This is a genomic window from Yimella sp. NH-Cas1 (genome assembly GCF_022359705.1).
In the GTDB taxonomy this organism is placed as follows: Bacteria; Actinomycetota; Actinomycetes; order Actinomycetales; family Dermatophilaceae; genus Yimella; species Yimella lutea.
In genome coordinates this window covers 456,717-512,580 of sequence record NZ_JAKSGG010000003.1, presented here as the reverse complement: position 1 = coordinate 512,580, position 55,864 = coordinate 456,717, and the positions used below count along the sequence as shown (strand labels likewise).

57 protein-coding genes (2 of these 57 only partly in view) are annotated in these 55,864 nt (G+C 67.3%); 29 read left to right on the top strand and 28 right to left on the bottom strand.

Annotated features, from left to right (window positions below):
- The 3 genes from MF407_RS02860 to MF407_RS02850 all read right to left on the bottom strand — a co-directional run.
- Positions 1 to 1,003 carry the 5' portion of a GMC family oxidoreductase gene (locus tag MF407_RS02860; RefSeq protein WP_239701206.1) on the bottom strand. Its footprint begins 713 nt before the window's first position, so the window shows 1,003 of its 1,716 coding nt (coding positions 1-1,003); it begins with the start codon at positions 1,001 to 1,003; the stop codon falls past the left edge of the window.
- Positions 1,000 to 2,628 carry a succinic semialdehyde dehydrogenase gene (locus tag MF407_RS02855; RefSeq protein ID WP_239701205.1) on the bottom strand — a complete coding sequence of 543 codons (1,629 nt, stop codon included), beginning with the start codon at positions 2,626 to 2,628 and terminating at the stop codon, positions 1,000 to 1,002. The genes MF407_RS02860 and MF407_RS02855 overlap by 4 nt, the downstream gene beginning before the upstream one ends.
- A gap of 123 nt (positions 2,629 to 2,751) precedes the next feature.
- The gene (locus MF407_RS02850; protein ID WP_129625951.1) at positions 2,752 to 3,873 is read right to left on the bottom strand and encodes a GuaB3 family IMP dehydrogenase-related protein; all 1,122 of its coding nucleotides are present in this window, start codon (positions 3,871 to 3,873) and stop codon (positions 2,752 to 2,754) included.
- A gap of 269 nt (positions 3,874 to 4,142) precedes the next feature.
- Here MF407_RS02850 and MF407_RS15775 point away from each other — a divergent pair, with 269 nt between their 5' ends.
- The 16 genes from MF407_RS15775 (at position 4,143) to MF407_RS02770 (ending at position 19,519) form a co-directional block, all read left to right on the top strand.
- A complete protein-coding gene (locus MF407_RS15775) occupies positions 4,143 to 5,390 on the top strand; it encodes a histidine kinase (protein WP_239701204.1) in 1,248 nt (415 codons plus the stop codon).
- Entirely contained in the window at positions 5,387 to 6,046 is a 660-nt protein-coding gene (locus tag MF407_RS02840; protein WP_239701202.1) for a response regulator transcription factor, read from the top strand. The genes MF407_RS15775 and MF407_RS02840 overlap by 4 nt, the downstream gene beginning before the upstream one ends.
- Before the next feature lie 263 nt (positions 6,047 to 6,309).
- On the top strand, positions 6,310 to 7,281 hold the full coding sequence (locus tag MF407_RS02835) for an LLM class flavin-dependent oxidoreductase (RefSeq protein WP_239701200.1): 972 nt from the start codon (positions 6,310 to 6,312) through the stop codon (positions 7,279 to 7,281).
- Positions 7,278 to 8,171, top strand: a complete 894-nt coding sequence (gene mpaB, locus MF407_RS02830; protein ID WP_239701199.1) for a daptide biosynthesis RiPP recognition protein — start codon at positions 7,278 to 7,280, stop codon at positions 8,169 to 8,171. Before MF407_RS02835 ends, mpaB begins: the two co-directional genes overlap by 4 nt.
- A complete protein-coding gene (gene mpaM / locus MF407_RS02825) occupies positions 8,168 to 9,001 on the top strand; it encodes a daptide-type RiPP biosynthesis methyltransferase (protein ID WP_239701198.1) in 834 nt (277 codons plus the stop codon). Before mpaB ends, mpaM begins: the two co-directional genes overlap by 4 nt.
- Positions 8,998 to 10,269, top strand: coding sequence for a daptide-type RiPP biosynthesis aminotransferase (gene mpaD, locus MF407_RS02820; protein WP_239701197.1), 1,272 nt, complete (start codon positions 8,998 to 9,000; stop codon positions 10,267 to 10,269). Before mpaM ends, mpaD begins: the two co-directional genes overlap by 4 nt.
- Positions 10,270 to 10,274: 5 nt before the next feature.
- Complete coding sequence (locus tag MF407_RS02815) at positions 10,275 to 11,402, top strand: iron-containing alcohol dehydrogenase (protein WP_239701196.1); 1,128 nt, start codon at positions 10,275 to 10,277, stop codon at positions 11,400 to 11,402.
- 58 nt (positions 11,403 to 11,460) lie between these two features.
- Positions 11,461 to 11,646, top strand: coding sequence for a daptide-type RiPP (locus tag MF407_RS02810; protein ID WP_239701195.1), 186 nt, complete (start codon positions 11,461 to 11,463; stop codon positions 11,644 to 11,646).
- 46 nt (positions 11,647 to 11,692) lie between these two features.
- Positions 11,693 to 11,854: a daptide-type RiPP gene (locus MF407_RS02805; RefSeq protein ID WP_239701194.1), complete on the top strand. Its 162-nt coding sequence runs from the start codon at positions 11,693 to 11,695 to the stop codon at positions 11,852 to 11,854.
- 85 nt (positions 11,855 to 11,939) lie between these two features.
- Positions 11,940 to 12,140 carry a hypothetical protein gene (locus MF407_RS02800; RefSeq protein WP_239701192.1) on the top strand — a complete coding sequence of 67 codons (201 nt, stop codon included), beginning with the start codon at positions 11,940 to 11,942 and terminating at the stop codon, positions 12,138 to 12,140.
- The gene (locus MF407_RS02795; protein WP_239701190.1) at positions 12,137 to 12,892 is read left to right on the top strand and encodes an ATP-binding cassette domain-containing protein; all 756 of its coding nucleotides are present in this window, start codon (positions 12,137 to 12,139) and stop codon (positions 12,890 to 12,892) included. Before MF407_RS02800 ends, MF407_RS02795 begins: the two co-directional genes overlap by 4 nt.
- Complete coding sequence (locus tag MF407_RS02790; protein WP_239701188.1) at positions 12,889 to 13,620, top strand: ABC transporter permease; 732 nt, start codon at positions 12,889 to 12,891, stop codon at positions 13,618 to 13,620. The genes MF407_RS02795 and MF407_RS02790 overlap by 4 nt, the downstream gene beginning before the upstream one ends.
- 1 nt (position 13,621) lies before the next feature.
- On the top strand, positions 13,622 to 15,253 hold the full coding sequence (mpaP, locus tag MF407_RS02785) for a daptide biosynthesis intramembrane metalloprotease (RefSeq protein ID WP_239701186.1): 1,632 nt from the start codon (positions 13,622 to 13,624) through the stop codon (positions 15,251 to 15,253).
- Between the two features lie 41 nt (positions 15,254 to 15,294).
- Positions 15,295 to 17,775, top strand: a complete 2,481-nt coding sequence (gene lanKC, locus MF407_RS02780) for a class III lanthionine synthetase LanKC (RefSeq protein WP_239701184.1) — start codon at positions 15,295 to 15,297, stop codon at positions 17,773 to 17,775.
- A complete protein-coding gene (locus MF407_RS02775; RefSeq protein WP_239701181.1) occupies positions 17,772 to 18,887 on the top strand; it encodes a glycosyltransferase family A protein in 1,116 nt (371 codons plus the stop codon). The genes lanKC and MF407_RS02775 overlap by 4 nt, the downstream gene beginning before the upstream one ends.
- Positions 18,884 to 19,519, top strand: a complete 636-nt coding sequence (locus MF407_RS02770) for a GPP34 family phosphoprotein (protein WP_239701179.1) — start codon at positions 18,884 to 18,886, stop codon at positions 19,517 to 19,519. The genes MF407_RS02775 and MF407_RS02770 overlap by 4 nt, the downstream gene beginning before the upstream one ends.
- A gap of 12 nt (positions 19,520 to 19,531) precedes the next feature.
- Here MF407_RS02770 and guaB read toward each other — a convergent pair whose 3' ends face one another.
- Positions 19,532 to 21,058, bottom strand: a complete 1,527-nt coding sequence (guaB, locus tag MF407_RS02765; protein WP_239701177.1) for an IMP dehydrogenase — start codon at positions 21,056 to 21,058, stop codon at positions 19,532 to 19,534.
- Between the two features lie 60 nt (positions 21,059 to 21,118).
- On the opposite strand from guaB, the gene MF407_RS02760 reads away from it, so the two are divergent.
- Positions 21,119 to 21,589, top strand: coding sequence for a hypothetical protein (locus MF407_RS02760; RefSeq protein ID WP_239701176.1), 471 nt, complete (start codon positions 21,119 to 21,121; stop codon positions 21,587 to 21,589).
- Between the two features lie 577 nt (positions 21,590 to 22,166).
- Here the strand turns inward: MF407_RS02760 and shbA are convergent.
- The 3 genes from shbA to groES all read right to left on the bottom strand — a co-directional run bounded on the left by shbA (position 22,167) and on the right by groES (position 25,034).
- Positions 22,167 to 22,745: an RNA polymerase sigma factor ShbA gene (shbA, locus tag MF407_RS02755; RefSeq protein ID WP_239701175.1), complete on the bottom strand. Its 579-nt coding sequence runs from the start codon at positions 22,743 to 22,745 to the stop codon at positions 22,167 to 22,169.
- A gap of 253 nt (positions 22,746 to 22,998) precedes the next feature.
- Positions 22,999 to 24,612 carry a chaperonin GroEL gene (gene groL, locus MF407_RS02750; protein ID WP_129625955.1) on the bottom strand — a complete coding sequence of 538 codons (1,614 nt, stop codon included), beginning with the start codon at positions 24,610 to 24,612 and terminating at the stop codon, positions 22,999 to 23,001.
- A gap of 128 nt (positions 24,613 to 24,740) precedes the next feature.
- Complete coding sequence (gene groES / locus MF407_RS02745; protein WP_205744757.1) at positions 24,741 to 25,034, bottom strand: co-chaperone GroES; 294 nt, start codon at positions 25,032 to 25,034, stop codon at positions 24,741 to 24,743.
- Positions 25,035 to 25,261: 227 nt separating this feature from the next.
- Here groES and MF407_RS02740 point away from each other — a divergent pair, with 227 nt between their 5' ends.
- Genes MF407_RS02740 through MF407_RS02730 form a run of 3 tightly spaced genes read left to right on the top strand, consistent with a single transcriptional unit; the run spans position 25,262 to position 28,642 of the window.
- Positions 25,262 to 26,164, top strand: coding sequence for a metallophosphoesterase (locus MF407_RS02740; protein WP_129625957.1), 903 nt, complete (start codon positions 25,262 to 25,264; stop codon positions 26,162 to 26,164).
- On the top strand, positions 26,164 to 27,384 hold the full coding sequence (locus tag MF407_RS02735; protein WP_129625958.1) for a methyltransferase domain-containing protein: 1,221 nt from the start codon (positions 26,164 to 26,166) through the stop codon (positions 27,382 to 27,384). The genes MF407_RS02740 and MF407_RS02735 overlap by 1 nt, the downstream gene beginning before the upstream one ends.
- 10 nt (positions 27,385 to 27,394) lie before the next feature.
- Complete coding sequence (locus MF407_RS02730; protein ID WP_239701174.1) at positions 27,395 to 28,642, top strand: glycoside hydrolase family 3 N-terminal domain-containing protein; 1,248 nt, start codon at positions 27,395 to 27,397, stop codon at positions 28,640 to 28,642.
- 7 nt (positions 28,643 to 28,649) lie between these two features.
- Here MF407_RS02730 and tsaD read toward each other — a convergent pair whose 3' ends face one another.
- From tsaD to glmS, 9 genes are read right to left on the bottom strand one after another with little or no spacing between them, the layout of a single operon-like run.
- Entirely contained in the window at positions 28,650 to 29,693 is a 1,044-nt protein-coding gene (gene tsaD / locus MF407_RS02725) for a tRNA (adenosine(37)-N6)-threonylcarbamoyltransferase complex transferase subunit TsaD (RefSeq protein ID WP_239701173.1), read from the bottom strand.
- Complete coding sequence (rimI, locus tag MF407_RS02720; RefSeq protein WP_239701172.1) at positions 29,686 to 30,141, bottom strand: ribosomal protein S18-alanine N-acetyltransferase; 456 nt, start codon at positions 30,139 to 30,141, stop codon at positions 29,686 to 29,688. Before rimI ends, tsaD begins: the two co-directional genes overlap by 8 nt.
- Positions 30,138 to 30,824, bottom strand: coding sequence for a tRNA (adenosine(37)-N6)-threonylcarbamoyltransferase complex dimerization subunit type 1 TsaB (gene tsaB, locus MF407_RS02715; RefSeq protein WP_129625961.1), 687 nt, complete (start codon positions 30,822 to 30,824; stop codon positions 30,138 to 30,140). Before tsaB ends, rimI begins: the two co-directional genes overlap by 4 nt.
- Positions 30,821 to 31,291, bottom strand: a complete 471-nt coding sequence (gene tsaE, locus MF407_RS02710) for a tRNA (adenosine(37)-N6)-threonylcarbamoyltransferase complex ATPase subunit type 1 TsaE (RefSeq protein WP_239701171.1) — start codon at positions 31,289 to 31,291, stop codon at positions 30,821 to 30,823. The genes tsaB and tsaE overlap by 4 nt, the downstream gene beginning before the upstream one ends.
- Positions 31,288 to 32,445, bottom strand: a complete 1,158-nt coding sequence (locus tag MF407_RS02705) for an alpha/beta hydrolase (protein ID WP_129625963.1) — start codon at positions 32,443 to 32,445, stop codon at positions 31,288 to 31,290. The genes tsaE and MF407_RS02705 overlap by 4 nt, the downstream gene beginning before the upstream one ends.
- Entirely contained in the window at positions 32,435 to 33,595 is a 1,161-nt protein-coding gene (alr, locus tag MF407_RS02700) for an alanine racemase (protein WP_239701170.1), read from the bottom strand. Before alr ends, MF407_RS02705 begins: the two co-directional genes overlap by 11 nt.
- Positions 33,596 to 33,654: 59 nt before the next feature.
- Positions 33,655 to 35,073 (bottom strand): NAD(P)H-hydrate epimerase, encoded by a 1,419-nt coding sequence (locus tag MF407_RS02695; RefSeq protein WP_239701169.1) that lies wholly within the window; start codon positions 35,071 to 35,073, stop codon positions 33,655 to 33,657.
- Positions 35,070 to 35,501, bottom strand: coding sequence for a holo-ACP synthase (locus MF407_RS02690; RefSeq protein WP_129625966.1), 432 nt, complete (start codon positions 35,499 to 35,501; stop codon positions 35,070 to 35,072). The genes MF407_RS02695 and MF407_RS02690 overlap by 4 nt, the downstream gene beginning before the upstream one ends.
- A 25-nt stretch (positions 35,502 to 35,526) precedes the next feature.
- Complete coding sequence (gene glmS, locus MF407_RS02685) at positions 35,527 to 37,380, bottom strand: glutamine--fructose-6-phosphate transaminase (isomerizing) (protein WP_239701168.1); 1,854 nt, start codon at positions 37,378 to 37,380, stop codon at positions 35,527 to 35,529.
- A 57-nt stretch (positions 37,381 to 37,437) separates the two neighbouring features.
- Here glmS and coaA point away from each other — a divergent pair, with 57 nt between their 5' ends.
- Positions 37,438 to 38,400 carry a type I pantothenate kinase gene (gene coaA / locus MF407_RS02680; RefSeq protein WP_239701167.1) on the top strand — a complete coding sequence of 321 codons (963 nt, stop codon included), beginning with the start codon at positions 37,438 to 37,440 and terminating at the stop codon, positions 38,398 to 38,400.
- Here the strand turns inward: coaA and MF407_RS02675 are convergent.
- From MF407_RS02675 to MF407_RS02665, 3 genes are all read right to left on the bottom strand, one after another.
- Entirely contained in the window at positions 38,397 to 38,819 is a 423-nt protein-coding gene (locus MF407_RS02675) for a hypothetical protein (protein ID WP_239701166.1), read from the bottom strand. The genes coaA and MF407_RS02675 overlap by 4 nt on opposite strands.
- Before the next feature lie 107 nt (positions 38,820 to 38,926).
- On the bottom strand, positions 38,927 to 40,231 hold the full coding sequence (locus MF407_RS02670; RefSeq protein WP_239701165.1) for a PhoH family protein: 1,305 nt from the start codon (positions 40,229 to 40,231) through the stop codon (positions 38,927 to 38,929).
- 398 nt (positions 40,232 to 40,629) lie between these two features.
- Positions 40,630 to 41,394, bottom strand: coding sequence for an isoprenyl transferase (locus MF407_RS02665; protein ID WP_239702841.1), 765 nt, complete (start codon positions 41,392 to 41,394; stop codon positions 40,630 to 40,632).
- A 110-nt stretch (positions 41,395 to 41,504) separates the two neighbouring features.
- Here MF407_RS02665 and MF407_RS02660 point away from each other — a divergent pair, with 110 nt between their 5' ends.
- Positions 41,505 to 42,212 (top strand): hemolysin III family protein, encoded by a 708-nt coding sequence (locus tag MF407_RS02660; protein WP_129625971.1) that lies wholly within the window; start codon positions 41,505 to 41,507, stop codon positions 42,210 to 42,212.
- Between the two features lie 2 nt (positions 42,213 to 42,214).
- On the opposite strand, the gene MF407_RS02655 is transcribed toward MF407_RS02660, so the two are convergent.
- Together MF407_RS02655 and mca are read right to left on the bottom strand one after the other, a co-directional pair.
- The gene (locus tag MF407_RS02655) at positions 42,215 to 42,436 is read right to left on the bottom strand and encodes a hypothetical protein (RefSeq protein ID WP_129625972.1); all 222 of its coding nucleotides are present in this window, start codon (positions 42,434 to 42,436) and stop codon (positions 42,215 to 42,217) included.
- Entirely contained in the window at positions 42,436 to 43,386 is a 951-nt protein-coding gene (mca, locus tag MF407_RS02650) for a mycothiol conjugate amidase Mca (protein WP_129625973.1), read from the bottom strand. Before mca ends, MF407_RS02655 begins: the two co-directional genes overlap by 1 nt.
- A 52-nt stretch (positions 43,387 to 43,438) precedes the next feature.
- Here mca and MF407_RS02645 point away from each other — a divergent pair, with 52 nt between their 5' ends.
- Positions 43,439 to 43,870 (top strand): DUF4307 domain-containing protein, encoded by a 432-nt coding sequence (locus MF407_RS02645; protein WP_141929183.1) that lies wholly within the window; start codon positions 43,439 to 43,441, stop codon positions 43,868 to 43,870.
- A gap of 175 nt (positions 43,871 to 44,045) precedes the next feature.
- A complete protein-coding gene (gene greA, locus MF407_RS02640; RefSeq protein WP_129625975.1) occupies positions 44,046 to 44,540 on the top strand; it encodes a transcription elongation factor GreA in 495 nt (164 codons plus the stop codon).
- 67 nt (positions 44,541 to 44,607) lie between these two features.
- Here greA and MF407_RS02635 read toward each other — a convergent pair whose 3' ends face one another.
- The 4 genes from MF407_RS02635 to MF407_RS02620 form a co-directional block, all read right to left on the bottom strand.
- On the bottom strand, positions 44,608 to 45,441 hold the full coding sequence (locus MF407_RS02635; protein ID WP_129625976.1) for an ABC transporter permease: 834 nt from the start codon (positions 45,439 to 45,441) through the stop codon (positions 44,608 to 44,610).
- Positions 45,438 to 46,421, bottom strand: a complete 984-nt coding sequence (locus MF407_RS02630) for an ATP-binding cassette domain-containing protein (protein WP_129625977.1) — start codon at positions 46,419 to 46,421, stop codon at positions 45,438 to 45,440. The genes MF407_RS02635 and MF407_RS02630 overlap by 4 nt, the downstream gene beginning before the upstream one ends.
- A gap of 75 nt (positions 46,422 to 46,496) precedes the next feature.
- On the bottom strand, positions 46,497 to 46,811 hold the full coding sequence (locus MF407_RS02625; protein ID WP_129625978.1) for a hypothetical protein: 315 nt from the start codon (positions 46,809 to 46,811) through the stop codon (positions 46,497 to 46,499).
- Between the two features lie 13 nt (positions 46,812 to 46,824).
- A complete protein-coding gene (locus tag MF407_RS02620) occupies positions 46,825 to 47,982 on the bottom strand; it encodes a cystathionine gamma-synthase (RefSeq protein ID WP_129625979.1) in 1,158 nt (385 codons plus the stop codon).
- Positions 47,983 to 48,088: 106 nt separating this feature from the next.
- Here MF407_RS02620 and MF407_RS02615 point away from each other — a divergent pair, with 106 nt between their 5' ends.
- A complete protein-coding gene (locus MF407_RS02615) occupies positions 48,089 to 48,325 on the top strand; it encodes a hypothetical protein (RefSeq protein WP_129625980.1) in 237 nt (78 codons plus the stop codon).
- Positions 48,326 to 48,394: 69 nt separating this feature from the next.
- On the opposite strand, the gene MF407_RS02610 is transcribed toward MF407_RS02615, so the two are convergent.
- Positions 48,395 to 51,415, bottom strand: coding sequence for a glycine--tRNA ligase (locus MF407_RS02610; RefSeq protein ID WP_129625981.1), 3,021 nt, complete (start codon positions 51,413 to 51,415; stop codon positions 48,395 to 48,397).
- Between the two features lie 92 nt (positions 51,416 to 51,507).
- Positions 51,508 to 52,536, bottom strand: coding sequence for a GNAT family N-acetyltransferase (locus tag MF407_RS02605; RefSeq protein ID WP_129625982.1), 1,029 nt, complete (start codon positions 52,534 to 52,536; stop codon positions 51,508 to 51,510).
- 137 nt (positions 52,537 to 52,673) lie between these two features.
- Between MF407_RS02605 and MF407_RS02600 the strand changes: the two genes are divergently transcribed.
- The 4 genes from MF407_RS02600 (at position 52,674) to MF407_RS02585 (ending at position 55,324) form a co-directional block, all read left to right on the top strand.
- Positions 52,674 to 53,135: a lamin tail domain-containing protein gene (locus MF407_RS02600; RefSeq protein ID WP_239701164.1), complete on the top strand. Its 462-nt coding sequence runs from the start codon at positions 52,674 to 52,676 to the stop codon at positions 53,133 to 53,135.
- 64 nt (positions 53,136 to 53,199) lie between these two features.
- Complete coding sequence (gene msrA, locus MF407_RS02595) at positions 53,200 to 53,919, top strand: peptide-methionine (S)-S-oxide reductase MsrA (RefSeq protein ID WP_239701163.1); 720 nt, start codon at positions 53,200 to 53,202, stop codon at positions 53,917 to 53,919.
- Positions 53,920 to 54,023: 104 nt separating this feature from the next.
- Positions 54,024 to 54,581 (top strand): hypothetical protein, encoded by a 558-nt coding sequence (locus tag MF407_RS02590; RefSeq protein WP_129625984.1) that lies wholly within the window; start codon positions 54,024 to 54,026, stop codon positions 54,579 to 54,581.
- A 233-nt stretch (positions 54,582 to 54,814) separates the two neighbouring features.
- The gene (locus MF407_RS02585; protein WP_129625985.1) at positions 54,815 to 55,324 is read left to right on the top strand and encodes a ferritin; all 510 of its coding nucleotides are present in this window, start codon (positions 54,815 to 54,817) and stop codon (positions 55,322 to 55,324) included.
- Positions 55,325 to 55,389: 65 nt separating this feature from the next.
- Here the strand turns inward: MF407_RS02585 and MF407_RS02580 are convergent, their stop codons facing one another.
- Positions 55,390 to 55,864: the 3' portion of a phosphoribosyltransferase gene (locus MF407_RS02580; RefSeq protein WP_129625986.1), read on the bottom strand. The gene runs 14 nt beyond the window's last position; the window shows 475 of its 489 coding nt (coding positions 15-489); its start codon lies beyond the right edge, outside the window; it ends in the stop codon at positions 55,390 to 55,392.

Sequence of the window (55,864 nt, the reverse complement as noted above, 5' to 3'; positions counted from 1 at the left end):
TGGTGTCGTCGACGTGGAACGAGGTGGTGATCGCGACGCCCTTGGACAGGTCCATGTCTGCGGGGACCTTCGCGGTCGCCGCGCCGCCGAGGGCTTCGGAGTTGGTGCGAGTGAGCAGACCGAGGCACTCGGACAGCTGCGGCAGACGTCCCGATGCCTTCAACCCGTGCAGCAGTGTCTGGGTACCCCAGGTGCCGGCGGCCAGGACGACCTGTCCCGCGGTCACGCTGCGACGATCCTTGGACAGCCACGCGCCGGACCGCTCGGTGGTGACCCGAAAACCACCCTCGGGCAACGCTTCCAGATCGACGACGGTCCGCAACGCCTCGAACTCGACGCCGCGCCGTTCGGCCAGCGCGATGTAGTTCTTCATCAAGGTGTTCTTCGCGCCGACGCGACAGCCGACCATGCAGTTGCCGCACTCGGTGCACCCGGTGCGCGCAGGCCCCTCACCGCCGAAATAGGGGTCGTCGACGGTCTTTCCCGACTCACCGAAGAACACCCCGACCGGCGTCCTGCGGAAGGAGTCGGCGACCCCGAGGTCGCTCGCGACGTCCCGCATCAGTTGCTCCACCGGGCCGTCGCACGGGTTCTCCTCGACGACGCCGAGCATCCGTTTCGCCGTCTCGTAGTGCGGGGAGAGTTCCTCGTCCCAATCGGTGATGTTCGCCCACTGCGCGTCCTTGAAGAACGCAGCCGTGGGCTTGTACAGCGTGTTCGCATAGTTGAGCGACCCACCGCCCACTCCGGCCCCGGCCAGGATCATCACGTCAGGCAGTTTGTGGATCCGCTGCACACCGAAGCACTTCAGCGCAGGCGCCCACAGGTAACGGCGCGCGTCCCACGAGGTCTTGGCGAACTCGTCGTCCTCGAACCGGCGGCCGGCCTCGAAGACGTGGACGGCGTAACCCTTCTCGGCCAGGCGTAGCGCGGCGACCGACCCGCCGAACCCCGATCCCACCACCACGACGTCGTAGTCGTGCAGGTGCTCCTCGACGCTCATGACAGACCCGCCTTCTTCATCACCTTCAGGCCGGAGGTCATCATCCGGGCCCACGTCTTCTCCGACATGGCCTTCGGAATCACGAATCCCGGACCGTGCTGCACGGTGACGTTCTGGCTCTCGGTGTACTTCTGGATGCCCTCGGCGCCGTGCCGGCGACCGATACCGGAGTGCTTCATTCCACCCATCGGCGCACCGTTGCTCCCCCAGGCCGCGACATAGCCCTCGTTGACATTGACTGTGCCGCAACGGATCTGATTCGCAATACGGCGACCGCGCGCCGTGTCCCGCGTCCACACTGACGCGTTGAGTCCGTACTCGGAATCGTTGGCCTTCGCGACTGCGGCGGCGTCGTCGGCGACCCGGTACACCGAGACGACCGGACCGAACGTCTCCGTGCGGCAGACGTCCATCTCCTCGGTGACGCCGTCGAGCACGGTCGGTTCGTAGAAGTACGGACCGAGATCTGGGCGCGCCTTGCCACCGGTGAGCACCTTCGCTCCTGCCGCGACCGCATCGTCGACGTGCGCGCTGACCCGCTCGAGCTGTTCGGCGGAGATCAACGAACCCATGTCGGTGCCCCACTCCAGCTGCGGCCCGAGCTTCATGTCCGCCACCATGGGCACGAACACCGCGAGGAAGTCGTCGGCGATCTCCTCGTGCAGGATGAGCCGCTCCACCGAGATGCACAGCTGACCGGCCGAGGAGAACATCGCGCGCACTGCGCATTCGGCGGCGAGTTCGAGGTTCGCGTCCTGCGCGATGTACATCGGGTTCTTGCCACCCAGTTCAAGGGACGCACCCACCAGCCGTTCGCCGGCGGCCGCGGCGACCTTGCGACCGGTCGCCGTCGAGCCGGTGAACATGACGTAGTCGGCGCGCTCCAGCACTGCGTTACCGATGGTCGGGCCGTCACCGAGGACGACCTGCAGGAGCCCCTCCGGCAGGCCGGCGCGGTCGATGAGTTCGACCGCGCGCAGCGCGGTGAGCGCACTCTTGTTGTCCGGACGCAGGACGACCGCGTTGCCCGCCAGCAGTGCCGGCAGGGCGTCGGTGATCGACATCGACAGCGGGTAGTTCCAGGGCGCGACGACACCGACGACGCCCTTGGGGTGGCGCAGTTCGCGAGCTTGGCTGAGCATCGGCAGTGCGCCGAGACGACGCTTGGTGGCCAGGTACGACGGGCCCTTGCGCGCGTAGTGCCGGCTCACACCCGCCACGTCCAGCACCTCGTCGAACGCGTGGCGGCGCGATTTTCCCGACTCGAGCTGGATCAGGTCGAGCAACTCGGCCTGGTTGTCCAGGACGAGGTCGTGCAGTTCCAGCAGGAACCTGGCCCGCTGTTGCACCGACATCGCTGCCCACCGCGGCTGCACCGACCGCGCGGTGCGGTAGGCGATGTGTACGTCGTCCACCGAACTCTGCGGGATCGTGCCCAAGACCCCACCTGTCATCGGCGTGACGCAGTCGAACGTCGCGGCTCCCGGGGAGGTCAGCGCCCGACGCGCGAGGCGGGCAGCCAGGCCAGGTGCGATGACGTGCGGCGGACGGCTCTGCTCCCGACCCGCCGGATCCTGCCCGGAGGGGTGCGTCGAGTCGTGCGTGGAGTTCAGCAGGTCGGTCATTACTCCACAGTAGAACGCATCGCCGCCAACGTCACCCCAACGCAGAGACCCGTCCAACGAACACCGAAAGTCCGAAGGAATCTGACGTCAACCGGGCGGATCTGCTGACCTTCGTCGGGATGGTCAGCTCTTCTGATGCGGGGCGACGATGACCTCGACCCGCTGGAATTCCTTGAGTTCGAGGTAGCCCGTCGTGGCCATCGCGCGCTTCAGCGCACCGATGACATTGGTCGTGCCGTCGGCGCCGAGACCAGGGCCGACGAGGATCTCCTCGAGTGATCCGACCGAGCCGACCTCGACCCGCTCGCCACGCGGCAGTTCGGAGTGGTGCGCCTCGGAGCCCCAGTGGAAACCGCGTCCCGGTGCCTCGGTGGCTCGCGCCAGGGCGGCGCCGAGCATCACCGCGTCCGCACCGCAGGCGATGGCCTTGACGATGTCGCCGCTGGTGCCCATACCCCCGTCGGCGATGACGTGGACGTAGCGGCCGCCGGTCTCGTCCATGTAGTCGCGACGAGCGGCGGCGACGTCGGCCACGGCGGACGCCAGCGGCACCTGGATTCCGAGCGTCTGCCGGGTGGTGTGTGCTGCTCCGCCACCGAAGCCGACCAGGACGCCGGCCGCACCGGTACGCATCAGGTGCAGCGATGCCGTGTAGGTGGCGACCCCACCGACGATCACCGGCACGTCGAGTTCGTAGATGAATCGCTTGAGGTTCAGCGGCTCCGACCGACCCGAGACGTGCTCGGCCGAGACGGTGGTGCCGCGAATGACGAACAGGTCGACGCCGGCGTCGACGACGGCCTTCCAGAACTCCTGCGTGCGCTGCGGCGACAACGCGCCGGCGACGGTGCAGCCGGAGTCGCGAATCTGCTTCAGCCGCAGCCGGATCAGGTCCTCGCGAATGGGCTCTTCATAAATCTCGCGCATCCGGGCGGTCGCGTGGGCCGGTTCGAGCGCAGCGATCTCGGCGAGCAACGGTTCGGGTGACTCATACCGGGTCCACAGACCTTCGAGGTCGAGCACCGGCAGGCCGCCGAGCTTGCCGAACGCGATGGCGGAGTCGGGCGACATCACAGAATCCATCGGCGCGGCCATGACCGGCAGGTCGAAGTGATAGGCGTCGATCTGCCAGCCGACGTTCACCTCGCGCGGGTCGCGGGTCCGACGCGAGGGCACCACCGCGATGTCGTCGAAGGAGTACGCGCGACGCCCGCGCTTGCCACGTCCAATCTCGATCTCAGTCACCCGGCGAGCCTATCGGTGCGGCCGAGACGCAGACCCGGTGACGATCGACCGGGGATTCGCAATGCGCCGTCGCATCTGGAACCGCCGTCGCGTTGCCCGCGACGAGGCGCATGTTTCCCGGCTCGTCGCCGCCTGAGGACGACGCGGAATGGCAGCCGCTGCCCGCGGGCGTCCGATCCGTCGATTCGGTTTTCTGGCCGAGACCTATGATGGGTCGGAAGCTGCGGGGGCACGACTTGATCTTCCGCGGGGGAAGGCGGAAGCGACCCGTGCCACTAAGGTTCAGGGCTCTGATCGACAATCTGACCAGGTCGTCGACCGGCGGCTCGACCGACCCGAAACGCTGGTGGCCGGACCTCCTGCTCGTCACAGTGTTCGCCGGCTACGCGAGTGCCGCATTCGCGCTCGACGACACTCGCCCCCTGGCGGCGCAGGTGTGGGTCCTATGGTTGGTCGCCGCCTGCGTGGTCCTCTGTCTGGCGCGGCGGCGCCCCTGTTGTTCCCTGGCGTTCTCCGCGGCACTGCTCGCACTGACGGCAGCACTTGCGCCGCCTGTGTTGTCGACCCTGAGCGCGCGGATCTTCCACGCGTCCATACTGTTGCTCTCGTTGCTGTACGCCCGAGACCGGAATCGGGCCGCGGCCCTGACCGGCGCGTTGCTCGCATGTTCGACGTTCGTGTCCCTCGCGCTCGCGGCGAACGGGCCGTTCAGCGTCGGCAGTGCGCTCGTGCACGTCGGTGTGCCACTCGTCGGCATGCAGGTGGTCGCTGCCATCGCCGGTCAGGCCGGCTGGGAGTTGCTGCACGAGCGCAAGGAGTTGCTCCTGCGCCGGCAGGCGGCACGGGAGGACGTGGCGCAGGAGCGTCAGCGCATCGCGCGGGATCTGCACGACTCCATCGGCCATCGGGTGACGATGATCGGTCTGCACACCGGTTTGGCTCGACACCTCATCGGTACGGATCCGAGCAGGAGCGGCCACGCGCTGAAGCTGGTGCAGGACACGGCTCTCGCCGCCGCCACCGACATGGCCACCGTGCTCGGCGGCCTGAGGGAAGGCTCGGCCACGCAGCCGTCCCAATCGCTGTTCTCCGGTCTGGACCAGTTGCAGGAGCAGGCTCGCACCGCGGGACTCGACCTCGACGTCTCCGCGCGCCTCACCACGGACATCCCGCCGACGACCCGACAACTGCTGAACCGGATCTGCCAGGAGTGCGTCACCAACGTGCTGCGGCATTCAACCGCCAGACAGGCGTGGATCGACCTCAGGGCTCATCCCGGGTCGGGCCGGGTGAGGCTGGAGTTTCTCGACAGGGGTGAACCCAGCGCCTGCGTCCTACCTTCGTCCGGCATGGGACTGACCGGCATCCGTGAACTCGTGAGCGCTCATGCCGGAAGTTGCGCTTTCGGACCACTCGACACCGGTCCCGGATTCTGCGTGAAAGTCGATCTGCCGACCGAGGGGCGGGACGAGAATCTCGACCCCACAGTCCCTGCACCGTTCCCGGAGGCACCATGATCGAGGTTCTCCTGGTGGACGACCAGCCGTTGATTCGAGCTGGGCTGGCTGCGGTACTCGAGCTTGTCGACGACGTACACATCTGCGGAGAAGCCGAGGACGGCCGAGTAGCGGTCGACCTCGCCCACCGGCTGTCACCCGCCGTCGTGCTCATGGACATCGAGCTTCCCGGGTTGGACGGTATTGCGGCCGCCCGCGAGATCGTCCGGAGCACCGCGTGCAAGGTCGTCATGTTGACGACGTTCAACCGGGACGACTACCTGTTCGAGGCACTGCATGCCGGAGCCAGTGGGTTCGTGCTCAAGGCCAGTCCTCCCGAAGCCATCGCCGCCGCGGTACGCGCCGCGGCGGACGGCCACGCGCTGCTCTCCCCGGAGGTGACGGTGCGTCTGATCGCCGCGACCCGGGCGCAGTCCCCCTCCGTGCCGGGAACACACGGTCCTGACGGATCGAGAGAGCTCACCGACCGCGAGAACGAAGTCCTGCTGCTGGTCGCCCGAGGGTTGTCCAACGCAGAGATCGCCGCCCACCTCGTGGTCGGCGAAGCGACCGTGAAAACACACGTCTCGTCCTGTCTGTCCAAGCTCGGTCTGCGCGATCGCGTGCAGGCGGTGGTGTACGCCTACACCCATCGCCTCGTCCCTGAGGTGGAGTAACACTCATTCGCCGAAGACGGCGAAAAGGACACTCCTGCAACGTTTTTCATCTCCGCACTCCAACCCGGCGGACGTTCGACCACGCGCTCGGACACGCCCGCCCGACGGATGTGATCCGCCGATGGGTGGAGAAGGAAGTACCGACTCGGGGCGGATGCGTCCACGCACCTACCTCCGGCACCGTTGAAGCCAACGCCGATCCTCGGTCACAACGAGCGAACGGCCGACGAGAACCGTGCGAGACAGGTGGGGAGGACCGATTCGTGAAGATCTCGTTCCTGATCCCGTTCGTGCCGCGCCGCCCGGCCCAGGCACTTCCCTTCGCCGGGTTGGCCCAATGGACGGGTACGGATCGGGTGTGGCAGGGCCAGGGCCTGCTCACCGAGGGCCACAGCATGTTCAGTCACTTCGCGGGCGCCGGATTCGGCCTCGATACCGGTTTCGGAGTTTCGTTGATGCCGTTCCAGCACCCGTACGAGGCTGCCCTGCGGGCTCGTTCTCTGGCGTTGACCACCGGACGCTCCGTCGTCGCGGGCTTCGGTCCGGGCGGACGTCAGTTGCAGGAAGCTCTGCTCGGTTCGGCATACCGCAGCCCACTCACCGCCGCGCGCGAATACCTGAGTATCGTGCGGGACCTGCTGGCCGGCCGGATCGCCGAACTGGACGGTGACTACTTCACCGTCCGAGCCCAACTCGAACCCGTGCCCACGCCGGCGATCGAGACCGGCCTCGGTGTTCTGCGCCCGAAGATGGCGCGGGTCGCGGGGGAGGTCGCCGACTGTGCGATCACCTGGCTGACGCCTGCCCAGTACCTGACCGACACGATCGTCCCGGCGCTGCATGACGGGGCCCGGGCCGCCGGACGCGACGCAGCCCCGCGCCTCGTGTCGATCGTCCCGGTCGCGCTGCAGATGCCCAAGCGTGATCCGCGAGCCGTCGCGCTCGCCAGCAACCGGGCGCACCTGTCCCTGCCCCACTACCAGGACATGTTGCGGGGGGCCGGGCTGCACATCAGCGGAGACCCGGAGAAGGACGTCGACCAACTTATCGAGCACGGCGCGTTCGTCCACGGAGACCTCGACACGATCACCGACCGCATCCTGCAACTGCACAAGGCGGGCGTCGACGAGATCGTGCTGAACCTTTCCGGCGTAAACGGCACGGAAGGTCCGCAGGCAAGCGCCCGCGAACTCGCGACATTGATCGGACACCTGACCCAGGAGATAGCAGCGTGAACAAGCAGAAGACCCACCTGATGTCCTGGATGACCGGACGCTCCTATGGGTTGACTTCGTCGCAGCACACCACCCGAACCCTGGTCCTGGAGAACGGGACGGGCATCGACCAGTGCCCCGAAGGCCTGCTCGACGCCGAGTCGGTGGTGTACGTACCGATCGGCACTGATGTGCCGGAGAGCTTCGCCGCGCACGTGAAGGACGTCGTCCCGTACGACGGTTCGATGACCGAGTTGGGCGGCGAGGCCGGCATCGGTCCTGACTTCTTCCTGCAGACCCAGTCGTACTCGGTGGCCGGCTTCCTGGTGCTGCTCGGACCCACCGCAGTTCGCCTGGACGACGACGAGGACGTGGACGCCTTCACCGAGGACGCCCGGTCGGCAGTCGAATCCGGCGAGTTCCCGGATTTCCTCACCAATCCCATCGTCCAGCTCGCCGATGCCGCACGATTCTCGGATCCGCTCGCGGTCGACGACGGGCCGGCCCTGCGCCTGCTCCTGGACGGTGACAGTGTCCGGCTCGGACCGAACGGTGTCCGGGCGGAGTCGACCGACTGGACCCGGACGCGCTTGTCGCCGACCCATCCGTTGACCGGTCAACTCGAGACCGACCCGTGGCTGACCCGTTACGTCGTCGCCGTTCAGGCGATCCAGCAGGTGACGGCACGCGGCGCCGCCGACGTCGAGGTCAGCGGATTCGGCATGCGCTTCGGCGGGCAGGAGCCGGCGACGACCGACGCCGATTTCGAGAAGCCCCTCCTGCCGGTCCTGCTGCGCGTGGACGGCGACCCGCAGGTGTACCTGCCCGCCGAGGGTCGGCTGCTTCGCGGAGACCACGACGCAGTGACCCGCCTGGAGGCGTCGGTCCTCACCGGCGAGGCAGCCGCATGAGCACCATCACCGCCGACCTGACCGGTTTTCCCGAGGCTCTGCGCTCGACGCTGGCCGAGGAGGCTGTGCGCGCCGTGCCGGACGTGCAGGTGCTCGACATGTACAGCGAAGCCGGCTCTGCCGTCTATCACGACTTCACCCTCGCCGATGCGAGCGAGGTCCCCGAACTGGTGCGCGCCGTGCGCTCGACCAGCGGGCCGGTGCTCGAGTTGGCCGCTGGCTCGGGACGAATCACCCTGCCGCTGTTGGCGATCGGTCGACCGGTCTGTGCCGTCGACCTGTCCGAGCCGATGATCGACCTGCTCAGCCGGCGGCTCGAGCAAGCACCGCAACGACTCGCCCGGGCGTGCGAGACCGTGGTCGCCGACATCACCGAATTCGAACGTCCGGCGCAGTTCGGCGCGATCGTCGTCGGCACGACCTCGCTCTCGCTGCTGGATGCCGATCAGCGCGCCCGCACCTTCGCTCGCTGCCGGACCAACACCTTGCCCGACGGACGACTGATCCTGACGACCTCCGTACTCACCGGAACCGACGACGAACGGATCGTCACGGTGACCGGGGCGAGCGGAGCCACCTACCAGGTGGTCGACGTGCCCAAGCCCGCCGAAGGCTCCCGCTGGACCGTCGTCATCGCGCAGGGTGGAGCACGGCCAATGGCACTGTGGTCGCAGATCCGGCTGCTTTCCGCCGAGGTTCTGGCCGAGGAAGTCCGTCAGGCCGGGTTCGAGATCGTCGACCAGCAACTAATTCCGGGCGAGAGGTACTCCTCGGTCCTCCTGCAGGCGAGTCTCCGCAACGCCGGTAGACCCCGAGGAGAACACTCATGACACTCGCCAGCAACCGCACCGCGGACGCGACGTGGACCTCCCTTCGTCCCGCCGACGAACTGTTGCCACAGCACCGCCGGATCACCGCATCCAACGGCCACCGCATCCACACCGCGGACGACCGGGAGATCTTGTGCGGCACGAGCGGACTGTGGAACGTTAATCTCGGTTACGGCAACCGACACATCGCCGACCGTGTCCACGAAGCCCTGATCGGCTCGTCGTACGCCGGTACCTTCCGGCACGGAAGCCCGGCGGTGGAGCAGGCCTCCCGTCTGCTGCTTGACCTGCCCCGTCATCGGTACGGCCAGGTGATCCACACCGTCTCCGGTGGAGCTGCGAACGACCTGGTGATGAAGCTCGTGCGCCAGCACCACCTCTTGGTCGGCCAGCCCGGCCGCAAGATCGTCGTCTCTCTCACCGACAGTTACCACGGACTCACCTTCGGGGCCCACTCGCTGACCGGCGAGGCCCTGGAACAACGCGCCTACGGGGTCGAGAGCCGCATGGTCCGCCACATTCCGGCGAACGACCGGCAAGCCCTCACCCAGCTCGTCGAGCGCCTCGGCACCCAGATCGCCGCCATCGTCGTGGAGCCTGTGCAGGGCAACGGCACCGTCGTACTGGATCCGGCTTTCGTCGAGGATCTCGGCCGCTGCTCCGACCGGTACGGATTCCTGATCGTGGCGGACGAGGTCGCCACCGGTTACGGCCGCACCGGTCCGATGCTCGCGACCGATGAGTGGCAGGTCGCGCCCGACATCGCGATCCTGTCCAAAGGCCTGACCAACGGCACGCTGCCCGCCGCTGCCGTGCTGGTCGCCGACCACGTGCACGAACCGTTCCGGAGCCGGCGCTCGATGCTGATCCATGCCGAAACACAGGCCGGGACGGCCGTGACTGCGGCAGCCATCACCGCGACCCTCGAAGAGTTCGACCGGATGGACGCATTGTCCAGCGGCGTCCGGGTCGCGGCACGGCTCGACGCGCGGCTTCGCGAATGGTCGGCGCAGGACCCGCACGTCGCCGGGACCAGCGGCACCGGTTGCTTCCGCTCGGTGCGTCTGCTGGGTGCACAGGGGGATCCGCTCGCGCAGTCCGAGGTCGACCCGCTCATCGACGCCATCATGCTCGCCGGTGCGCGTGTTCACCCGGGGCCGAGCGGAATTCAACTCGTGCCTGCTCTGACGTACAGCGACGACGAGGTGGACGAACTGATTCACACCGTGCGCGCGGGAGTCACCGCCCACCTGTTGGGGAGTCGTTGATACCCATGTTGCGTCGCACCCACCTCACCGAACTGTCCGCGCTGGATGCGCCCGCACGCGACCGCGTCGCTGCATGTGATCCGGCGGTGGCCGAGCTGCCCCTCGTGCAACCACTGCTCGAACAGTGCGAGCAGGTGCTGATCCATGCACCCTGGGGCAGTCTCGAGGCAGCCGAACAACTGCGTGAGACCGCGGACGCGGCTTCACAGGTCGTCGCGATCGGTGGCGGATCGGTGCTCGACACCGCCAAGGTCGCGCTGGCGCTCGACGACCCCGCCACTCGGACGGTCGTCAACGCCCGGGATCGCTGCGGCTGGCGGGTCCTGCCGGACACGATGCGCTCGCGTCGCCTCTTCGCCGTGCCGACGACGATCGGCACCGCGAGTGAGGTGAGCGGCATCGTCAGCGTCGTCAGCCAACGGGAGAAGCTCGCCCTCACCTCGCCCGCCCTGCAACCGGACGTCGCCGTCCTGGACGCTCGCCTGTCCGCGGGTCTCGATCGGCAACTGGTCCTCGAAGGAACCCTCGAGGCACTCCTTCGATGCGTGGGACCGCTGGTGACGACCGGGCTCCCCGACCCCGCCGCCGAAGCTGCGGGCATTGCGGCCGCCCGTCGGCTGGCCGATGCGCTGAACGTCCTGCACGGCTCGGACGACGAGGTCCTCCGGCTGCAGGCCCGCCAGACGGTCCTCGAGGCCGGTGCGGAGACCCAGCGCAGCCGTCGTGCCGAACTCAGCACACCGTTCGCGGTCAAGAGTTGGTTCGTCGCCAACAACGTGAGCCATCAACTCGGGATCCGCAAGATGCAGGCGCTCGCGAGCCTGACGCCGACCTACTGGGGGTTCCTCGCCCGAAGCGAGTCCTCCGACCGGTTGCAGCATGTGTGGGAGGCGCTCACGCCGCATCTGCCAGGCGATCCGTCCACCGACCCATCGACGGGCTTGGAACAGCTGCTCGACACCCTTGGCATTGCGGCCATGGGGCCGATGTCCGACGACGACATCGAGTCGATCGTGCGCAGTTGCGTCCGGATGTGGGGAGGAGGTCTGCCGATGCTCTCCGGGTGGTCGGCGGACGACATCAGAACGCTGCTGCGTGGCGTGCGTACCGCCGACACGACAGCAGCCGCATAGACCCCCCGCGGGCAGTCCGCGGGGTTCGGAAGAAGAACCGACAAGTGAGGAGAAAGTCATGGACACAATGTCCAAGACCATGGTCGACGACCAGATCGAGTCCTTGGAGCTGGGACTGCAGGAGCTGGAGTCCCTCGAGGCCCCTGGTTTCTGGACGACCGTCGGCGTGTCCGTCGGCGTGACCGCCGCCAGCGCAGCCGCCTACGGCAGCTACGCCGTCTCGGTCGCCACGGTCGCCACCTGATCCGGCGTCGAACTCACCATCCGAGACAAACCAGAAGGGAATCATCATGACTGAGGACCTGATGAACAACGCACCGGCTCTCGAGCTCGGTCTGCAGGAGCTGGAGTCCCTCGAGGCTCCCGGATTCTGGACCGGCGTGTCGACCGGCTTCAAGGCGACGGCCGCCGTCATCTCCGTCGCGGCAGCGTCGGCCGGCATCGCCACCTGAGCGAGGCACCAATCCGCTGGGTGCAGGAAGCGGCCGACGCGCAGTTTCCTGCACCCGGGCGGGACCTACAAGTGAGGAGAGTCCCATGAGCAGCAGCAATTCCACGTCGTGGACCGGCTATCTGGCACTGGTCGGGATCCTCGCGGCCGGAGCCGTGATCTGGCTGACCATCGAGGCGGACAACCTGCCCAAGTGGGCCGAGATCGGTCTCATCGTCATCGGTCTGGCCGTCGCGTGCGGCGCCATCGGCGCCGCCGTCAAGCTCCTCGGGAGCGGATCGAAATGACCAGCACATCTACTCTTGACGCCTCTGTCACAACCGATCACGCCGTACTGGCCGAGGGGCTGAGCAAGAAGTTCGGTGATCGTGTCGCCGTCGACGACGTAAGTTTCCGACTCAGCCCCGGGCGGATCACCGGCCTGCTCGGCCGCAACGGGGCCGGCAAGACGACGGTCATCCGGATGATCCTGGGACTCACGCCGTGCGACGAAGGACGGGTGGAGGTGCTTGGCACCGACCGAGCGACCGATCACGCCGACTCCATCGGCATCGCGATGGACGCGCTCGGGTTCTTCCCCGGCGCCACGGTTCGTCGCGAGCTCGACATCTGGGCCGGCCCGCTCGGCGTCGCCGGTGAACGCGTCCACGACATCATCGACCTCGTCGGTCTCAACGGCCACGAGCGCACCCCGGCCCACCGCCTGTCCACGGGTCAGAAGCAGCGACTCCGGTTGGGTACGGCACTGCTGCCGCCCAACCTGCGACTGGTTGTCCTGGACGAACCCACCAACGGTCTGGACCCCGACGGAATCCGCTGGCTGCGGCGCACCGCCCGGGGGCTGGCCGACCGAGGCGTCTGCGTCCTGCTGTGCAGCCACATGCTGACCGAGGTCGAGAACATCGTCGACGACGTTCTCCTCATGGAGCGCGGCAGGCTGGTCGTCGACAGCTCGCTGCACGACTTCACCCGAGGCGGCACGGAGCGCCTCGAAGACCGCTACTTCGCTCTGGTCGGCGAGAAGGGGAACCTGGCATGACCGGCATGTATCACAGCGAACTGCTCAAGACCCGCACCGGACGCGCGCCGATCGGCACATTCCTCGGTGGACTGGCCATGTGCCTCCTCACCGCGTACGGATTCCTGACCGAGGGCCAGAAGAACCCGATCTCGTTGACCGACGGCACCACGACCGGCGAGATGGTCCGGGGCTGGATGATGATGATGCTCTTCGCCGCCGTCCTGGCGGCCATCCTCGTCACCCGTGAGTTCGGTGCCGGCACCATCGGCCGCAGCGTCCTGATGGCAGGACGCGACAACGTGTTCCGAGTGAAGATGACGGTCATCCTGATCATCGGTCTGGTGCTCGGTGTGCTGACCTCCGCGCTGGCCGCCGCCACCACGTACTTGATGCTGAACGCGAGCCACGGGTCGGTCACCTGGACCACCGACGCGACCTACAGCGCACTCGGTGTCGGCGGATGTGTTGTGTTGTCCGCCGTCGCCGGCGGACTGGTCGGGTGGATCATGCGGAACACCACGCTCGCAAGCGTGGTCATCGTCGTCTCGTACGTCGTGCTCGACCCGGCGATCCAACGGGTCGTGCCCGGTGTGGCGAAGTACCTGTTCTCCATCGCTCTGACCTCGCTGTACGGGGACCCCAAACCGGACCTGTTGTCGCGCCCGGCGGCACTCGCGGTCTGTCTCGTCTGGATCGTCGCCCTGGGTCTGCTCGCTCGAACATTGCTGCACCGCAAGGAGGTCTGACATGACCGCCGTCGCCCCCCACGAGGCGTCCCCGCTCCCGGTCCGGCCGCAGCTCGCCGACGGCGTGCAGATCTGTCCGCCGGTGGAAGAAGACCTGCCGTGGACCGTGCGACTCGGCGACTCCCGATACTTCCGGATCGGGGCCGACCTTGCCCGTGCAGCCGCGCGTCTGGATGGGCGACGCACCGTCGACCAGATCGCGGACGACCTCGGAGCGCCGTGGAACGCGGCCGCCGTCGAGCAGGCCGTCACCTCCCTCGACAAGGGGGGCCTCATCGAGCGGGAGGAGAAGACGCGCCGCTCGACCGGGCGACTCAAGTTCGTGCCGCCGCTGACGATCCAGCTGACCGTCACCCGGTCCGGGGATCGGATAGCGCGGGCGATGGCGTCGGTGTTCCGGATGTCGGTGTCCACGTTCTTCCGGATCTGCACCACGCTCGGACTGCTCGGAGCCGTCGTGCTCGCGATGTCCTACGGCACCATCGCCCAGATCGCCAGGGAGCCACTGCCACTGGCCCATCTCCTGTGGATCGCGCTCGCTCTCTCCGCGACGACGGTGTTGCACGAGTTAGGTCACGCATGGGTGTTGCACCGCAGCGGGGGGCGATGCGGACGCATGGGCGTCATGCTGCTCTACCTGGTGCCGGCCATGTTCTGCGACGTCTCCGACAGTTGGCGACTTCGCCCGAACCAGCGCGTCCGCGTGGCACTGGCCGGTGTCGCCGTCCAAGGAGCGACCGGCGGTACCGCGGCGATCGCCTCGTTGCTGCTTCCGCCCTCGGTGGGCCATGCGGTGTTGTTGTACGCCATCGCGAACTACATCGCCGGCGCCGTCAACGTGCTTCCGTTCATCAAACTGGACGGCTACATCGCCTTCATGAGCCATGTGGATCGGCCCAACCTCCGCCGTACCTCGATGCAGTCGATCAAGCACAGGCTCGTCGGGTTCCTCGAAGGACGGCGCACCGACGACGGCCTGCCCGGTTGGATTCCGTGGTTCGGTCTTGCCTGCGTCGCGACCCCGATCGTCATTGCCGCGCGTGCGGCCGGACGGTGGCTGCAGACGCTGGTCTCGTTGGGACTGTTCGGGTCGTTCATCGCCGCGTCCGTCTTGATGCTGCTGGCCACGGTTGCGGTGAAGGCCGCGATCGCAGCCGTCCGTCAGTTGCGCCGTTCCGACAGCCGCCCCGCTCGAATGCTGGGCCTCACGGTGGCTGCACTCGCTGCGGTGATCGGTCTGGGTCTCGTCCCGGTGCCGACGAGCGAGACCGCGGCCTATCGAATCGACTCGGCGGGAACCGCGACCTTGGTCGTGCCCGAGGGATCGGTACCGCCCGACCTGCGGGTCGGTGACAAAGTCACCCTCAATCGCAACGGCTTCCTCGGCCACACCGAGACCGGCAGCGCCACGGTGACCTCCGTCGACGCCGTACCGACCGAGATCTCGCTCGACGCGGTGATGCCGGTTTCCGACTCGGGCCTGTTGGTCAAAGGAAAGGCATACCGTCTCACGCTCGACCGGCGACCCGCCGACAACGTCGGCTCCGTGACCGTGAACGAGCGCACCATTCCCATGGCCGCCTGGGCCAAGTCCCGCCTCGTCGACCCGGCCCTGCATCCGTTCAGCGGCTGATGCCCGATTCTTCCGTCGCCCGACACCCGAAGGAGAAAGCCATGTACCTGGCCTACCTCGACTTCTGCCGACCGGACACCCCGTTCTACGACACCGCCGACCACGACGACGCGGGAGAGCTGTTCGGCTTCCATGACGAACCGGTTCCGCCGACCTGGTCTCGCACCCGGTCCGGCGAATGGGTGATGTACTCACCCGACGAGATCGACCTGCGGTGGCAGGGCTGGAAGATCCACGTCTCGGGCACCGTGGACAACTCCGACGAACTGCTGCGACGGGTGGGCGCCGAGTGTCTGCGCAGCCGGGTGCACTTCAAGGCTCTGGCGAACGCCGTGATGGTCAACCGCCGCAACAGCAAGTACGCCGACCGCGGTGGCAGCGGAAAGTTCGTAACCATCTACCCTCGCGACGACCGTCAGTTCGCCGAACTGCTGAAGACGCTCGACGCTCTCACCAAGGACTTCGAAGGTCCGACCATCCTCAGCGACCTACGTTTCGGTGACGGACCCGTCTACGTCCGGTACGGCGCGTTCCGTTCCCGAAAGGTCGCCGACAGCGGAGGTCGCTTGGTCGAGTGCATCGAGAACCCGGACGGACAACTGGTTCCCGACGAGCGTCGACCCGGGTTCCATCCTCCGCAGTGGGCACAGATGCCGGACGTTCTCACTCCGTCCCTGCGCAAGCGGTCGGAACGCACGTTGTCGGATTTCCCGTACCGACCGCACAAGGCCCTGCACTACTCCAACGGCGGCGGGGTCTACCTTGCGCGCGATCTGGAAACCGACGAGGACGTTCTGTTGAAGGAGGCCCGACCGCACTGCGGGCTCGACGAGTCCGGCCAGGACGCCGTCGGACGGCTCGAACGCGAGCGGGACACCCTTCGGGCATTGGACGGTGTTCCCGGAGTGCCGGCTCTGCGCAACTACGCCCAGGGTGTGGAGCACATGTTCCTGGCACGCGACTACGCGCCCGGCCGTTCGCTGATGGAGTTGCAGTTAGAGCGCAACCCGCTGGTCAACCCCGAATCTGGTCACACCCCGCAGGATTACGCACGATGGTGCCAGAGCGTGTTGTCGCGGATCGAGTTCTCCGTCGCGCAGATGCACGAACGCGGCATCGTCTTCGGTGACCTGCACCCGGGCAACGTCATCGTGGCCGAAGACGACTCGATCGGCTTCATCGATTTCGAGTCGTCCTCCACGGACGTGGACGATCATGTGCAATCCATGGGCGTGTTCGGATACCGCGCCCCAGCCGGATACACCGGCGTCGCGGTCGACCGGTTCGCCCTCGGATGCATCCGATTAGGCCTGCTCGTGCCGCAGACCAGGCTGCTGGCGCTCGGGCCCGCGCAGTGTGCCGCACTCGTTCGTCACGCCGAGCAGGCATTCGACCTACCGGATGCCTACTTCTCGACGTTGGAGGACGAGTTGGGCTGGGCCCTGGACCAGCCCGAGTTGCCCGACGCCGATACCGCCGACCTGCCAGGTCTGCTTCATCGCTTCCGGTCCCGCAGTCACGACCAGCGCCTGTTCGCGGGGGACATCCGTCAGTTCCTGGAACCCGGCGGTGGTGTGGCAATGGGCTACGGGGCCTCGGGCGTTCTGTGGACGCTGGCCCGCCTGGGTCATGACGTCGAGGATGCCGACCTGCGATGGGTGCGGGAGCAACTGGGACGGTCGGCCATGCCGATCGGGTTCTTCGCCGGCCTCGCAGGTATCGCGCACGCCCTGACCGGTCTCGACGACGACCTCGCGGCCCGCTGCCTCGCCCGCGCCGTGGAGGTCTCGCGGGCCCAGGAGTCCGACGACCTTTCGCTCGCGTCCGGCCTCGCTGGCCTGACCGGCCAACTCCTGCACGCGGACGATCCCGCCGCCGAACAGTTCGCCCGACGACTCGCCGACAGCGTCGACGACCCGAAGGCCCTGCCCGCCGGCTTGTTCGCCGGACGCAGCGGCCTGAGTCTTGTCCTGGGTCGGGCGGCGGACCGGTTCGCCGACGACCGGCTCGCACACGCCGCCCGCGAACTGCTGCAGGCCGAGATCGAGCAGTTCGGTCTGCACCAGGCCGACCCGCTCCCCCTCAGTACGTTGCCCGCGTTCGGCAACGGACTGGCCTCCGGCGTTCTCGGGGTGGGCTGGGCGCTGCACGAGTACGCCCGGCTCGGTCTCGGGACGGAGTTCGACTCCGAACGCGGTCGGGTCGACGAGATCGCCGGCCAAACCATCGCCGCCAACGCCGGCTTGTTCAACGGATTGTGCGGCGTCGTGCAGTACCTGTTGTTCGCCGCCGAGACCGAGCCGTGTCTTCGCGCACGAGCCCTCGAACTCCGGCCACAGTTGCAGTGGTCGACCAGCGGAACGGGCGATGGGCTCATGTTCCTGGGTGACGAGTCGTTGAAGTACTCGCTCGACCTCGGGACCGGCGTGTGTGGCCTCTTCCTCACTCACCGGGCTCTCGACCGCGCAGTCGCCGACATCCCGCTGCTGACCCGAAGCGGTTCCGGCGTGGCGTCGTCATGACCGCCGTCTCCGTCGTCTGTCCGGTCTACAACAGATCGGCTGCCCTCCTGCGGACCATCCGCTCGGTGCAGGAACAGACGCTGACGGACTGGGAACTCCTTCTGGTCTCCGACGGGTCCACCGACGACACGTCGCAGATCGTGGCCAAGCACGCAGCGGACGACCCCCGCATCCGCTGGATCGAACACGAGCGGACGGGCCACCCCAGCGAGCCGCGAAACCACGGTGTGCGCCAGGCCTGCGGCGATGTCGTCGCCTATCTGGACCACGACGATGCGTGGGAACCGGACCATCTGGCCACGATCACCGAGTTGCTCGGTTCCGATGCGGACCTCGTGGCTACCGGAGCGACGACGATCGACGAGAACGGCGACATCCTGCGACAGACCGTCGCGGACGACATGTGGTGGCACCCCGACCTGCAAGCCCTCGACCCGTTGTTCGAGCCCTCCCGCATCGCCCATCGCGCCGGGCTGCTGCAGGAGCACGACGTTGCCTGGCGTGACCCGGAGGGGCTGGAGGACTGGGACCTGTTGTTCCGACTCTCACATCGGTCGCTGACCGTGCGTACCCACGAGCGGCGGACGGCTGTCATCACCGAGCACTCGTCCAGCAGGCGGATGGGCATGCGACCACCCTGGTTCGCGGCGTGGGCACGCAGCAGCGACCCAAGCGTCCTTGCTCGCCTCATGAGGCTGCTGCGCCGACCGGACACCGACTCCCGCATCCGGCTCTCGGCCGACGAGGCCCGCGCGAGGAGGATCGCGTCCCTGAGCGCGTCGCCGGTTCGCCCGGTGCGGCCGGTCCCGGCATGTGCACCGAGCCGCCCGGACGACGGGACGCCGAGACGATGGGGCCCGGCACTGTCGATCCTGCCCGTACGGTCCGGCGTCCGACCGCAGTATGCGCTGGTGCGCCCGGTGTACTGCTCCGGGCCCGAGCACGCAGCTGCCTTCGCCGCAGCGCACGCCTGCCACCTCGCCGACCAGCACGATCTTCTCGGGCGGCTGTTGCGGCAAGTGGATCCGCGAGGTGCGGCGTCACCCAGCAACCCACCTGACATGATTCCCTGGAAGCGGATCGATGATCGACGGACGAAGGAGTTCCGATGAACGCGCCACTGCTACCCCCCGGCCTCACCATTCCCGAAGCGCTGATCGTGCTTATGCACGACACCAAGGGGTACGTCGTCCAGAACGTCCCTCCGCAGGGTCTGGTTGCGACAGCCGAACTGATCGAGGCGTGCATCCAGGGTCAGCTGCGCCTGGCCGACGAAAAGGTCTTCGCGGCAGCGAGTCCGTCCGACTCGCAACGATCCTGGGTCGACGACCTGCGCCAGGGTGTCCCGGTGGACGGGGTGCCGGTCGCCGAGTGGCTCCGTGCGAACGGTGCGGCCCTCGATCGCCAACGGAAGCTGGCCGCGCAGGCCGGGGTCGTCCGGGCCGAGGGACACAAGCTGTTCGGACTCATGAAGTACGAGCGTTACGTTCCCCAGGACGCGGCGCGGGAAACCGTCGTCGACGCCATGCGCAACGCGCCGCAGACCGACGTGCGTGCTGCCGAACTGGCCCGATTGGTGATCCGCGGCAACCTGCTGCCCGCGATCGGCACCGACGAACAGACCTCGGCCACCATCGAGCAACTGGCACAGCACGGCCAAGGCCCCGGTGCACCGGGTCGAAGCCTCGACGGCACCGACATCGCCACCGCCGCGATCCTCTACGGCACGATCGCCGGTTTCTGATCCCGGCCGCAGTCAGCGACCCGTGTAGTTCGGTGCCTCGACGATGCCCTGCACGTCGTGCGGGTGCGATTCCTTGAGACCGGCCGAGGTGATGCGCACGAAGCGCCCCTTCTCCTGCAGTTCCGGAATGGTGTTCGCACCTACGTAGAACATCGACTGGTGCAGACCACCGACGAGCTGGTGGACCACCGACCCGAGCGGTCCGCGGTACGGAACGCGACCCTCGATGCCCTCGGGCACGAGCTCGTCGTCGGAGGCGACATCGGCCTGGAAGTAACGGTCCTTGGAGAACGACTTCTTGCCGCGCGAGGCCATCGCGCCGAGCGATCCCATGCCGCGGTAGGTCTTGAACTGCTTGCCGTTCAGCAGGATCACCTCGCCGGGCGACTCCTCACAACCGGCGATGAGCGAGCCGATCATGACCGAGGACGCGCCCGCGACCAATGCTTTGGCAATGTCGCCGGAGTATTGCAGACCACCGTCACCGATCACCGGCACACCCGCCGGCTTGCAGGCCAGCGACGCCTCGTAGATCGCGGTCACCTGCGGTACGCCGACACCGGCGACCACGCGCGTGGTGCAGATCGAACCCGGCCCGACGCCGACCTTCACCGCGTCGACACCGGCGTCGACGAGTGCCTGCGCTCCGGCGCGGGTGGCCACGTTGCCGCCGATGATCTGAACGTGTTTGGTGGCCGGGTCGGACTTCAGCTTGCGGATCATGTCGAGCATCAGGCTGGCGTGACCGTTCGCGACATCGGGCACGAGCACATCGACACCGGCCTCGACCAGACGGGTCGCGCGCTCCCAGGCGTCACCGAAGTAGCCGACGGCGGCGGCCACCAGCAGCCGTCCCTGGTCGTCCTTGGAGGCGTCGGGGAACTGCTCGGACTTCACGAAGTCCTTCACGGTGATCAGGCCGACGAGTTTGCCCTCGTCGTCGATCAGCGGCAGACGCTCCCGCTTGTGCTGACGCAGCAACAAGGTGGCGTCCTCGCGGGTGATGCCGACCGGTCCCGTGACCAGCGGCATCGGCGTCATCATCTCGTGCACCTTGGCGGTCGCCCACTCCGCGAGCGGGGTGAACCGCAGGTCGCGGTTGGTGATGATGCCGATCAGCGTGTTGTCTGGGTCGACGACCGGAAGACCGGAGACGCGGTAGCGACCACAGATCTGGTCGAGTTCCTCGAGCGTGGCGTCGGGACCGATCGTGACCGGGTTGGAGATGATCCCGGTCTGGGTGCGCTTGACCAGATCGACCTGCTCGGCCTGGTCCTCGATCGACAAATTGCGGTGCAGCACACCGATGCCGCCCTGGCGCGCCATCGCGATCGCCATCCGCGACTCGGTCACGGTGTCCATCGCCGCCGAGATCAGCGGCATGCGCAGTTTCAGATCGCGGGTGAGGCGGGAGGTGGTGTCGACCTCGGAGGGGATCACATCGGTCTCCCCCGGCAACAACAGCACGTCGTCGTAGGTCAGGCCCAGTTGGCCGAAGATCGCAGGAACATCGCTCACAGTCGGCTCAGCAGACGTCATTGTGCAAGTCTACGAAGCCGAGGGAGCCGACGCGACGAGGGTGGTCACTGACTGGTGGCGGTGAAGGTCTCGTTCGCCAACGACTCCGAGGCCTGGTCCGCGGTCACGACGGAACTCTCGCTCGCGGTCGCGGTACGGGCACGCGGAGACGGCTGCGGCGGCGTCGGAAGTGTGGGACGCGCGGTCGGGCGCCCGCGCCGACCGTCGGTTGACGTGGACGTCGGCGTGCTCGTTGCCGTCGACGTGGGCGTGCTTGTCGCGGTGGACGTAGAGGTCGGACGCGTCGTCTTGGTGGTCTTCGTCGACTTCGTCGTCGACGGACCCGAGGTCGTCGGACTGCTGGTCGCGGTGGACGTCGAGGTGGACGTCGAGGTGGACGTCGAGGTGGACGTCGAGGTGGACGTCGAGGTGGACGTCGAGGTGGACGACGGCGTCGAAGTGGAGGTCGGGACGCTGGTCGACGTCGGAACGGAAGTGCCGGTGGGAGGCAGCACCGGACGCGTCCCGCGCGTGGACGTCGGACGTTGCTGACTCGTCGAACCTACCGAAGTCGTGGACTGCTTCCACTGCGTGCCGGTCCAGACCCACTGCGTACTGGGGGCTCGCGGTACCGAGGTCGGGTCATCGCTCGTTGCCGACTGCGTCTGCGTCGTCGTACCGGAGTGCTCGTGGGCGCGGTCGTCGGACCTGGCGTCCGACTGTGTTGTGCTGGAAGATGATTCGGCAGGTACGCCGGTCGCCTCGACCGTGCGGGGCAAGTGGTCGGCGCCGACGAGTCCGCGGGTGACCGTGCCGAGTTCACGGAACACCGGAACCGAGGTGCCGGTGACCGCAGCAGACACCGAACTCACCGACAGGGCCGCAACCGCAATACCGGAGACCGACGCGACACGACGCAGGTTGGGGCCCGTGCCGCGACGTCCGCGAAGGAGCCCATGGCGCGAGTAACGGCCGACGACCGGTTCCGGCCTGCTGGGGAGGTGATCGATCGCTTCGACCCACTCCGAGAGAAGCGCGATCGCTTCGTCGTTCGACGCCTCCGCACCTCGACGACCGCCGAGGGCGTCCAGCCACTCGTCGTCGCGACGGATGTCGTCCAGGCGCGGCGTCACTGCTGATCCTTCGTGTCGGTCATGATCTTGCGCAGACGGGCAAGCGCACGGTGCTGCGCGACGCGGACGGCGCCGGGAGTCATGTCAAGGGCGGCGGCGGTTTCTTCGGCAGACATGCCCACGGCAACCCGAAGCGTGAGGATCTCGCGCTGTTGTTCGTTCAACTGGTCGAGGTAGGCATGCACCTGCGCCGATCGGTCGGCCTCGAGCGCGTGCTCCTCGGGGGTCAGTCGCGCGTCGGTCTGCTCGGGAAGATCATCGCTGGGCACTGCACCACGCAGCACGCCGCGCTGGGCGTCGGCCACCTTGTGGGAAGCGATGCGATAGACGAATGCCTCGAACGGGGCGCCTTGGTCGACGTATCGAGGGAGCGCCGTCAACACGGCCACACACACCTCCTGAGCAACGTCTGCCGCGGCGTCCGAGGTCGCGGAGAAACGGCCGAGCCGGGCTCGGGCGTAGCGCAACGCGATCTCGTGGACGCCTGCCATCAAAGCGGCCGCCGCAACATCGCTTCCTGCACGAGCCTCAGCAGCCAGGTCCCGCAGGGGAATCTGCGCTTCCGATGGGGACATCGTGCGAGCGGCCCAGTTTGTTACAGGTCGGTGGGCAGCGTTTGGCGATCCGCTCATCCTGCCTTCCCCGAGTCCTCGTCGTCGGTTCCTGAACCCCGTCCCGGCCGAACTCCTGGACAGATGACCGAGGGGCGCACCCACCAGAGTAGGCATCCACCTGCTGTGCTGGTCAAATGCCAGTCGATCTGCCGATGCCGGAATGCGAAGCGCCCCGGTCCGTGAGGAACCGGGGCGCTTACCTGGATGGACCGCCTCAGTGCGCGTGTCCGTGGCCTGCGGCCGCTGCGGGCTCTTCCTCTTCCGGCTTCTCCACGACGAGCGAGTCGGTGGTGAGCACCATCGACGCGATCGACGCCGCATTCCGCAGAGCGGAGCGGGTGACCTTGACCGGGTCGATGACGCCGGCCTTGATCAGGTCGCCGTACTCGCCGGTGGCGGCGTTGAGGCCGCTGCCCAGCGGCTGCTCACCGACCTTCGACACCGCGACATAACCCTCGAGTCCCGCGTTCTCGGCGATCCAGCGCAGCGGCTCGGCGGCCGCCTTGCGGACGATGTTCGCGCCCGTGGCCTCGTCGCCCTCGAGCTGCAGGGAGTCGAGCGCCGAGACGGCGTGGATGAGCGCCGAGCCACCACCGGCGACGATGCCCTCCTCGATCGCCGCACGGGTGGCGGAGATCGCGTCCTCGATGCGGTGCTTCTTCTCCTTCAGTTCCACCTCGGTGTGGGCGCCGACCTTGATGACGCAGACGCCGCCGGCCAGCTTGGCGAGACGCTCCTGGAGCTTCTCGCGGTCCCAGTCGGAGTCGGTGCGCTCGATCTCGGCCTTCAGCTCCTTCACGCGACCGTCGACGTCGGCGGTGTCGCCCTGGCCGTCGATGATCGTGGTGGAGTCCTTGGTGACCACGACGCGGCGGGCCTGGCCCAGCACGTCCAGGTCAGCCTGGTCGAGCTTGAGGCCGACCTCCTCGGCGATGACCTGACCACCGGTGAGGATGGCCATGTCCTGCAGCATCGCCTTGCGACGGTCACCGAAACCGGGGGCCTTGACCGCGACGACGTTGAAGGTGCCGCGGATCTTGTTGACCACCAGGGTCGACAGCGCTTCGCCGTCGATGTCCTCGGCGATGATCACCAGCGGCTTGCCCGACTGGACGACCTTCTCCAGCACCGGCAGGACGTCGGCGATCGCCGAGATCTTGCCCTGGTTGATCAGGATGTAGGCGTCCTCGAGGACGGCCTCCATCCGCTCCGGATCGGTCACGAAGTAGGGCGAGATGTAGCCCTTGTCGAACTGCATGCCCTCGGTGAAGTCGAGCTCGGTCACCGCCGTCGAGGACTCCTCGACCGTGATGACACCGTCCTTGCCGACCTTGTCGAACGCGTCGGCGATGAGGCCACCGATCGTGGTGTCCTGCGCGGACAGGGATGCGACCTGAGCGATCTCTTCCTTGCCGTCGACCTCGCGGGCATTGGACAGCAACTGGTCGTTGACGGCCTCGACGGCCTTGTCCATGCCGCGCTTCAGACCGGACGGCGAGGCGCCGGCGGCCACGTTGCGCAGACCTTCCTTGACCATCGCCTGGGCGAGGACGGTCGCGGTGGTGGTGCCGTCACCGGCGATGTCGTTGGTCTTGGTGGCGACCTCCTTGGCGAGCTGCGCGCCGAGGTTCTCGTAGGGGTCGTCCAGCTCGACCTCACGGGCGATGGTGACGCCGTCGTTGGTGATGGTCGGGGCGCCCCACTTCTTGTCGATGACGACGTTGCGGCCCTTGGGGCCGAGCGTCACCTTGACGGCGTTGGCGAGTGCGTCAACACCGCGCTCGAGCGACTTGCGCGCGTCGTCGTTGAACTCCAGGGTCTTTGCCATGGTGATGGAAGTCCTTGTCTTTCAATCTCTTTCGAGAGGTCTTGGGTGGACCGGGGAATGTGCGACGCCCCGGATCGCGGCCCGCAGAGGGCGGCGAGCCGGGGCGCCTTGAATGCTCGTGAGGCCGATCAGCGCTCGACGATGGCGAGCACGTCGCGCGCCGAGAGGATCAGCAGCTCCTGGCCGCCGTACTTCACCTCGGTGCCGCCGTACTTGGAGTAGATGACCTTGTCGCCGACCTTGATGTCCATGGGGACGCGCTCGTCACCATCCTCGTTGAAGCGGCCGGGGCCGACAGCGACGACCTCGCCCTCCTGGGGCTTCTCCTTGGCGGTGTCCGGGATGACCAGACCGGAAGCGGTGGTCTGCTCGGCCTCGACGGCCTTGACCACGATGCGGTCCTCGAGCGGCTTGATGTTCACCACAGCGGATCCTTTCTACGTTGTACCCACCGCGTCGTGCGGCGGAAGTTTGCCCTGTGACTCACCGGTTCCCGGGCTCCGGTCGCCGTCGCGGGGGTCGACCTGAGCCTTTGCGGAGCCGGCACTGTCACAGGCTGAGTGCCACTGGCGAATCTAGCACTCGCATACGTCGAGTGCTAACTGCCGTCCGACACTCTTCATTCCGTTCGGGCGGGCAGGATGGGGACATGCGATTCGGACCCGAGCCGACCCACACCATCGCCCATCTGAGCGACCCGCACCTGCTCGCGGACGGGCGCCGGCTGCACGGGGTGATCGACGTGATCGACAACCTGCGCCGCAGCCTGGACCAAGTGGTTCGCACCGGTCGGTCCATCGACGCGATGGTGTTCACCGGCGACCTCGCCGACCTCGGCGAACCGGACGCATATCGCGCACTGCGCGAGATCGTCGAGCCCGCCGCGAAGGAGTTGTCCTGCACGGTCGTCTGGGTGATGGGCAACCACGACGAACGTGCGCCGTACGCCCGCGGGCTCTTCGATCTCGCGGTGGACGACGAGCCGCAGGATCGCGTGTACGACCTGCGCGGTCTTCGGGTGATCGCGCTGGACAGCACGGTGACCGGCTACCACCACGGTGCGATCGACGACGACCAGATCGCCTGGCTGGCAGACCGGCTGAGTACGCCCAGCCAGCACGGCACCTTGCTCGCGCTGCATCACCCGCCACTGGTCTCGGCTGTCGACCTGATGAATGTCATCGGCCTCGACAACCAGGACGCCTTCGCATCGGTGCTGCGTGGCAGCGATGTCCGGGCGATCCTGGCCGGGCACCTGCACCACAGCTGTCACGGCACGTTCGCGGGCATCCCGGTCTCGGTGGCGGCCGCGTCCTGCTACTCCCTGGACGGCGGGGCGCCGAACGGAGCGCTGGTCGGGGTCGACGGGCGTCAAGGCTTCGACCTGGTCGACATACATCCGCACGGGCTGGTGCACACTCACATTCCGCTCGGCTCTCCCCCGGTGGTCAGCGGGTTCTCGCCGCAGGTGGAGGACGCGCTGGCCGCGCTCTCGCCGGCGGAGCGCCGCGAGGCCTTCTCCAGCAAGTCCTCCACCTGGACGCCGTCCTGATGGATGCCTCTCTCGTCGAGCGAATCCTCTCGGACGACGGCCGTTCGCTGCTCGACTCGCTGCCGTCGTACGACCCTGCTTCGGTGATGGCGTTGACGACGCGACTGCGCGCACTGGGCCACGATCCCGAACTCGTCAGTGCCGTGCTCACACAGTCGGCGCTGCGACACAGGGCGGTGGAGAAGTTCGGACCCGACGCCGCGCGGCTGTTCTTCACTCCCGACGGACTCGAGCAGGCCACCCGTCCGCGCATCGCCGACGGGCACGCGGCCCGCTTCGCAGCCGCGGGCGTGAACCACGTGTACGACCTCGGTTGCGGAATCGGCTCGGACGCACGGGCATTCGCTCGCGCCGGACTTGCCGTGCACGCATTCGACCTGGACCCTGCGACCGCGGCGATCGCACGCGCGAACCTGCCCGGCGGTACGACGGTGTCGGTCGAGGACGTCACGACCGTCGACGTCCCCTCACACGTGGGTGTCTGGCTCGATCCGGCGCGGCGCACCTCGGGCGTTGCCGACATCACCGGCCGGACGAGGCGCACCTTCCGGCTGGAGGATCTCCTGCCGTCCTGGAATTTCGTCACCGCTCTGGGGGCCTCCGGACGAGCGGTGGGCGCCAAGCTCAGTCCTTCCTTCCCACGCTCGGCACTCCCCGACGGAGCGTCGGCGCAGTGGACCTCCCTCGGTGGCGAGGTGCTGGAGTGCTGCGTCTGGTTCGGCCCTGTCGCCGACGACTCGCGGTTCACGGCTCGCGTCCTCACTGCAACGGACGACGTCGTGATTCGCAGCGAGCACATCGCTGCAGAGACCGACAGCGTCGACGGCCTGGCAGCCTTCCTCTACGAAGCCGACCGGGCGGTCGTGCGTGCCGGGGCGACCGGCGCGCTCGCCGACGCAGTGGACGGCACCGAACTGGCCTCCGGCCTCGGCCACGTCACCGGTGACGTGCGTGTCGATGTTCCGTACGCACGGCGCTACCGCGTCCGGGAGGCGGTGCCGTTCAACATCAAGAACCTACGAGCATGGTTGCGTTCCAACGACATCGGGCGAGTCACGGTGAAGAAGCGCGGTGTGAGGTTCGACGATGCCCGCTTCGTACGCGACCTCAAGCTCAAGGGCGACGCGAGTGCCCTCCTCCTGGTGACCAGGTTGGCGCAATCCCAGATCGTCCTCGTGCTCGAGCCGGACGATTCCGACGAACCGGACCCTCGCCCGTAGCCTGAGCGCGATGATCAGAACCGTCTCCGTCCTCACCGTCAGCGCTCTCGCCCTATCGGCGTGCAGCGGCGACCCCGGCGGCCCGTCCGCCGGGACGACGTCGCCGGGATCCGCCCCGGTGACACCCACGACCTCTCTTGCGTCCGGCACGTCCTCGGTCGAACCGACGCCGAAGCCTTCGTCGCCGACGTCACCGGGTGCATCCTGCGTGGACGGCCTGCTGCTATCCATGTCGCCGGCACAGCGCGCCGGCCAACTGGTGATGGTCGGGCTGGACGCGAGCATGTCCGCCGAGTCACTCGACACGATGATCAAGGACCATCACATCGGCAACATGTTCTTCATCGGCGGCTGGCGCGCGACCTCCCGAGTGAAAAGCACCTCCGATCACGTTCAAGCACAAGTGAATTCGTCGTCGACGAAGAGTGTCGGGTTTCTGATCGCCGCCGACCAGGAGGGCGGCCAGGTTCAGCAGTTGAAGGGCGACGGCTTCTCTGCGCTCCCGTCGGCGCTGCGCCAGGGCGCGATGTCGTCTGCGGACCGAGCCGCCGTCGCACGAACGATCGTCCGCGAACTGAAGGCGGTGGGCGTCAACGTCGACCTTGCCCCGGTCGCCGACACCGTGCCGCCGGCGAACCCGCGCTCCAACGAACCGATCGGACGCTGGGGTCGCCAATACGGAAACAACCCCGCGAAGGCCGGCTCCGCTGTCGCCGAGGTGGTGCGGACGATGCAGGCGGGCGGCTTGCAGAGCACGCTCAAACACTTCCCCGGCCTCGGTCGGATCAAAGGCAACACGGACTTCACCGCCGACGACATCGTCGACGACCAGACCTCGGCTGACGACGAATACCTGCGCCCCTTCCGCGACGGCATTGCCGCCGGTGCCCCGTTCGTCATGGTGTCGTCGGCCTACTACTCGAGGATGGACGCCGAGAACCAGGCGATCTACTCGCCGAAGATCATCGACGGCGTGTTGCGCAGACAGCTCGGCTTCGGGGGAGTCGTAATGAGCGATGACCTGAATGCCGTTGCGGTACGTGATCTTCCGGCCGGTGAACGCGTGGTCAAGATGGTGCGCGCGGGCGGCGATGTGGCGCTCACCGGACTCGCGTCCGCGGCGCCGCTCATGGCGAGGGCACTGACCGCCGAAGCCGCGAAGGACCCTGTTTTCCGGGCGAAACTGAACGCGTCGGTGAAACGGGTGCTGACGGCCAAGACCGCGATGGGCCTGACGTCCTGCTCGGGGCGCGAGTAGTCCGGAGTCAGACCGAGACCGTGCTGACCGGCAGGCTCGAGTCCGTGCCGAGGTCGAGGCTCGACGGGGCAAGTCCGCGAGCGACGACCTGGGCCCCGAGCGCTGCGACCATCGCCCCGTTGTCGGTGCACAGCCGGATCCGCGGGACGCGCAGGCTGATTCCGGCTGCGGCACAACGCTCTTCGGCCATCGTCCGCAACTGGGTGTTCGCGGTGACTCCCCCGCCGATCTGCAGATCCTTGATGCCGTGGTGCTCGCACGCGTCGATCGCCTTGCGAGTGAGCACGTCAGCCACGGCCGCCGAAAAGCTCGCGGCGACGTCGGCGAGCGGCACGTCCAGACCGTCGCGTTCGCGCTCCTGCACCCAGCGCACGACCGCGGTCTTCAGGCCCGAGAACGAGAAATCGAACCGATGCTTCTCCATGTCGCGCGCCGACGTGAGACCCCGCGGGAAACGGATGGCGGTCGGATCTCCTTGCTGCGCAAGCCGATCCAAGTGCGGTCCTCCCGGATAGGGCACTCCGAGCACCCGCGCCACCTTGTCGTACGCCTCGCCGGCGGCGTCGTCGATCGTCCGGCCCAGCGCAGTCACGTCGGACGCGATGTCGCGCACGATCAGCAGATCGGTGTGCCCGCCGGAGACCAGCAGGGCCATCGTCGGCTCCGGCAACGGGCCGTGGTCGAGCACGTCGGCGCAGACGTGCGCACACAGGTGGTTCACCCCGTACAGCGGCTTGTCGAGCGCCCATGCGACCGCCTTCGCCGCCGAAACCCCGACCATGAGCGCACCGGCGAGACCGGGTCCTGCAGTCACGGCCACCGCGTCGACGTCGGCGAGGGTGAGTCCGGCGTCGTCGCATGCTCGCTCGATGGTCGGGATGATCGCTTCGAGGTGTGCCCGACTGGCGACCTCGGGCACCACCCCGCCGAAACGGACGTGTTCGTCGACACTGCTGGCGAGGCAGTCGCCGAGCAACGTGGTGCCGCGTACGAGCGCGACTCCGGTCTCGTCGCAGGAGCTCTCGATCCCGAGAACGACGGGCTCACTCATCGTCTGCCTCCAGCAGCGCTCGCATGATGATCGCGTCGACACCGTCCGGCTGGTAGTAGCCGCGGCGCACGTTGATCTGCTCGAAACCGTTGCGGTCGTACAGCTTTCGCGCGGCAACGTTGTCGGCGCGGACCTCGAGCATCAGTGCCTCGGCGCCGGACGACACAGCCTCGGCGCGCATCCAGTCCAACAGTTCTTGGGACAGCCCGGAGCGACGTCCACGGGGTCGGACGGCGATCGTCATCACGTCGGCGACATCGCCGGGACAGTCGACTCCCGCATACCCGACCACACCCTCGTCGTCCTGCGCGATCAAGTAGCGACGCTGAGGACGACCGGCGAGCTCGGACCACCAGGTGGTCTCGCTCCACGCCTCGTGCCCGAAAAGCTCCCGGTCGATCCTGGTGAGTTCGGGGATGTCGCTCCAGTGCATCTCGCGCGTGATCATGGCCGGCGCCGTTGTCCGGCAAGTGAGGTGAGCGCCGACTTCTGGCCGGCCGACGGGACGGCGTCCGGCTGCCGCAGATACAGGGGTTGCAACGGCAGCAGCTCCCCGCCGTCACGCAGACGGGACGCGACCAGCAGGCCCAGGTGAGCGGCACTCACGTCGGCCGGCTCCATCGCCGAGGCGAACACTTCGGGATAGAGCCTCGCTCCCCGGCCGGCCGCCGGCAGCGCTCGAACCTCATCGGGGAGGCCTGCCGGTTTGTGCACCTGCGGCTCGCTCTCGCGTTCACCGCGCACGTACCGCGCCCAGTAGACCTCCTTGCGACGTGCGTCGGTGGCGACGACGAACTCCTCCACGTCGCTCGTCGCGGCTTGATGCGCGATGGCGTCGAGGCTGCAGACCCCGTGGGCCGGGACACCGAGAACATACGAGAGCGTGGCCGCCGTGGTGATTCCCACCCGCAGACCGGTGAACGGACCGGGCCCGACGCCGACGGCGAGCGCCGTGACGTTCGCCCGGGTCACCCCGACTCCGTCGAACAGGTCACGAACGAGCGGCATCAGGATCTCGGTGTGGCGGCGCGCGTCGACGACGGTCTGCTCCGCGACGACCTCTGCACCAGACACCAGTGCGACGGTGACCGCCGAGGTCGAGGTGTCCATCGCCAGCAGCAGCTCACTCATGACGCGACCTGCGCAGCAACCCATTCGAATCGAGCGCCGTTGGGTTGCAACCGAATCGAGCGGACCTCAGTCGACGTGTCCACATCGATGACCAGTTCCAGACGCTCTTGGGACAGCTCCTCGGCCAGACCGGCACCCCACTCGATGACCGTCACCGCCTCGTCCAGTTCGGAGTCGAGGTCAAGGTCATCCAGTTCGAGAGAGCCGTCCAGGCGATACGCATCCACGTGCACCAACTCCGGACCGCCGACGAGCGAAGGATGGACGCGGGCGATCACGAAGGTGGGGGAAGTGATCGGTCCACGCACACCGAGTCCCTCGGCGATTGCCTGGGTCAACGTGGTCTTGCCCGCACCGAGGCCGCCGGTCAGCACGACGACGTCGCCGGCACGCAGCAGCGCGCCAAGACGACGGCCCCAGGTCTGGGTCGCTTCACGATCGGGCAGCGTCACAGGCGGGACGCTCATCGGGCCGCCTTCTGCTTCTTCTCCAGCACACCCTTGCGCCTCGGCCGTAGGTCGGTGACGGTGCGCGGCACCGTCGAACGGCGCTTGCTGGGTGGTTCGACGACGGCGCGGGAGGCACGTTCGGCGAGCGCGACGATCTCGGTGTTGACGATCTCCGGGTGCTCCAGGGGGAGCATGTGGCCGGAGTTCTCGACGACGATGTACTCGGCGTGCGGCATCTTCGCGACCATGACATCGGCGTGGGCACGCGGGACGATGCGGTCCTGCTGACCATGGATCACCAAGGTCTCGATGCCGTCGAACTCGGCCAACACGTCGGTGCGTTCATGGTCGACGAGGGTCGGCATGAAAGCGGAGATGACCGACATCGGGGTCTCGAAGATCATGTCGGCGGTGTAACGCACGACGGCCATCGGTACGTCCGAACCGAACGAATACCGATGCACGAGATAGCTTTCCACGTCCTTGCCGATTTCGAGGACGCGTTCGACGGTGCTCTGCCTTGCGGACAGCCGGGCGACGGTGCCGGGACCGAGGCGGTGCACGGCGGCGCCGACCTGCTTGCCGAGGCCGAAGTCGAGCGTGCTCAGCGCTCCCGAGCTCGTGCAGACGAATCCGGCACCGACCACGCGTTCGCGGATGATCTCCGGGAACTGTTCGGCCATCGCCATCATCGCCATGCCACCCATCGAGTGGCCGATGAGGATGAGTGGCCCGTCGGGGGCGGCTTCTGTGATCACCGCGTGCAGGTCACGTCCCAGCTGGGCGATCGTGTAGGACGACTCCTCGCCTCGTTCGGACAGGCCGTGGCCTCGGTGATCCCAGAGCACCACCCGGAATCCGGCTTCTCGCAACGCTTTTCGCTGGAAGTGCCACACACCGTGGTGCTGGGTGTAACCGTGCGACAGCACGACGGTGGGTCGCTCGCCGATTTTCGCACCGACCGGGTCGTCGATCTCCACGTGCAGCGGCACGGCGTCGCTGATCACGACGTCCTCGTGGTCGGGGATGTCGTCGTAGTCGACTTCGAGACCGAGTTCGATCGCGGTGCGGCGAGCCTTCAGCAGCCGATCGGCCGCGACTCCCGCGGCCGTGGCAGCACCGGCCGCCAGGATGCCGACGCCGAGACCGAGCAGTCCACCGTCACTCGCCATGGTGCTCACCTCCGACGTACACCCGCGGCAGGCGCGAGCTCATCCGGGCGACGATCTCGTAGCTGATCGTGTCGTTGGCATCGGCCCAGTCCTGCGCCGTCGGGACGCCGAGTTCGCCGTCACCGAACAGGACGACTTCGTCCCCGGCACTCACCTGCGCGTCACCGACGTCTACGACGAACTGGTCCATGCAGACGCGTCCGGAGATCGTGTAGCTCGAGCCGCCGATCTGTACCGGTGCCCTGTTCGAACCCGACCGTGGGACGCCGTCCACGTATCCGATCGGCACGTCGACCACCGTCGTCTCGCGTTCGGGCGCATAGGTGTGTGCGTAGCTGACCCCCTGGCCGGCCGGAATCCGTTTCACCACAGTCGCATTCGCGCTGACGGTCATGGCTGCACGCAGTCCGTAGTCGGCTGGTCGGCCGAGGTCGGGCACCGGCGACAGACCGTAGACCGCCAGCCCCGGACGCACCATGTCCCAGGCCGCCTGCGGCGTCGTCAGTGTCGCGGCGGAGTTCGACATGTGGCGCACCTCGAGGTCGAACCCGGCACGTTCGCAGTCACGGACAGCGTCCGCGAACTTCTCCTGCTGCTGCAGCACGGTGGGGTGAGTGGGCGCATCGGCGAACGCGAAGTGAGTGAAGACGCCGACGACCTTCACAGCGCCCTCGGCGACATACGGACCGGCGGCCGCGACCAGCGCGTCCCAGTCGGCGCCGTAGGCTCCGTTGCGGGCGAGGCCGGTGTCGACCTTGAACTGCACCCGCGCTGTCCGCCCGACCCGGCGCGCCGCTTCGACGACCGCGTCGAGTTCCCAGACCGCTGGCACCCCGATGTCGATGCCGGACACGATGGCTCGGTCGAAGTCGGTCCCCGGCGCGTGTAACCAGGACAGCACCGGCTCCTCGACGCCGGCTGCACGCAGTTCGAAGGCTTCGTCCATCTGGGCCACGCCGAGCCAACTCGCTCCCCCGGCCACCGCTGCCCGGGCGGACGGGACCAGCCCGTGCCCGTACGCGTCGCCCTTGACGACGGCCATCACCTCGGCGTCGCCGGCAAAGCCCTTCAGGGCGCGGACGTTGGCGGCGATGGCGTCGAGATCGATCGTGACGCGGGCGGGCGAACCGCCGGGCAGGGATGAGGACATAGCGGTCCCATCATCCCACCCGTGGTCGGCGTTCGGACGCGTGCCGCCGGCGAGGCCGGTCACAGGAACTCGGCGACGGCCTGACCCGCGCAGCGAGCCACGTCGAGGGCACGGACGGGCCCTCCCGGGTTGGCCAGGTGAGCGGCGCGGCCGTGCAGCAACACTCCGACGGCACCCGCTTCGGTCACGCCGAGCCCGGAGGCGACCAGTGCGCCGATCATTCCGGCCAGGACATCTCCCGAGCCCGCCGTGGCCAGCCAGGCCGGTCCGTCGGTCTGGCTGACGAGCGGCCCTCCCGTCGAGGACGGCGGCACGATCAGCGTGGTCGCACCCTTGAGCAGGACGTGCGCGCCGAGCGCGTCTGCCACCGCTCGGGCACCCGGCACTCCTTGGGTGTGCTCCAGCCCCAGCCGCTGCGCCAGACGCTTCAACTCGCCGGCATGAGGAGTGAGCAGTGTCGGTGCGGAGCGAGGTTCGTCGAGCAGGTCGAGGGCACCTGCGTCGAGCACGATCGGAAGGATGTCGTCCAGGAGTCCATCGACCAACTCCGGCGCTCCCCCATGACCGTCCCAACCGGAGCCGAGTAGCCAGGCCTGAACGCGTCCGGGCCCGCTGACGATCTCCGGGACGCTTCCCAACACCAGGTCGGTCGCGCGACGCGGGCCGATGTAACGCACCATCCCGACCCCGGTGGTGACGGCCGCAGTCACGCCCAGGACGGCGGCGCCAGGGTAGGACTCGCTGCCGGTCATCACACCCAGGACGCCGCGCGAGTACTTGTCGTCGAACGCACCGGGGGTCGGCCAGAGCCGGGTTGCGTCGCTCGCTTCGTAACGGACGACTACGGGCGAATCCGGTTCGGGCACGCCGATGTCCACCACGGTCAACTGTCCGCACGCTGCTTCACCGGCAGGCAGGAGATGGCACGGCTTCAACAGGCTGAAGGTCACCGTCTCGTCCGCGTACAGGCAGTCGGCGGCCACCACGCCGGACGGATCGACGCCCGACGGCAGGTCGACCGCGATGACGTAGGAATCGTTCGCGAAGAGGTCGGGCAGGTTCTCCAGGTGCTCGGGCAGGCCCGGCGACGCACCGATACCGACGATCCCGTCGATCACCAGGTCGGCTTCGGCAAGTGCCTCGGCGGCAGCTGCGGGCACCTTTCCCGACCGCCACTCGATCCGCACCACACCTTCCGCCGTCGCTGCTGCGAGCGCCTCTTCGTGGGTGCGCGATCCGACCAACAGCGCGACGACGTTCAGTTCGAGCCGGGCCAGGTGCGCTGCGGCGTACAGCGCGTCTGCCCCGTTGTCGCCCGACCCGGCCAGCACGACCACCCTGTCGTCCTCGTCCGACCGGGCGCGAGCAACCTCTGCCAGGCCGAGCGCCGCGCGCTGCATCAACTCGCCGGGCTCGAGCTCCCTCTTGACGGCCTCCTCGGCCGCACGGACGTCGTCGATGCTGAATGCGCGGATCACTGTGTCCCCCAGTCGAGTTCGTTCGGTAAGTCGTACGGTGACTCATATGGCGAGGGCAGGTCGTGCGATGGTGACGACCCTTCGGCCACCACCATCGCAGTGACGAAGTCGCCGTCGTGGGAGATCGACAGATGGAACCGCTCGACGCCGAGTGCGCGGGCGCGGGCCGCGACAGTACCGGTCACGTGGAACCAGGGTTGCCCGACATCGGTCTTGTGCACCTCCGCGTCGGTCCACGCCAGGTCGCCGGGAGCGCCGAGCGCCTTCGCGATCGCCTCTTTGGCGGCGAACCTGCCCGCCACGGAGGACGGCGAACCCGCCTGTTCACGGTCGGTGAACAGGCGGGTCGCGAGTGCGGGCGTCCGCTCGAGCGTCGCGGTGAACCGGCTGACGACCACCAGGTCGACGCCGACTCCGACGATCGCCATCAGCGGGACCTCGTGCGACGCAGGATCACTCGACGGTGACGGACTTGGCCAGGTTGCGCGGCTGGTCGACGTCCAAGCCCTTCGCGGTCGACAGTTCGAGGGCGAAGACCTGCAACGGGACGACGGTGAGCAGCGGCTGCAGCAGCGGCGAGGTGTGCGGCACGCGGATGACCTCGTCGGCGAACGGGACGACGGCCTCGTCGCCCTCCTGCGCGATCACCAGGGTGCGAGCGCCGCGGGCGCGGATCTCCTGGATGTTCGAGACGACCTTGCCGTGCAGTCCGTGCGGGGTGTCCGGCCCGGGCACCACGATGAAGACCGGCTGGCCGGCGTCGATCAGCGCGATCGGGCCGTGCTTGAGCTCACCGGCGGCGAACCCCTCGGCGTGGATGTACGCGAGCTCCTTGAGCTTGAGCGCGCCCTCCATCGCCACGGGGAAACCGACCTGACGACCCAGGAACAGCACCGAGCGGGTGTCGGCCATGAAGCGGGCGATCTCGCGGACGCGGTCTATCGTTCCGAGCAGTTCCTCGATCTTGCCCGGCACTTCCTGCAGTTCGGCGAGCACCGCCTTGGCGTCCTCGGCGTAAGGGCCGCCACGCAGCTGCGCGAGGTAGAGACCGAGGATGTAGCAGGCGGTGATCTGTGCCAGGAACGCCTTGGTCGAGGCAACCGCGATCTCCGGGCCGGCGTGGGTGTATAGCACCGCGTCCGACTCGCGCGGGATCGTCGAACCGTGGGTGTTGCAGATGCTGATCGTGCGAGCACCCAACTCCCTGGCGTGCTTGACCGCCATCAGGGTGTCCATGGTCTCGCCGGACTGGCTGATCGACACCACCAGCGTGCGCTCGTCGACGATCGGGTCGCAATAACGGAACTCGTGGGCGAGCGCGACCTCGACCGGGATGCGGGCCCAGTGCTCGATCGCGTACTTGGCGACCATGCCGGCATACGCGGCGGTGCCACAGGCGACGATCGTGATGCGGTCGACGGCCTCGAGTTCGTCCTCGCTGATACGAAGTTCGTCGAGCACGAGCGAGCCGTCGTCACCGGTGCGGCCGAGCAGGGTGTCGCCGACGGCGTGGGGCTGCTCGTTGATCTCCTTCTCCATGAAGGTGTCGTAGCCGCCCTTCTCGGCGGCAGCGGCGTCCCAGGTGACCTCGAAACGCTTGCCCTCGGCGGGACTGCCGTCGAAGTTGATGACCTTCACCTCGTCCGGGGTGATGGTGGCGATCTGGTCCTGCTCCATCTCCATGGCCTGCTTGGTGTGACCGATGAATGCGGCGACGTCGGAGCCGAGGAAGTTCTCGCCCTCACCCAGGCCGACGACGAGCGGGCTGTTGCGGCGAGCGCCGACGACCACGCCGGGCTGGTCGGCGTGCACCGCCAGCAACGTGAAAGCGCCCTCGAGGCGCTGGACGACGCGGCGCATCGACTCGGTGAGATCACCGTCGAACTCGCGAGCGAGCAACTGAGCCACGACCTCGGTGTCGGTCTCGCTGGCGAACTCGATGCCGTCGGCCAACAACTCGTTCTTGAGGCTGTGGAAGTTCTCGATGATGCCGTTGTGGATGAGCGCGAACTTACCGTCGGTGCCACCGCGGTGAGGGTGGGCGTTCTCGTCGGTCGGGCCGCCGTGCGTCGCCCACCGGGTGTGCCCGATCGCGGTGCGGGAGGCGTCCATCGGGTGCGCCTCGATCTCGGCGATCAGGTTGGCGAGCTTGCCGGAGCGCTTGCGCACCTCGACCTCGTCACCACTGACCAGCGCGACGCCCGCAGAGTCGTACCCTCGGTACTCCAGTCGGGCCAACCCCTCCATGACGACGTCAAGGGCCTTCTGGTCGTCGCTCTTGCCGACGTATCCGACGATTCCACACATGGTCGACAGCCTAGAGCCTCCGCCCGGGTGGCCTGTCCAGGTGCGGCATCCGACACAATGTCGGACGTGTCACGTCCGACAATTTCGGCAGAGTCGCCGTATCTGGAGTTCAGTCGCGTCCAATGGGCCCGGCTGCGCGACCAGCACCCGATGAGTCTCGGCCTGGACGACGTCCGCCGACTGCGTGGCGCCGGCGAGCGGATCGATCTCGCCGAGGTCGAAGAGGTCTACCTGCCCCTGTCGCGACTGCTCAACTTCTACGTCGGTGCCACGGCGGGCCTGCATCGGGTCACCTCCGACTTCCTCGGCGAACGTCCGGAGAAGACTCCGTTCATCATCGGCGTCGCCGGATCGGTAGCGGTCGGGAAGTCGACGACGGCGCGCATCCTGCGCGAGTTGCTGGCCCGGTGGGAGGGCACGCCACGGGTCGAACTCATCACCACGGACGGCTTCCTGTTCCCCAACGCCGAACTGCAACGGCGCGGCATCCTCAACCGCAAGGGTTTCCCGGAGTCGTACGACCGCCGGTCACTGGTGCGCTTCGTGGCGGAGGTGAAGTCGGGCAAGCACGAGGTCTCGGCGCCCGTGTACTCACACCTGACCTACGACATCGTCGAGGGCGAACGAGTCGTCGTGCGCCAACCCGACGTGCTGATCGTCGAAGGACTCAACGTCCTGCAGCCCTCCCAGGCCATCGCCGGACGCCGCAACACGCTCAACGTGTCGGACTACTTCGACTTCTCGGTGTACGTCGATGCGCGGGAGAGCGACATCCGTCGCTGGTACGTCGACCGCTTCCTCGGACTGCGTCAGACCGCGTTCGCCGATCCGGACTCCTACTTCCACCGGTACGCATCACTCACCGACGAGCAGGCGGTCGACCGGGCGAACCAGATCTGGGAAGAGATCAACCTGCCGAACCTGGTGGAGAACGTCGCGCCGACCAGGAGCCGGGCAACGCTCGTCCTCAGCAAGGGTGGCGACCACGGCGTGAGCCGGGTCAGCCTGCGCAAGCTCTAACGCCGCTGGGCCCGCGCGGACTGCTCGTCCTGCGCATCGAACTCGGTGCCGTAGCTGTCGTTCTCGGAATCGAGATAGCGGTCATCGTCCTCGTCGTCGCCGAACTCGACGTGGTCGAGAAGCTCCTCGTCGGCTTCGAACTTCTCGTCGTCGACAGCCGGGTTGGTCCGACGGTGACGCACCCAGAGCACCATGAAGATCGCGGCGAAGACGGCGAGCACGATCGCGGCGCCGAGCAGGCCGCCGAAGATGCTGAACAGCAGACGGGATGCACCGGTCGCCGGGGTGCCGCCGCTCTCCTCGTTCTCGAAGGTGGGGGCCAACGAGTTCCCCCAGGCAGCACCACCCACACCGGCCAGTACGGCGAGCACGAACCCGATCACCCAGTACAGCGCTGTCAGCGCGCGATTTCCCACCATGACTCCCCCAACATAGCGACTCGACCCGCGCCCTTCACCGATTGCGGGAACACTGTGAAAGGACGCGGGGCGGCACCGATCGGTGCCGCCCCGCGTTCGCGCCGAGATCAGACGTCGGCCTGTTCCAGCAGATCGGTGACCAGTGCGGCGATCGGGCTGCGCTCGGAGCGGGTCAGCGTGACGTGTCCGAACAACGGGTGTCCCTTGAGCTTCTCGATCACGGCGGCGATGCCGTCGTGTCGCCCGACCCGCAGGTTGTCGCGTTGCGCGACGTCGTGGGTGAGGACTACCCGCGAGTTCTGACCCACTCGCGAAAGCACGGTGAGCAGCACATTGCGCTCGAGCGACTGTGCCTCGTCGACGATCACGAACGCGTCGTGCAGCGAGCGCCCGCGAATGTGCGTCAGCGGCAGCACCTCGAGCAGTTCGCGGTCCATGACCTCCTCGACCACCTCGCGCGAGACCACCGCGCTGAGCGTGTCGAAGACGGCCTGCGCCCAGGGCCCCATCTTCTCGTTCTCGGTACCTGGCAGGTAGCCGAGCTCCTGCCCGCCGACGGCGTACAACGGACGGAACACGATCACCTTGCGGTGCTGGCGACGCTCCATGACGGCTTCGAGTCCGGCGCACAGAGCCAGTGCAGACTTTCCGGTGCCGGCGCGTCCGCCGAGGCTGACGATGCCGACGTCGGGGTCGAGCAACAGGTCGAGCGCGATGCGCTGTTCGGCCGACCGACCGTGCAGGCCGAACGCGTCCCGATCGCCTCGGACGAGACGGACGCTCTTGTCGGCCATGACGCGCCCGAGCGCGCTGCCGCGCGGCCCGAGCATGACCACGCCTGTGTTGCAAGGCATTTCGGCGGCGACGGGCGATTCGAGGCGGGACTCGTCGTACAGGGAGTCCATCTCCTCGGCGGTGATGTCGAGTTCGCTGATGCCGGTCCATCCGCTGTCCGGAGCGAGCTCCGCACGGTACTCCTCGGCGTTGAGTCCGACCGCGGACGCCTTCACGCGCATCGGGAGGTCCTTGCTGACGACCGTCACCTCGCACCCCTCGTTCGCCAGGTTGCGGGCGACCGCCAGGATGCGGGTGTCGTTGTCTCCCAAGCGAAATCCGGCCGGCAACGAGTTCGGATCGGTGTGATTGAGCTCGACGCGCAAGGTGCCGCCGTCACCGATCGGCACCGGCGCGTGCAGGCTGCCGTGCTGGACGCGCAGGTCGTCGAGCATGCGCAGCGCGGAGCGGGCGAAGTAGCCGAGTTCCGGGTGATGCCGTTTGCCCTCGAGCTCACTGATCACCACGACCGGGAGCACCACTTCGTGTTCGGCGAAGCGCGTCATCGCGCGTGGATCCGACAGGAGCACCGACGTATCGAGCACGTACGTGCGGGGGCTGTCCAGTTCAACGGTCATGCCGACTCCTCTTGCGCGCGATCTCTCGCGGCTACTCGCGGATGGTGTGCCGGTTGCCGGCCCGAGTGAGGACCGGGACCGGCCCTCTCATCCGCAGCGTGGGTTGCTGCATGAAGTGGGCCTCCCGAACGGCGAACGGGTGTTCGTCGTGATTGGAATCTACGACCAGGCCCGGCACGGAATCGCGCCCATTCGACCGGCGTGTTGCGGATTCACCGACTGTTCAAGCGCCGGAGTCGTCCCGTTCGCCACACCAGTCCCAACGGCCCCATCTGGGGGTGCAGGCCTGCGTCAAACCCCTCGGTCGCACGGAGTTTCGCATCGCCTTCTGAGAACCACCCCGTCCCGTTCGAGGCCCGTTCGAAAACCGGCACCACCAGCGGACGATGAGTCGACGGTTACTTACCCATCCGGCGGTCACGGGTGGCGTAATCCCGCAACGCGCGAAGGAAGTCGACGCGACGGAAGTCGGGCCAGTAGGCCTCACAGAAGTAGAACTCGGAGTACGCGCTCTGCCAGAGCAGGAAGCCGCCCAAGCGCTGTTCGCCGGAGGTGCGGATCACCAGATCGGGATCGGGCTGCCCCTTGGTGTAGAGGTGTTCGGCGATGTGCTCGACGTCGAGGATCTCGGCGAGTTGCTCGATGGAGGTGCCATCGGCGGCGTGTGCCCGTAACAGGGAGCGGACCGCTTCGGCGATCTCCTGGCGTCCGCCGTACCCGACCGCGATGTTGACGATCAGTCCCTCGACGTCCGCGGTCTGTTCGGACGCCTCGCGCAGCACCTCCTGGGTGCGTTCGGGGAGCATCGCCAGCGCGCCCACGGGGTTGATCTTCCACTGCTCGCGACCGGCGAGCTCGCAGACCACGCCTTCGATGATGCCGACGAGCGGCTCGAGTTCTTCGGTGGGTCGGTTCAGGTTGTCGGTCGACAACAACCAGAGGGTGACGACCTCGATGCCCATCTCCTCGCACCAACCGAGGAAGGGGGCGATGTTGTCGGCACCGGCCTTGTGCCCCGAGGCGGTATCGGTGCCGCGGGCCTTGGCCCAGCGCCGATTGCCGTCGAGCATCACGCCGACGTGCCGCGGCAGGTTCTCCGTGGGCAACGAACGGGCCAGTTGGCGCTCGTACGCGCCGTAGACGAGGTCACTCGGTCCGCGCATCGCGGTCTGCTCCTTCGTCATGCCTCTGGGTCACCACCTGTCCAACGATATGCCCGTGGGAGGTTCGGACCACCGCGACCGGTTCCGGCGCGCCGCCCTACGATCTGATCATGAGCCAGATCGGGCAGCGCGTGGAGGAACTCGGCGAGGACGCCGCCCGCATGTTGCGCATGGTGAAGCCGAAGCTTCGCGGCTGGTTGCACACCGGCATGTTCCCGCTTGCGATGATCGCCGGGTTGCTCCTGGTCGTGATCACCCCGACGCTGAGCGGACGCGTCGGCGCGGCGGTGTTCACGATGACCGCCGGTCTGCTGTTCGGTGTGTCGGCGGTATATCACCGCGGCAAATGGTCACCGGCGTACGAGGGATTCCTCAAGCGCTTCGACCACGCCAACATCTTCCTGATCATCGCCGGCACCTACACGCCCTTCGCGCTCACGCTCCTACCCCGTGACGAAGGCACACAACTGCTGATCATCGTGTGGAGTGGCGCGATCGGCGGGGTGTTGTTCCGGGTGTTCTGGGTGAGCGCCCCGCGCTGGTTGTACGTGCCGATCTACGTCGCACTCGGCTGGGTGGCGATCTTCTACCTCGGTCCGCTGTACCGCGCCGGCGGTCCGCTGATCATCTCGCTCATCGCGTTGGGCGGAGTGCTGTACACGGCCGGTGCGGTCGTGTACGGATTCAAGCGTCCAGACCCGTCACCGCGCTGGTTCGGCTTCCACGAGATCTTTCACGCGCTGACCCTGCTGGCGTTCAGCGCGCATTACACGGCCGTGCTGCTCGCGGTGCTCAAGCTGCCACAGACCAACGCCTGAGGTCAGGCTGCTGGGCCGTTCTTCGACGGGTCCGTCGGCTCGTCCGTGGCCGGGTCGGCACCCTCACGCCTGCGGCTGGTCAGGTCGCCGGCTTCGTAGCGCACCCGGCGCATCCGCTTGTTCATGCTGCGGAACAGGAACCAGCAAGCCAGACCGAGGAAGAACAGGACCAGGAATCCCGGCAACCCGGCGGTGACATTGCTCGCGGCTTCTTCGGCGCGCATCAGGACAGCTTCCGTTCGCGGACCTCGTCGACGACCGGGGCCGCCGGCGGGTTCAGGGCGAGTTCGTCGGCCGCCTGCACGTCGTCCGGGAGGTCTGCGAACAGGTCCTCTTCGTGCAGTTCCTCGGCCGGCTTGACGTAGGAGATGGCGAGCTCGAACTCCTCGGTCGGCCAGATCGTGGCTTGCTCGGCAGCCGAGAGTGCGAAGAACGACCCGTCCGGGTCGATCTGCGTGGCGTGAGCGAGGAGCGCTCGTTCGCGGTGTTCGAAGAAGCCGGACGCATCGACGCGGGTCGTGACCCGGACGGGGTCGCGGTCCTCCCAGCGGGCCAGCCAGTCGGTGAAGGGCGATTCCTTGCCGAGGCCCAGCAAGCCTTCGTGCATCGCAGTCAGCTTCTCGCGGGAGAATCCACGGTCGTAGTACAACTTCAGCGGCTGCCATGCAGGGCCGGCGTGCGGGAACTGCTCGGCGTCACCGGCGGCCTTGAACGCCGCCATCGAGACGTCGTGGCACATGATGTGGTCGGGGTGCGGGTAGCCGCCGTTCTCGTCATACGTCGTCATCACGTGCGGACGGAACTCGCGGATCACCCGGACAAGCGCCTCGGTGGTGACCTCCAACGGCTCGAGCGCGAAGCAACCGTCCGGCAGCGGAGGCAGCGGATCGCCTTCCGGCAGACCGGAATCGACAAAACCGAGCCAGGTGTGCTCGATGCCGAGCACTTCCTGGGCAGCCGCCATCTCGCGACGCCGCACCTCGGGCAGGTTGCGCTTGATCTCGGGGTCGTCCTGCAGTCGGGGATTGAGGATGTCGCCACGCTCGCCCCCGGTGCAGGTGGCGACCATGACGCGGTAGCCGTCGGCGACGTACTTGGCCATCGTCGCGGAGCCCTTGCTCGACTCGTCGTCAGGGTGCGCGTGCACCGCCAGGAGTCGCAACTGCTCTGTCACTCGTTCCACCTCGTCCTCAACGTTGTTGAACCGCCGCATATTCTCTCATTCCATGACCGACCTTCCGGACCACCCGGTTTCCTCGCGCCGCGACCTGTCGGCGGACGAGGAGGAGGAGCGCTCGTCGACCGGTTTCCGCCCGGGTGGCACCAAGCGCTGGTGGATCGCCGCAGGCGTCCTGATCACCCTCGCCGCACTGACCGCCACCTGGTTCGGCATCTCCGCCACCCGGGGCATCTCGTGGGGACAAGCCGGTGTGAAGGTCGTGAACGACCGGCAGGTCGACGTCACGTTCGACGTCGTCGACCAAGGTGACCGGCCGGTGCGCTGCACCCTGGTCGCGTACGACGTCAAACACGCGACGGTCGGTCGGGTGAGCGTCGAGCTGCCGCCGAGCTCGCACTCCAGCACCCGCTACACCCGATCGGTCCGCACCGTCACACAGGCCGTGACCGGCGAGGTGACACACTGTGAACTGCGCTGAGAACGCCGCCGAGCGCCACTCACATTCGCCCGATCGGTGTGACATTCGACATCGCTGGGCGTAACATCGTGCTTTCACGAATCCGAAGGTCTGGGCCCCGCTGCTGAGAGCGAGCCGCCCAGACCTCGACTTTTAACAAGCTTGGCGGGACCGTCCTGCCACAAGGGAGATGACCGTGACCAGCACTGCCGACGCTTCGGCGACCTTCCTCACCCAGGAGGCGTACGACCGCTTGAAGGCCGAGCGAGACCACCTCCTTGGTGAAGGTCGCATCGAGATCGCAAAGCGCATCGAAGAAGCCCGCCTCGAAGGCGATCTGAAGGAGAACGGTGGCTACCACGCCGCCAAGGAGGAGCAGGGCAAGATGGAGGCCCGCATCCACCAGCTCGAAACCCTTCTGCGCAACGCGGTCGTCGGCGAGAAGCCGGCGGACGACGGCATCGTCGAGCCCGGCATGGTCGTCACCGTCGAGATGTTCGGCGAGAAGGAGACCTTCCTGCTCGGCAACCGCGAGATCGGTGGCGACACCGACCTCGACGTTTACTCCGAGAAGTCGCCGCTCGGCGCCGCCCTGCTGAACAAATCCAAGGGCGACGAGGCCGAGTACGAGACCCCCGCGGGCAAGACCGTCAAGGTCAAGATCCTGGACGCCACCCCCTACGACGGCTGACTCCGGCGCACACGAGCGGCCCCGCACTCCATCGGAGTGCGGGGCCGCTCGCTCGTTCTCGCGAGGTCTACTTGGCGACGGCCTTCTTGTACGCGCGGGTCGAGAGCGGAACGAAGATCGCCAGCAACACCAGGGCCCAGATCGCCGAGTACAGCACCGGGTGTTCGAGTGCCCAGGTGTAGCGGGTGGCCTTCTCGACCGCTGCCGGATCTTGTCCGCCGGAGAGGGCATACAGGTTGCCGAAGCCTTCGCGAGCGGCCTGGGTGATCGTCGAGACCGGGTTCCAGCCGGCGAACGCCTTCAACGCCGACGGCATGTTCTCGCTCGGTACGAAGGTGTTGGCGATGAAGGTGACGGGGAAGATCACCATGAACGAGGCGTTGTTGACGACCTCGGGCGAGCGCACCTTCAGCCCGATGAACGCGAACAGCCAGGACAATCCGAAGGCGAACAGCAGCATCAGCAGGTAGGCGACGGCCGCGTCCAGGAAGCTGCCGCGGATGCGCCACCCGATCAGCAGACCGGTCAGCGACATCACGATCAGCACCAGGACGTTGTTGAGCACGTCGACGAAGGTGCGGCCGAACAGCACCGCGCTCGGGTGCATCGGCAGCGTGCGGAACCGGTCGATCACGCCCTTCTGCATGTCCTCGGCCATCATGAACCCGGTGATCGTGGCGCCGAAGATGATCGTCTGGGTGAAGATGCCGGCCATCATGAACTCGCGATAGCCACCCTGTACCGCGGCGCCGGACCCGGCGAGCGAACCGAAGACGTAACCGAACAGCAGCACGAACATGATCGGCTGCAACGTGGTGAACACGATGAGGTCGGGCACCCGCTTGATCTTCAGCAGGTTGCGTTTGGCGATCGTCAGCGAGTCGTTGAGGAAGGCGGTCATCGGACGTTCTCCTTGACCGGCTCGTCCGTCCCGTCGGCGTCCTCGGCCGGACGGCCGGTCAGTGACAAGAAGGCGTCGTCGAGCGTCGGTCGGCGAATACCGATGTCCTGCACGGAGATTCCTTCTTCGTCGAGTTGGCGGACCGCTGCGAGCAGCGACTGCGTGCCACCGTTGACCGGGACCGTCACCCGGCGACCGTTCTGGTCGGTCTTCGCCTGTCCGTCACCGATGTGGTCCAGGACCCGGAGCGCGTCCTCGACCCTGTCGGGTTCGGTCACGGTGATCTCCAATCGCTCGCCGCCCACTTGAGACTTCAAGTCGTCGGCGGTGCCCTCGGCGATGATGCGGCCGTGGTCGATCACGACGATGTTGTCGGCCAGCCGGTCGGCTTCTTCGAGGTACTGGGTGGTGAGCAGCACCGAGGTGCCTTCCCCCACCAACGTGACGATGACGTCCCACATGTCACCGCGACTGCGTGGGTCGAGACCGGTGGTCGGCTCGTCGAGAAAAATCACCGGAGGCCGGGCCACCAGCGCGCCGGCGAGGTCGAGCCGTCGGCGCATTCCGCCGGAGTACGTCTTCGCGGGACGGTCGGACGCGTCGTCGAGCCGGAACTGTGACAACAACTCCCGCGCCCGAGCCTTCGCCTCCGACTTTCGCAGGTGGTACAGCCGACCGACCATCTCGAGGTTCTCGTAGCCGGTGAGGTATTCGTCGACGGCGGCGTACTGACCCGAGACACCGATCTTGCGGCGGACCTCCTGCGCCTGGGTGGCCACGTCGGCTCCGCCGACCTGGGCGCGGCCCTCGTCGATCGGGATCAACGTGGTGAGCATTCGCACGGTGGTGGTCTTGCCCGCTCCGTTGGGGCCGAGGACGCCGAGCACGCTGCCCTGCGGCACCCGCAGCGAGACACCGTCGACCGCCTTCACGTCCTTGAAGTGTTTGGCCAGGCCTTCGGCCTCTACCGCTAGTGACATGTCGCATACTCTGCCACCTGGTACCGACAGCATCACCGTGCCCCGCCAGGTCTTGACCGAGTCTTGAACCTCGACTCAAGCAGCGAGCGCCGCGGTCAACACCAGGACGGCGCAAACGACGAGCAACGCGCCCCAGAGCAGACGGGTCTGGCCCGGCCGATCCGGCAACACCGGCGGATTCTCCGCGCGGGGTTTGGCGTACGGCGAGTCGAGCTCCGGACGAGGCGGCGCCGCCTGATCGAAGGGCGCACCGTCACGAGCACGTTCCCAACGCCTGATCATCATGACCTGGCGACGGTGCTCGCTCCACGTCCTACGGTCCCGCCCGGCCGCGACGAACAAGGCCAGCGCGGCGCCGGCAAGCACCGCCGCGACGAGAAACAGGATCATCCGCTGATCACGGTCAGCGCAGCGCCTGGTCGAGGTCGGCGATCAGGTCGTCGACGTCCTCGATGCCCACGGACAGTCGGATGAGGTCGCCGGGCACTTCCAACTCGGTGCCCTTGACACTTGCGTGCGTCATGCGTGCCGGGTGCTCGATCAGCGACTCGACCCCGCCCAGTGATTCGCCGAGCGTCCAGATCTTCGTCCGTCCGATGGCGTCGACGGCGTTCTGTTCGCCACCCTCGAGCTGGAAGCTGATCATGCCGCCGAACCGCTTCATCTGCCTGGCCGCGATGTCGTGGCCGGGGTGGCTGTCGAGGCCCGGGTAGTGGATGTGGGTGACGTCCTCGCGGGTCTGCAGGTAGTCGACGATCTTCTCGGCGTTGGTGCAGTGCTGTTCCATTCGCACGGCGAGTGTCTTCAAGCCGCGCAGCACCAGCCAGGAGTCCATCGGTCCTGCCACCGCTCCGAGCGAGTTCTGATGGAAGGCAACCTTTTCGGCGAGCTCGTCCTGACCCTTGCCGACGATCAATGCGCCGCCGACGACGTCGCTGTGACCGCCGGCGTACTTGGTCGTGGAGTGCATCACGACGTCCGCGCCAAGCGCGAGCGGCTGCTGCAGGTAGGAGGAGGCGAAGGTGTTGTCGACGACCAGCAGTGCACCTGCTTCGTGGGCGACCTGCGCAACGGCCGCGATGTCGGCGATGCCCATCATCGGGTTGGTCGGGGTCTCGATCCAGATCAACTTGGTGACGCCCGGACGGATCTCGCCACGGATCGCGTCCGCCTGACCCACCTTGGCGAGCGAGTAGTCGACGCCCCACCGCTTGACCACCTTGTCGACGAGGCGGAAGGTGCCGCCGTATGCGTCGGTCGGGATGATCATGTGGTCACCGGGCTGCAGCACGGCCCGCATCAGGGTGTCCTCGGCGGCCAACCCCGAGGCGAACGCGAAGCCGCGCGAGCCGCCCTCGATCGCGGCGAGACAGGTCTCGAGCGCGGTGCGGGTCGGGTTGGCGGAGCGGGAGTACTCGTACCCCTCGCGGAAGCCGCCCACACCGTCCTGCTTGTAGGTGGACGTCTGGTAGATCGCCGGGGTGACGGCGCCGGTGCGGGGGTCGGGTTCCGAACCGGCGTGGATGGCGCGGGTGGAGAAGCCGTGCTGCTCGTTGGTCATGGTCCCAACCCTACGACCGCGATGGATGACATTCCGAGTCCTCCTGGCGTACCGTCACACCCAGGAGGGGCATCGGGCCTCCGCCTCGGGCAAGGGGGGTCAGACCATGTTCTGGATCATCGTTCTTTCGGTCATAGCCGTCGTCCTCATCGGCGCGGCCGTCTACGACCGGGTCAACTCCGGCAGCAACTGGAAGTCCCGCGGCCACCTGCGTCAGAATCTCCGTAGGGGCCCCCGCATCGAAGGCGACCGTGACGGCGCACGGCTGGCGTCGGCCCACATGCACAAGGTGTATCAGAACAACACATTCGGCGGCTCCGGCTCGGGCGGCCCCGGCGTGTGATCGACACATGAGCAACAAAAGGCGGGCGGCCCGTTCGGGGCCGCCCGCTGTTCTTGCGTCCGGCGCGTCTCACAGCGCCGCGTGCAGCGCCTTCCAGTCGATGCCCTTCGGCGCACGGTCGACGATCGTCTGCAGCAGGCCGAGGCGGGCGGCCTTGAGCGCCTCGTCGTCGGCCATCACCAGGATCTCGTCGAAGAAGGTGTTCGCCGGGTCGACGATCGCCTTCGCATCGGCGAGCCAATCGACGAGGCCGTCGCCCGCGTGGTCGGGCAGGGCGTCGACCCGGTCGGCGAGCGCCTTCTCGGTGTCCTCGACGAGCACGGACCGGTCGTAGGCACCGGTGGTGCCGGCCGGCACGATCCGGGTGATGCGCTGGGTCACCTCGACCAGGGGCGCGAACCCGTCGGTCGCACGCACGGCCTCGATGTCCTTGAGCGCGAGCTCCGCCTTGCCGGGGGCGTCCGCGAGCGGTGCGACGGCGTCGACCAACCCGGCCGAGATGCCCTCGTCGCGCAACTGCTGGTGGAAGCGTCCTTCGACGAATTCCTGTGCTGCAGCGACCGATTCGTCACTGACGTCGACACCCTGGGTGCGCAGACGGGCAGCCGCGGCAGCGAGGCCGGCGCTGATCGTGATCGCACCGACGCCGTCGACTCCGCGCAGGATGCTCGCAACACCGAGTGCCGCACGACGCAACGCGAACGGGTCGGACGATCCGGTCGGCTTGGCGCCGATCGCGAACATGGCGGTGAGCAGGTCGAACCGGTCGGCGAGCGCCAGCAACGCTCCCGGCACCGAGGTGGGCAGCGGGCCGCCGGTGGTGCGCGGCAACTCCATCTCCCACAGCGCGGAGGCGACCTCGGGGGTCTCCCCTGCCTTCGCGGCGTACTCCTTGGCCATGAAGCCGGCGAGCGACGACAGCTCGACGACCATCTGTGACGAAAGGTCGAACTTCGCGAGTTCGCCTGCCCGGGAAAGCGTTTCGCGGCCCGAGGCGTCCAGGTCGATCGTCTCGGCGAGCGCCGCCGCGACGTCCTTGATGCGGTCGGAACGGTCGGCCATCGAGCCGAGGCGGTCTTCGAAGGTGAGCTTGGAGATGCCCGCGCGCAGTTCGGTGAGGTCGACCTGCAGGTCGGCGTCGTAGAAGAACGCCGCGTCTTCGTAGCGGGCCCGCAGCACCGACTCGTTACCGCCGCGCACCACGTCGTCGTCGCAGTCGCCGTTCGCCATCGTGATGAAGTGCGGCATCAGGGCGCCCGACGCGTCCCGCACCGGCAGGTAGCGCTGGTGCTTGCGCATGACGGTGGTGAGGATCTGCTCGGGCACCCGCAGGTAGCGCTCCTCGAACCCACCGAGGATGCCGTGGGGCTGCTCGACCAGGTTGGTTATCTCGTCGACGAGCGCCGACTCCGCCTCGAAATCGACTGTTCCGCCGACAGATTCAGCAAGCCGGGTGGCCTGCTCGACGACCGACGCACGCCGGGCCTCCGGGTCGAGCACGATGCCCTTGTCGCCCAGCAGCGCGGTGAGTTCGTCGGCCGACGCGACCGGCACCAACGCATTGGGGTCGGTGCGGTGCACGTAGGTGGTGCGGCCGGTGCGCAGCTGCGAGATCTGTGCGGGCACCAGGTCGGCGCCCCACAGCGCGACGAGCCAACGCACCGGACGGCTGTAGGTGAGCTCCGGGTCGGCCCAGCGCATGTTCTTGTCGGCGCGCAGCGAGCCGACCACCGCCTCGACGATGCCGCCCAGCACCCCCAGCACGTCGCGTCCGGGCTGCTGCACCTTCACCGCGACGTGCTCGGCACCGTCGAACTCGGCACGCACCAGGTCGTCCACGGAGACTCGCTGGCCGCGCGCGAATCCTTCGCATGCCTTGGTCGGGTTGCCCTCGGCATCGAACGCCGCGGCCGCCTTGGGACCCTTGCGAAGGGTCTCTGCGTCCGGCTCCTGCGCACCGACCCCGGCAACGGTGGCCACGATGCGACGTGGGGTGCCGACCACGGTGACGTCACCGTGGTCCAAGCGGGAGGCGTCCAATCCATCGACGATCGCCTGACGCACCTGGTCGATGGCCTGGCCCACGACGTGCGGCGGCAACTCCTCGACTCCGACCTCGAGCGCGAAGGTCTGCGGATCGGTCGAACTCGGCTGTGTCGCAGGGGTTTCGCCTGCCGAGGGCGCCATGACGGAGTCGCCGATCTGCATCGACGGCAGGTCCGACTTCAGCAGCGGGTTGCCGAGTTCGTCACGACGCTCGGTCCACAGAACTCCGGCCTCGCGGGCGAGCTTGCGCATCAGCGAGAAGGAGCGGGCGCGCTCGGTGGTCGAGACGGCGCCGCGGCTGTCGAGCACGTTGAACGCGTGCGAACTCTTGAGCACGTATGTCCAGGCGGGCACGGGCAGCCGGGCCTCGATGAGCTTGCCGGCCTCGGCGGTGTAGCGCTCGAACAGGTCGCGATTGGTCTGCACGTCGGCGGTGTCGAGGTAGTACTTCGACATCTCGAACTCGTTCTGGCCGAACACCTCGCCGTAGCTGATGCCCGGGGCGTACTGCATGTCCTTGAAGTGGGATACGCCCTGCAACGCCATCATGATGCGCTCGATGCCGTAGGTCAGCTCGACGCTGATCGGCTCGAGGTTCTGGCCGACGACCTGCTGGAAGTAGGTGAACTGGGTGACCTCCATGCCGTCCAGCCACACCTCCCAGCCCAGACCCCAGGCGCCGATGGCCGGCTGCTGCCAGTTGTCTTCGACGAAGCGGACGTCGTGCGCGTCCAGGTCGATGCCGAGTGCACGCAGCGATTCCAGGTAGAGCTCCTGCGGGTTGCCGGGGTCGGGTTTGAGGATCACCTGGAACTGGGTGTGCGTCTGCAGTCGGTTGGGGTTCTCGCCGTACCGGCTGTCGTCGGGGCGCACGGACGGCTCGACGTACGCCACCCGCCAGGGCTCCGGTCCGAGGACCCGCATGACAGTGGCCGGGTTCATCGTGCCCGCCCCGACCTCGGTGTTGTACGGCTGGACGACCATGCAGCCACGGTCGGTCCAGAACTTCTGCAGCGTCAGGAGGGCTTCTTGAACGGTCAGCACCGCCCAAGGTTATCGAGAGTTCCCGGCGTCCCCGACCACCACCGAGTGGCCGGGCTATGAACTGGTGGCCGGGCTATACCCCGGCCGGTGGTTCACAGCCCGGCCACTCGGTGAGTCAGATCGAGTTCCCAGACCTGCAGAACGCCCTGCCGCTCGTACCCGAGGTCGGCGTTGACGGCCAGCATGTGCCGGTTATCGTCGGCGTTCCACGTGCGCACGCGGCTCACTCGCGGCAGCTCGTCCATCAGCGCGAGTGCCGCAGCAGCCTTGAGCCGCAGACCGAGTCCATGGCCCCGAGCTTCACGCAGGACCAGGGTGTCCTGCTGGTAGGCCAGCGTCGGGGTCTCGCGTGGCGATTCAACCTGGGTGAAACCGACCATCTCCTCGCCCTCGAAGGCGACCGCGACGACGACGTGGCGCTGCGCTTGCTTGGTCGCCCAGTCGAGGTTCTCGCGCACTCGCTCCGGCGTCCAGGCCTCTTCTTCCGTGGTCATGTCACCCTGTGGGGCGTCGGTGCTCATCCGCTGTTCGAGAATCGCAAGGCCCGGCAACCATTCGTCCGGGACGTCGTCGACGCGCCACTCGACCCGGAACGCGGCAGCATCCTCGATCCCCTCACCGGCCGCCAGCCCGGCCAGCCGATCACGGTCGGCAGGCAGCGGCATCGCGCTGCGGAAGAGGGTCTGGACATTTCTGAATCCGAACCGCTCGGCGAAATCGGGGCCGACAGAGACTTCTGCGTCCGTCGGGGTTTCGGTGTCGACCTGCACGGTCGTGCGTCCGGCCTCGCCGACCCGTCGCAGCACGTCCTGCGCCAGAGCCATGCCGACACCCTTCTTGCGGTGATCCGGATCGACATGCAGCATCAACAATGCAAGGTGCTTGTTGTCATGGGCCGGCATCGCCACGGCCGCCATGCCGATCACCGCGTCGCCCTCGACGGCGGCGAGGTCGATGAAGGTGTGTTGGGTACCGCGGCGTCGCCCCTGCACCTCACCCAGGCTCCAACCGGAGTGTTCACTGCCCCAGACAGCCTCCCCGCTGCGGGTCTGGACGTCGATCCAGTGCTGAGCCTGCTCGCCGTCGCCGAACAGGTCGATCTCACGCACCTCGAAAGTCATGGGTCGATCCTTTCCCGGGTCCGCCAGCAGGCACAACCGAGTATTGCGAAACGGCGGACAGGAAGTTCGACGCTCAACTACTCTTGAACAGCGGGTCTGACGGCCCGGTCCATTCACTTGCCAAGGGGAACCTCCACATGCGTCGCATCGCCGCCGGGCTGGCCGCTGCCTGTGCTCTGTCCACCATCGCTTCGGGCACCCACTCGGCGGACGCCGCCCTGCCGCCGCTGAAGCTCGGCGCCTTCGCCGCCGACCCGCGCGGAAACGACCTGCCGGTGTCGAACACCAAGCTCAACGCGGAGTGGATCCAGCTGACCAACACGACAACTCGGGCAATCAACCTGACCGGGTACACCGTCCGCGACAACGGCGACAACCACATCTTCCGCTTCCCCCGCAACTTCGTGCTGGGTGCGAAGAAGACGGTGACGATCCGCACCGGGCGCGGCACCGCGTCCGCCACGAACCAGTACTTCGGAAAGACAACCCAGTACGTGTGGAACAACACCGGCGACACCGCTCGGCTGGTGAACTCCCGTGGTGCAGTGACGCACCGCTGCACCTACACCAAGGCGCTCTCCGGGATGAAGTACTGCTGAGTCGACAACGCGCTCGAACGAACCGCTCGGGAAGGTTCCCGGGCGGCTCGTCGTTGTGTCGGACATGATCTTCGGTTTCGGACGCCCCGCCACCATGGTCACCGCCGACCACGCACTGCCCGGCCGTGACAACGAACTTCCGGGAATCCCGGACACACACGAGGTGCTCGGCACGCCTCTTCGTGGCCCCTGGCCCGACGGCACGCAGGTGCTGTACGTGGCGATGGGATGTTTCTGGGGAGCCGAACGGATCTTCTGGAAACTGCCGGGCGTGGTGACGACGGCCGCCGGTTACATGGGCGGCTTCACGAAGCACCCGACGTACGAGGAGACCTGCACCGGACGCACCGGGCACACCGAAGCCGTGCTGGTCGCCTACGACCCCGCACAGACTTCACCCGAACTGTTGCTCAAGGAATTCTGGGAGAATCACGACCCCACCACCGCCAACCGCCAGGGCAACGACGTCGGTACGCAATACCGATCGGCGATCTACTGGACGACGCCCGAGCAGCAGGAAGCCGCCGAGGCGACTCGCGACAGCTTCCAGACAGTGTTGAGCGACAACGGATTCGGCGAGATCAGCACCGAAGTGCGCAGTGCCGAGGACGCCGGCCCGTTCTATTACGCAGAGGGCTACCACCAGCAGTACCTGCACAAGAACCCCGGCGGATACTGCAATCACGGACCCAACGGCATGACCTGCCCAGTGGGCATCGTGCGTCAGGACCAGTTGCCCGCACAGTCCGATGTACTCCCGCCGGACGGACATCCGACCCACTGAAGTCGCGGAGAACAGGGTAGATCTGCCCATTCCCTTTGACGGGCTCTAGGAGCATCCTGGAACCGGCGCGGTATTCCCGCTCCGAATTCTCAAGGGGAGGCACCATGAAGAAGAAGTTCGGCATTGCTGCTTCGGCAGTCGCACTGGCGGCCACGGCCGGCATCTCACCCATCGGCGCAGACAACGCGCAGGCCACCGCCTGCACTGCACCGTGGGGCTCGCTGGCGAAGACCTCTTCGCCCATGACCACACGCCCGGTCACAGGGGTCCGGGTCGGTCAACACGGATGCTTCGAGCGGATGGTCATCGACCTGGGCCGCGGATCCGGCAACACCGGCTACGACGTCCGTTACGTCAGCAAGGCGGTCGTCGACCCGAGCGGCCAGGTGCTGCGCCTGCGGGGTGGCGCCGTCCTGCAGGTCATCGCGAAGGCACCGGCGTACACCACGTCCGGCGTTCCCACCTACCGCCCGGCGAACCGCATGGAAGTGGCCAACGTCGCCGGTTGGTACAACTTCAAGCAGATCGCCTACGGGTCCTCCTTCGAGGGCCAGACGCAGTTCTTCATCGGACTGCGCGGACGCCTGCCGATGAAGGTGTTCGTGCTCAACGACACGGACGGTGGCCAGCGACTGGTGATCGACGTCGTCAACAGTTGGTGATCCGCTGAAGCAACTCCAAATGCACGAGGGAACGCCGCAAATGGCGTTCCCTCGTGCATTTGCCGTTCCTTAACGCCGGCTGGAACGGGCCCATTCGGCAACCCGTGGGGTGGCGCCTGGTCGAAGAACGGACCCGAAGAATCGACTGCCGCGGACCTGAGCAGCATCCGCCCGGCAGCAAGCTGAGGCTTTGCTCAGCGGCGCCGCGAAGTGCCGCGCGTTAGGCTCGTGGAATGAAGATGAGCGACGCCCTGGAGAAGGCATTCAACGACCAGATCACCCTCGAGTTCGAAGCATCGATCGTCTACCGCCAGCTCGCGATCGAGATGGACGAGATGGATCTTCCCGGTATGGCAGCGTGGCTGCGCCACCAGGCCGATGAGGAGATCGTGCACGCGAACAAGTTCATCGACCACGTCGCCGACCGCGACAACGACGCGAAGATCGGCACCATCCCCGCACCGCAGGTGCAGGTGCAGACGGTGCTGGACGCGTTCGAGGCCGCGCTGAAGCACGAGCAGCGCGTCTCCGATTCGATCCGCGACCTGTACCGGGCGGCCGAGAAGGAGGGCGACCTCGACTCCCGCCCGCTGCTCAACTGGTTCCTCAACGAGCAGATCGAGGAAGAGGCGACGGTCAGCGAGATCGTCGGACGAGTGAAGCTGATCAATGACGACGGTCCGGGACTGCTGCGCCTGGATGAGGAACTCGGCAAGCGCCCGACCGAGTCCACCGAGGCCTGATCGCACATACGAAAGGCGCCGTCCCCGGATCCGGGGACGGCGCCTTGCGTTGGCCTCAGCGCCGATCAGTGCTTGGTCTGCGAGGAGGTGAGCGGCGGCTGGCTCGACCATGGGAAGTCGATCCACTGATCGGTGTACTTCCACACATAGTCGCAGTTGACGATCGTGCGCGATTTCTCGTAGATGCACGCGATCTTGGACTCGGCCACGTGGTCGGCGACGAACTCCTGCACCAGCTTCAGCGTCTTGCCGGTGTCGGCCACGTCATCGACGACAAGCACCTTCATCCCTGACAGATCCACCGCCGCAGGTGTGGGCGGCAGCATGATCGGCACGTCCAGTCGCTGATCGACGCCGGTGTAGAACTCGACGTTCACCACCGACACGTTCTTGATGTCCAACGCGTACCCGAGGGCGCCGCCGAACGGCAGACCGCCACGCGCGATCGACAGGACGAGGTCCGGTTCGAAGCCGGAATCGACCACATTCTGGGCGACCTCGCGCACCGCACGCCCGAAGTCTTCGTAGGTCAGCACTTCC

Excerpts from the sequence above, each read along its gene's own strand:
- MF407_RS02810 (WP_239701195.1), top strand. The coding sequence starts at position 11,461 with ATGGACACAATGTCCAAGACCATGGTCGACGACCAGATCGAGTCCTTG.
- MF407_RS02730 (WP_239701174.1), top strand. The coding sequence starts at position 27,395 with ATGATCAGAACCGTCTCCGTCCTCACCGTCAGCGCTCTCGCCCTATCG.
- MF407_RS02770 (WP_239701179.1), top strand. The coding sequence starts at position 18,884 with ATGAACGCGCCACTGCTACCCCCCGGCCTCACCATTCCCGAAGCGCTG.
- MF407_RS02795 (WP_239701190.1), top strand. The coding sequence starts at position 12,137 with ATGACCAGCACATCTACTCTTGACGCCTCTGTCACAACCGATCACGCC.
- mpaD (WP_239701197.1), top strand. The coding sequence starts at position 8,998 with ATGACACTCGCCAGCAACCGCACCGCGGACGCGACGTGGACCTCCCTT.
- tsaE (WP_239701171.1), bottom strand. The coding sequence starts at position 31,291 with ATGAGCGTCCCGCCTGTGACGCTGCCCGATCGTGAAGCGACCCAGACC.
- mpaP (WP_239701186.1), top strand. The coding sequence starts at position 13,622 with ATGACCGCCGTCGCCCCCCACGAGGCGTCCCCGCTCCCGGTCCGGCCG.
- MF407_RS02585 (WP_129625985.1), top strand. The coding sequence starts at position 54,815 with ATGAAGATGAGCGACGCCCTGGAGAAGGCATTCAACGACCAGATCACC.
- MF407_RS02660 (WP_129625971.1), top strand. The coding sequence starts at position 41,505 with ATGAGCCAGATCGGGCAGCGCGTGGAGGAACTCGGCGAGGACGCCGCC.
- MF407_RS02665 (WP_239702841.1), bottom strand. The coding sequence starts at position 41,394 with ATGCGCGGACCGAGTGACCTCGTCTACGGCGCGTACGAGCGCCAACTG.
- MF407_RS02840 (WP_239701202.1), top strand. The coding sequence starts at position 5,387 with ATGATCGAGGTTCTCCTGGTGGACGACCAGCCGTTGATTCGAGCTGGG.
- MF407_RS02805 (WP_239701194.1), top strand. The coding sequence starts at position 11,693 with ATGACTGAGGACCTGATGAACAACGCACCGGCTCTCGAGCTCGGTCTG.
- MF407_RS02615 (WP_129625980.1), top strand. The coding sequence starts at position 48,089 with ATGTTCTGGATCATCGTTCTTTCGGTCATAGCCGTCGTCCTCATCGGC.
- coaA (WP_239701167.1), top strand. The coding sequence starts at position 37,438 with ATGTCGGACGTGTCACGTCCGACAATTTCGGCAGAGTCGCCGTATCTG.
- MF407_RS02600 (WP_239701164.1), top strand. The coding sequence starts at position 52,674 with ATGCGTCGCATCGCCGCCGGGCTGGCCGCTGCCTGTGCTCTGTCCACC.
- MF407_RS02625 (WP_129625978.1), bottom strand. The coding sequence starts at position 46,811 with ATGATCCTGTTTCTCGTCGCGGCGGTGCTTGCCGGCGCCGCGCTGGCC.
- msrA (WP_239701163.1), top strand. The coding sequence starts at position 53,200 with ATGATCTTCGGTTTCGGACGCCCCGCCACCATGGTCACCGCCGACCAC.
- MF407_RS02655 (WP_129625972.1), bottom strand. The coding sequence starts at position 42,436 with ATGCGCGCCGAAGAAGCCGCGAGCAATGTCACCGCCGGGTTGCCGGGA.
- MF407_RS02815 (WP_239701196.1), top strand. The coding sequence starts at position 10,275 with ATGTTGCGTCGCACCCACCTCACCGAACTGTCCGCGCTGGATGCGCCC.
- MF407_RS02670 (WP_239701165.1), bottom strand. The coding sequence starts at position 40,231 with ATGACCGTTGAACTGGACAGCCCCCGCACGTACGTGCTCGATACGTCG.
- MF407_RS02705 (WP_129625963.1), bottom strand. The coding sequence starts at position 32,445 with ATGGCGAGTGACGGTGGACTGCTCGGTCTCGGCGTCGGCATCCTGGCG.
- MF407_RS02775 (WP_239701181.1), top strand. The coding sequence starts at position 17,772 with ATGACCGCCGTCTCCGTCGTCTGTCCGGTCTACAACAGATCGGCTGCC.
- MF407_RS02790 (WP_239701188.1), top strand. The coding sequence starts at position 12,889 with ATGACCGGCATGTATCACAGCGAACTGCTCAAGACCCGCACCGGACGC.
- MF407_RS02590 (WP_129625984.1), top strand. The coding sequence starts at position 54,024 with ATGAAGAAGAAGTTCGGCATTGCTGCTTCGGCAGTCGCACTGGCGGCC.
- shbA (WP_239701175.1), bottom strand. The coding sequence starts at position 22,745 with ATGTCCCCATCGGAAGCGCAGATTCCCCTGCGGGACCTGGCTGCTGAG.
- MF407_RS02645 (WP_141929183.1), top strand. The coding sequence starts at position 43,439 with ATGACCGACCTTCCGGACCACCCGGTTTCCTCGCGCCGCGACCTGTCG.
- MF407_RS02620 (WP_129625979.1), bottom strand. The coding sequence starts at position 47,982 with ATGACCAACGAGCAGCACGGCTTCTCCACCCGCGCCATCCACGCCGGT.
- MF407_RS02635 (WP_129625976.1), bottom strand. The coding sequence starts at position 45,441 with ATGACCGCCTTCCTCAACGACTCGCTGACGATCGCCAAACGCAACCTG.
- MF407_RS02855 (WP_239701205.1), bottom strand. The coding sequence starts at position 2,628 with ATGACCGACCTGCTGAACTCCACGCACGACTCGACGCACCCCTCCGGG.
- MF407_RS02675 (WP_239701166.1), bottom strand. The coding sequence starts at position 38,819 with ATGGTGGGAAATCGCGCGCTGACAGCGCTGTACTGGGTGATCGGGTTC.
- rimI (WP_239701172.1), bottom strand. The coding sequence starts at position 30,141 with ATGATCACGCGCGAGATGCACTGGAGCGACATCCCCGAACTCACCAGG.
- alr (WP_239701170.1), bottom strand. The coding sequence starts at position 33,595 with ATGTCCTCATCCCTGCCCGGCGGTTCGCCCGCCCGCGTCACGATCGAT.
- groL (WP_129625955.1), bottom strand. The coding sequence starts at position 24,612 with ATGGCAAAGACCCTGGAGTTCAACGACGACGCGCGCAAGTCGCTCGAG.
- MF407_RS02605 (WP_129625982.1), bottom strand. The coding sequence starts at position 52,536 with ATGACTTTCGAGGTGCGTGAGATCGACCTGTTCGGCGACGGCGAGCAG.
- mpaM (WP_239701198.1), top strand. The coding sequence starts at position 8,168 with ATGAGCACCATCACCGCCGACCTGACCGGTTTTCCCGAGGCTCTGCGC.
- MF407_RS02740 (WP_129625957.1), top strand. The coding sequence starts at position 25,262 with ATGCGATTCGGACCCGAGCCGACCCACACCATCGCCCATCTGAGCGAC.
- MF407_RS02735 (WP_129625958.1), top strand. The coding sequence starts at position 26,164 with ATGGATGCCTCTCTCGTCGAGCGAATCCTCTCGGACGACGGCCGTTCG.
- glmS (WP_239701168.1), bottom strand. The coding sequence starts at position 37,380 with ATGTGTGGAATCGTCGGATACGTCGGCAAGAGCGACGACCAGAAGGCC.
- MF407_RS02630 (WP_129625977.1), bottom strand. The coding sequence starts at position 46,421 with ATGTCACTAGCGGTAGAGGCCGAAGGCCTGGCCAAACACTTCAAGGAC.
- tsaB (WP_129625961.1), bottom strand. The coding sequence starts at position 30,824 with ATGAGTGAGCTGCTGCTGGCGATGGACACCTCGACCTCGGCGGTCACC.
- MF407_RS02690 (WP_129625966.1), bottom strand. The coding sequence starts at position 35,501 with ATGGCGATCGTCGGAGTCGGCGTCGACCTGGTGGTCGTCAGCCGGTTC.
- lanKC (WP_239701184.1), top strand. The coding sequence starts at position 15,295 with ATGTACCTGGCCTACCTCGACTTCTGCCGACCGGACACCCCGTTCTAC.
- tsaD (WP_239701173.1), bottom strand. The coding sequence starts at position 29,693 with ATGAGTGAGCCCGTCGTTCTCGGGATCGAGAGCTCCTGCGACGAGACC.
- MF407_RS02800 (WP_239701192.1), top strand. The coding sequence starts at position 11,940 with ATGAGCAGCAGCAATTCCACGTCGTGGACCGGCTATCTGGCACTGGTC.
- guaB (WP_239701177.1), bottom strand. The coding sequence starts at position 21,058 with ATGACGTCTGCTGAGCCGACTGTGAGCGATGTTCCTGCGATCTTCGGC.